Raw genomic sequence first — 57073 nt, forward strand, 5'->3', positions numbered from 1 at the left:
CCTCTACCTCGACTTCCTGCCTGCGATGCTCGGCGACGACGGCGCGATCCGCGGACCCGCGGGATCGGGCCGTGCCGCCGTCGTCGCGCGCGAGGATGTGGCCCGCGCCGCCGCCGCGGTCCTCCGCTCCCCCTCCGAGCACCGCGGAGCCGCCTACGAGCTGACCGGGCCCGAGGCCCTCACCCTCGACGAGGTCGCGGCGACCCTGACGGCGGCGGGCCGCCCCGCCGTGTACGTCGACGAGACCCTCGAGGAGGCGTACGCATCTCGCCGCCGGTGGAACGCACCGGACTGGCAGCTGGACGCCTGGGTCAGCACCTACTCCGCGATCGCCGCCGGACAGCTGGAGCACGTCTCGGGCGACGTCGAGCGGCTGACCGGACGGCCGCCGCTCTCTCTCGCAGCGTTCCTGGAGCAGGAGGCGCGGGGCTGAGGCGACGGCGCGGGCCGGACCGACAGCGCGGGCCGGGCGACCGCGGAGGCCGGGCCGACGGCGTGCGGGGTGCGACGGGACGAAGACGCCGGGCCCGGCGATCCGCCGGACCGGTGCTCCCCCGGAAAGGCACTCCGCCGGAACGGCGATCCCCCGACATGCGGAACGCCCCGCGCATCTCGTGATGCCGGGGCGTCTGCTGGGTGTTCCTGCTCGGTGGCGAGTGAGGGATTCGAACCCCCGAAGGCTACGCCGTCTGATTTACAGTCAGATCCCTTTGGCCGCTAGGGTAACTCGCCGTGGCGCACCCGACCGCGTGTTCACAACCGGAGGCGCTCAGCAAGGATACCCACGCGACCGGCGGATCGGAAATCGGTGCCGCGAGGCCTCAGTCCGCCTCCGCCGCGTAGCGGGACGCCGCCTCCGCGACCTTCCCCGCGTAGCTCCCGGCCGGGTTGTAGGCCGCGATCGCCGCCCGCCATCCCGACTCCGTCGAGAGGTCGCCGCCGGCGTCGCAGAGGTACCGGGCGGCGGTCACCGCCTGCTGGTCCACGTTCTGCGGATCCCATCCGCTCGACGCCCACGCCATCCACGTCGCCGGGATGATCTGCAGCGGACCCATCGCCCGGTCGACCTCGGCGTCGCCGTCCAGAGCCCCGCCGTCGTTGTCGGGGACCCGGTCGAAGCGCGTTCCGTCCAGGCGCGGACCGTAGATCGGCTCCGTCGGCCGCCCGTCCTCGCCCAGCTCGCCGCCGTCGATCGTTCCGTGCCTGCTCTCGACGTAGCCGATGCCGGCCAGGGTCGCCCAGTCCAACCGGCAGTCGGGGTCGACCGATGCCGTGAGGAGGGCCGTGCCCGCGTAGGCGGTGAGCGCGCGCAGCGGGATGCCGCTCCCCTCGGACGCCGTGCCCAGCCACGCCTCGTCGGCGAGCAGGCGCAGCGGCGTCGCCGCGGCCTGCTCGGGATCCTCCAGCACGACGGGGTCGGCCGCGACGGGAGCGGTCGCCGCGGGAGGCACGGTGGACAGGCCCTCCTCGACCGTCAGCGCGGGCGGCCGCTGGCCGCAGCCGGCCAGGAGGAGGCCGGCGAGCGGGACGAGGACGAGAACGGGGAGGCGGCGCACCCCTCAGAGGTACCAGCCGCGCCTGGGGCCGGGCTCCGCCACGCCTGAAAGCTAAACTCGGAGCCATGGCAGATTCAACGTTCGACGTCGTCAGCAAGATCGACAAGATGGAGGCGGACAACGCCCTGAACCAGGCCCACAAGGAGGTCGAGCAGCGCTACGACTTCAAGAACGTCGGCGCCTCGATCGCCTGGAGCGGCGAGAAGATCCTGATCAAGGCCAACACCGAGGAGCGGGCGAACGCCATCCTCGACGTCTTCCAGTCGAAGCTGATCAAGCGCGGCATCAGCCTCAAGAGCCTCGACGCGGGCGAGCCCTTCGCGTCCGGCAAGGAGTACCGGATCGAGGCCACCCTCAAGGAGGGCATCGACGAGGAGCACGCGAAGAAGATCAACAAGCTCATCCGCGACGAGGCGCCGAAGTCGGTCAAGTCGCAGATCCAGGGCGACGAGCTCCGCGTCTCCTCGAAGAGCCGCGACGACCTCCAGGCGACCATGGCGCTCCTGCGCGGAGCCGACCTCGAGCTCGACCTCCAGTTCGTCAACTTCCGCTGAGGAATGACGCACACGGGAGCACGCGCGTGACCGCCGGCATCGACGAGCCCGACCGTCGGGGCCGCACCGGACTCGACCGGGAGGGCCTCGACCTCGTCGGGAACCCCGACGTCGTCGTGAAGGAGGTCACCCTCCTCTCGAGCGACTGGTACGTCCTCCGCACCACCCGCTTCGACTACCGGCACCGCGACGGCAGCTGGACCAGCGAGCAGCGCGAGACGTACGACCGGGGGAACGGCGCGGCGGTCCTGCTCTACGACGCCGACGCGCGCACCGTCGTCCTGATCCGGCAGTTCCGCTACCCCGCGTACGTGAACGGCGACCTCGACGGGATGCTCCTCGAAGTGCCCGCCGGTCTCCTGGACGAGGACGGGCCCGAGGAGGGCGCCCGCCGGGAGGCGTCCGAGGAGACCGGACTCGAGGTCGGCCGGCTCGAGCACGTGTTCGACGCATTCATGAGCCCCGGCTCGGTCACCGAGAAGCTGCACTTCTACGCCGGCCGCTACCGCGCGGGCACCCGCAGCGGAGCGTTCGCGGGACTCGCCGACGAGGGCGAGGACATCGAGGTACTCGAGCTCTCGTTCGACGAGGCGCTGACCCAGATCGGCGTGCAGATCGTCGACGCGAAGACGATCATGCTCCTGCAGTGGGCGGCTCTGTCCGGCCCGTTCTCGCGCTGACGCGCGAGCGTCGCGGCTGCGAACGCGTCAGCGCGCGTACTCGGCGAGGGCGCGTCCGGTCAGCGTGTCCGCCGCCGCGAGCCCGACCGGAGTCCCCTCGAAGACGATCGTCCCTCCGTCGTGCCCGGCTCCGGGCCCCACGTCGATGATCCAGTCCGCGTGCGCCATCAGGGCGCGGTGGTGCTCGATCACCACGACCGAGTTCCCGGAGTCGACCAGCCGGTCGAGCAGTCCGAGCAGCGTGTCGACGTCCGCGAGGTGCAGGCCCGTGGTCGGCTCGTCGAGCAGGTAGACGGATCCGGTCGAGGCCATGTTGATCGCGAGCTTGAGGCGCTGGCGCTCGCCCCCGGACAGCGTGTTCAACGGCTGTCCGAGCGTGAGGTAGCCGAGACCGACGTCGACGAGACGGGCGAGCACCGTGTGCGCCGGTCCGCTCGCGAAGAACTCCGCGGCGTCGACGATCGGCATCGAGAGCACCTCGTGGATGTTCCTCCCGCGGAGGCGGTACTCGAGCACCTCAGCGGTGAACCGCTTGCCGTCGCACTCCTCGCAGACCGACGAGACCGTCGCGGCGGGGCCCAGCTCGGTGAAGATCATCCCGGCCCCCTTGCAGACGGGGCAGGCGCCTGCCGAGTTCGCGCTGAAGAGCGCCGGTCTCACGCCGTTCGCCTTCGCGAAGGCCGCCCGGATCGCGTCGAGGACCCCGGTGTAGGTCGCCGGATTGCTGCGCCGCGACCCGCGGATCGGCGACTGGTCGGCCACCACCACCCCCGGCCGACCCGCGAGCGAGCCGTGCAGGAGCGACGACTTGCCCGAGCCGGCGACTCCGGTGACGACGGTCAGCACGCCCAGCGGGACGTCCACGTCGACGCCGCGGAGGTTGTGCGTGGAGGCCCCGCGGATCTCCACCGCCCCGGTCGGACGGCGCACGGCCTCCTTCAGCGGGACGCGGTGACCGAGATGACGGCCCGTCAGGGTGTCGGACGTGCGCAGCTGCGCCACCGTCCCCTCGAACCGCAGCTCGCCGCCGTGCGCGCCGGCCCTCGGACCGAGGTCGACCACGTGATCGGCGATCTCGATGATCTCCGGCTTGTGCTCGACCACCAGGACGGTGTTGCCCTTGTCTCGCAGGCGGCGCAGCAGCTCGATCATCCGCGAGACGTCGTGCGGATGCAGACCCGCCGTCGGCTCGTCGAAGACGTACGTGACGTCCGTGAGGCTCGATCCCAGATGCCGCACCATCTTGACCCGCTGCGCCTCACCGCCCGAGAGGGTGCCCGATTCCCGATCGAGCGACAGGTAGCCCAGCCCGACCTGGACGAGGGCGTCGAGCGTCCCGAGGAGGGTCTCGACGATAGGAGCGACGGACGGCGCCTGCAGCCCGCGGAGCCACGCGGCGAGGTCGGTCGCCTGCAGCGCGGCGCACTCGGCGATGTTCCGGCCCCCGATGCGCGACTCCAGTGCCGCGCGGGTGAGCCGGCCGCCTCCGCACTCGGGACAGGCGGCGAAGGTGGCCACCCGCTCGGCGAAGGCGCGGATGTGCGGCTGCGCCGCCTCCTTCGCCAGGTAGAGGCGGGTGACCTTCACCAAGAGGCCCTCGTAGGTCATCGTCATCCCGGCGATGGCCATCTTCGTGGCCGGACGGTGGAGGAACGCGTCCATCTGCTCGGGCGTGAAGTCGGCGATCGGCACATCGGCCGGATAGAGGCCCGACTCGGCGAGGCCCTTCCAGTACCAGCCGCCGACGACGAAGTTGGGGATCGCGTCGAGAGCGCCGCCCTCGAGCGACTTCGAGCGGTCGATCAGCGCGTCGAGGTCGATGCTCGACACCCGGCCCGTCCCCTCGCACCGCGGGCACATCCCCTCCGGCAGGTTGAAGGAGAACGCACCGCTCGTGCCCGCGTGCGGATCGCCGATCCGGCTGAAGAGGATCCGCAGCATCGTGTACGCGTCGGTCGCCGTGCCGACCGTGGACCGGCCGTTCGACCCCATCCGCTCCTGGTCGACGACGATCGTGGCCGACAGTCCGTCGAGCGACTCCACGTCCGGGCGGGCCGGCGACCCCATGAACTGCTGCACGAAGGCGGAGTAGGTCTCGTTGATGAGGCGCTGGGACTCGGCCGCGATGGTGCCGAAGACGAGCGACGACTTGCCGGAGCCCGAGACCCCGGTGAACACGGTGATCCTCCGCTTCGGAATGTCGACGTCGATCCCCCGGAGGTTGTTCTGGCGCGCACCGCGCACCCGGATGACGTCGTGGGGCGCGGCCGTGGTCATGCTGTCTCCGTCCAGAGCGGTGCCCGAATCCTAGAGGAGGCGCAAGGCGTCCACGCCGGAACGACGAACGGCCCCCCGGAGTGCACCGGAGGGCCGTTCGGAGAGCACGCGTCAGAGCGCGACCGGCTCCGCCCGCGAGATCGCGATCATGTCCTCGCGAGGAACGACCTTCACGCGCGCACGGCCCTCGGGCTCGCCGAGCGCCATCTCGTGCTCGTCCAGCCGGTGCCAGCCGTCGAGATCCGTGTAGGCGATCTCCCGCTCCTCGAGCAGGGCGACCACGGCCGCCTCCTCGGGGTGCTCGGGCGTCCACCAGGACGCCTGGTCGTTGAGCACGTGCGCGACGGTCTCCATGGCGTCGGACTTGGTGTGCCCGATGAGGCCCACCGGTCCGCGCTTGATCCAGCCGGTCGCGTAGACGCCGTGGACCTGCTGGTCCTCGTCGTCCAGGACCTGGCCCTCGCGGTTCGGGATCACGCCGCGCATCTCGTCGAACGGGAGGCCGTCGAGCGGCGAGCCGAAGTAGCCGACCGCGCGGTACACGGCCTGCACGGGGACCTCGCGGATCTCACCCGTGCCGCGCACTCCGCCCTCGCCGTCCGGCTCGGTGCGCTCGTACCGGATCGCGCCGACCCGACCCGATCCGTCGTCCACGAACTCGAGCGGCTTCGCCCAGAAGTGCAGGTGGAGACGACGCGAGGCGCTCCCGACCTCGCGGGTGCGCCACTGGTTGAGCACCCGGTTGATGACCATGACCTGCTTGTTGGTCGCGATGGCGGCCTCCGAAGCGGGATCGAGGTCGAAGTCCTCGTCGGCGACGATCATGTCGACGTCGCGCAGCTCGCCCAGCTCGCGCAGCTCCAGCGGCGTGAACTTCACCTGAGCGGGACCGCGGCGCCCGAAGACGTGGACGTCGGTGACGGGAGACGCCTTCAGCCCCTCGTAGACGTTCGGCGGGACCTCGGTGGGCAGGAGGTCCTCGGCGTGCTTCGCCAGCATCCGCGAGACGTCGAGCGCCACGTTGCCGTTGCCGATGACGGCGACGGAGGACGCCTCCAGCGGCCAGGTGCGCGACACGTCCGGGTGGCCGTCGAACCAGCTGACGAAGTCGGCCGCACCGTAGGAGCCCTCGAGCTCGACACCCGGGACGTCGAGCGGAGCGTCCCGGACGGCGCCGGTCGCGAAGATCACGGCGTGGTAGTGCCGCTTGAGATCCTCGAGCGTGATGTCGGTCCCGAAGTGCACGTTGCCGAAGATGCGGATGTCGCCCCGGTCGAGCACCTCCCGCAGCGCGGTGATGATCCCCTTGATGCGCGGGTGATCGGGCGCCACGCCGTAGCGGACCAGGCCGTAGGGCGCCGGCAGGTGCTCGAACAGATCGATCGAGACGTCGTACTTCTTCTCGGCCTTGATCATGAGGTCGGCGGCGTAGATGCCCGCGGGACCCGCGCCGACGATGGCCAGCCTGAGCTTGGTCATTGCGTTCCTCCTGCCGGGGCGCCGCAGCGCACAACCGGTCTCATTCCTGCGGCGCAGGGCGCGCCGCGACGATCGGGGTCAGCCGTTGCGCTCGACGACGGTGTCGGCGAAGCGCGTCAGCGCCTTGCGGACGGAGCCGTCGGGCAGCGGAGCGAGGGCGGCGACGGCCTCGTCGGCCCACCGGTGGGCCTCGGCGAGGGTCTGCGCGGTGACGTCGTGATCGCGCAGCTGAGCGATGGCGTCCGAGATGTCGGCGCTCTGCTCCTCCGTGTGCGCGATGGCGTCGTTCGAGCGGCTCACATAGCTCTCGATGCGGGCGAGGAGAGCCGCGGCCTCCCTATCGGAGGAGGCGCGCTCGCGCAGGCGCAGGATCGGCAGCGTCGACACGCCGGCGCGGATGTCCGTGCCGGGGTTCTTGCCGGTCTCCTCCGGCTGGGGAGAGAGGTCGATGACGTCGTCGACGATCTGGAAGGCGACGCCGATCTTCTCGCCGAAGACGCGCATGGCCTCCTCGTACTCCTCCGGAGCCTCCGAGAACGCGACTCCCGTGCGGCCCGCCGCGGCGATCAGGGACCCGGTCTTGTCGGCCAGGACGGACAGGTAGTGCTCGACCGGGTCCTCGCCGTCGGTCGGGCCGACCGTCTCGTGCAGCTGCCCGAGGACGAGACGCTCGAACGTGTCGGCCTGGAGCCGGATCGCCTTGTCGCCGAGCTCGACCATCAGCTGGTTCGCGCGGGCGAAGAGCAGATCGCCCGTCAGGATGGCCACGTTGTTGCCCCACACGGTCTGCGCCGACGGGACGCCGCGGCGCTTCTCCGCCTCGTCCATGACGTCGTCGTGGTAGAGCGATGCGAGATGCGTGATCTCGATCGCCTGCGCACCGAGCAGGACCTGCGGCGTGTTGCCGCGGCCCAGCGACGCGGCCAGGAGGGTGAGCATCGGGCGCACACGCTTGCCGCCCGCCTCGAGGAGGTACCGGGTGGAGACGTCGGCCACGGCGTCCGCGAAGGACAGCTGCCGGACGAGACCCTCCTCGACCTGCTCCAGACCCGCGTCGATCGTGCGGGCGAGAGCCCGGTCCGACGAGGAGGAGAAGATGCGCTCGGAGAGGCCGAGCTGCGCCGTCAGAGACGGGCTGCGACGGGCGACGGGCGCAGTGGCGTTCACAGGGAAACCCTAACGTCTCGGCCTGTGCGGACCCCGGTCGTCATCGGGTCGCCGCGATCGGCTTGACGCCGCGGTGCAGCGCCACGATGCCCGCGGTCAGATCGCGGTAGGCCACACGCTCGAAGCCCGCCGCGCGGAGCCAGGCGGCGACGACGCTCTGCTCCGGCCAGGCCCGGATGGAATCGCCGAGATAGTCGTACGCAGGATTGTTCGACGACGCGAGGCGCACGACGGCGGGCATGACCGTCGACAGGTAGAAGTCGTACGCGGCGGCCAGCGGAGCGATCGGCGGAGTCGAGAACTCGCAGATCACGACCCGGCCGCCGGGCTTCAGCACACGCAGGAACTCGGCGAGCGCCGTCCTCGGCTCGGCCACGTTGCGCAGACCGAACGAGATGGTCACGGCGTCGAACGACTCGTCCTCGAACGGGAGATCCATCGCGTCGGCCTGGACGAACTCGATCCGGTCGTTGCCCGCCTGACGGCGACGGCCGACGGCGATCATCCCCGGGGAGAAGTCGGCTGCGACGACCTGGGCGCCCGACCGCGCCAGCGACGCGCTCGACGTTCCGGTGCCGGCCGCGATGTCGAGGATGCGCTCACCGGGAGCAGGGTTGACGGCGCGAGTCGTCGCGATCCGCCAGAGCCGGTCGTTCCCCACCGAGAGGAGTCCGTTCACCAGGTCGTAAGCGGGAGCCACGGTGTCGAACATCGAGGCGACCTCGTCGGGCCGTTTGGTGAGGTCTGCCTTCGTCACGATCCGCAAGTCTACGGCGAGACGCGGGACGGCGGCTGTGCATCCGCCGTCCCGCGCCCGGTCTGCGCGCTCCCCCCTGGGGAAGCGCCGGGACCGCCCCGCTCCGCCTCGCGCGGCGGCCCCGGACCGGATCACGGTAGCAACGGAGCCCTGCGCCCCGAGCCCCGCGGCATGGGACGTCCCACCTTCTGGCGCGGGCGTACCCTGCTGAGGTGACGCTCATCGGCGCTGGAACCCCCCCGCTGCGTGCGGAGACGACTCCACTGGACTCTCCGCAGTCGCTCCTCTCCCACTCCGACCCGAGGCGGCCCCTCCTCTGGCAGCGCGACGGCGCCGGCCTCAGCGGACGCGGCGAGGCCCTGCGCCTCGAGTTCTCGGGCCCGGAACGGCTGCGGGATGCGGCGGCGGCCTGGCGGCGGCTCTGCGACGCGGCGACGGTGGAGGACCGGGTCGGACTGCCCGGGACGGGGCTGGTCGCGTTCGGGACCTTCGCTTTCTCGAGCCGATCCGAGGCGACGAGCGTGCTGATCGTGCCGCGCACCGTGATCGGGACGCGCGACGGCCGGTCATGGCTGACGCGGATCACGATCGGCGAGGCGGAGAGACCGTATACGCCGAGCGAGGAGCCGCTGGGGGCGGAGTACCACGTGCCGCTCTCGCCGGGTGCGCTGCCGCCGGACGGGTACCGCGCGGCGGTCGCTGCCGCGGTGGAGACGATCCGGGCGGGTGAGCTGTCCAAGGTCGTGATCGCGCGCGATCTGCAGGGGCGGCTCCCGCCGGGGGCGGACCTGCGTCGGATGCTGGGTGCGCTCACCGAGCGTTACCCGGACTGCTGGGGCTTCGCCGTGGACGGATTCCTCGGCGCCAGTCCGGAGACGCTGGTCGCGGTCGATCGGGGCGAGATCTCCGCGAGGGTGTTGGCCGGCACGGCTGCACGCGGAGCGGACCCCCTCGCCGACGCGGACGTGGAGGCCGCTCTGCTCGAGAGTTCGAAGGACCGCTCAGAGCACGCTTTCGCTCTCGCCAGTCTGGTCCGGGAGCTCGAGCCCCACACACGGGAGCTGACGGCGGGCGCCGCCCCGTTCACGCTCCGCCTGCCGAATCTCTGGCACCTCGCGACGGACGTGCGAGGAATTCTGGGCGACTCCTCCAGCGCGCTCGATCTCGTCGATGCTCTTCACCCGACCGCCGCAGTGGCCGGCACTCCGACCGCCGATGCCCTTGCGCTCATCGAGCACCTGGAGCCCTTCGACCGCGGTCGGTACGCAGGACCCGTCGGCTGGATCGACGGCAACGGCGACGGCGAGTGGGCTGTCGGACTCCGCAGCGCCGAGGTCACGGCCGAGGGCGCGGTCACGGCCTGGGCGGGCGCCGGCATCGTGGCCGACAGCGTTCCCGAGTCCGAGCTCGCCGAGACCCGCATGAAGTTCCGCCCGATCACCGACGCGCTGGCATGACGCACGTCGGGAGTCGCTGAAGCCGTCGGCTACCCCGCCGGGTCGCTCTCGAGCCGAGGAGCACCCGGCCGTCGTCCTGCACCCACCGGCGGACGCCCGGGCAGTGCCGGCGGCCGGGTCGTCACGCGACGGCCGGTCGGTGTGGTCCAGTCCGCTGTGCCGTCCGGATGGAGCAGATACGTCCAGCGGTCGCCGTGGCGCACGTGGTGGTGGGCGACGCACAGGGAGGCGAGGTTGTCGGGAGTCGTCTCTCCCCCGTTCCGCCATTCGACGCTGTGGTCGGTCTCCGTCGAGGACGCCGGCCGGGTGCAGCCCGGGAAGCGGCAGGTCTGGTCGCGGAGGCGGACCAGCAGCCTCATCCTCGGCGGTGGGAGCCGGTGGCGGCGCCCGACGGAGACGACCGCGCCGGTCTCCTCGTCGGTCAGCACGGGAGTGAAGGCGGCGTCGTCGTCGATGAGCGCTCGCACCGTCTCGGCAGGGATCGGCCCGTAGCCGTCGAGCTCGGCGGCCGCCTCGTCGTCACCCGCGGCGGTGCTCGCCGCCACGGTGACTCTCACCTCGGCCCGCAGCCCGGTCGAGGGCGCCGCGGCTCCCTCCGGAGTGGTCCCCGCCACGTCCCCGTGGCAGAGCAGGTCGGCCCACGCATCGGCGCGGAGCTGCGCCAGCGTCCGCAGATCGCGGTCCCCTTCGGCGCCGTCCCGCAGATCCCTCGCGATGCGGTCGAGCCGGGCGAGCGCTCCGACGGCCTCGGGCGCGGGGACGTGCGCGCAGACCGTCGCCATGCCGTCGATCCCGGCTGTCATCCACACCCGGCGGTCCTCACGGGCGCGAGCGTGCCGCTCGGCGAGGGGCTCGTCGTGCAGCTCCTCCCGCACCCGCGCGAGGGCGTGGCGCAGCTGCCCCGGGGTCAGCGTCTCCGCGAGGTCGACGGCCCGGTCGTCGTAGGCCGCGCGCACCGCTGCCGGGAGGGTCGCCGCGACGGAGCAGATGAGCTGGCCGGCCTCCCAGCGCATTCTGGCGTCGGCGAGCGCGGACCGGGTCCGCGGCAGCTCCTCCATCAGGAGCGACGCGTGCAGCAGCTCCCTGGCGGCGGTGCGCTCGGAGACCCCGAGGGCGACGGCGAACTCCGCTCGGATCGACCGTTCGACGAGGTCCGTCGCATCCTCGCTGTCCGCCGAGGAGCCTCGGGCGAACGCGTCGGGACAGGTCAGCGCCGCGCAGTGTCCCGCGTGCAGCGCCTCCGCCGCGGACAGGAGCACCGGGGAGGCGCTCCTCGCGAGCGCCGCCGCCCGGTCGCCGAGGGCGAGGACCTCTCCTCGCACGGTCTCCGCATCAGCCATTCCTCCAGCGAAGCAGCAGCTGACGAGCTGCGGAGCTCGAACGAGGCGTCCCCGGGAGAACAGCGTCCGACGACGACCTGTGGAGGACCGTCCGACCGGACCCGCGCGGACTCAGCGCTCGAGCCGGATCTCCACGATGCCCGGCCCGTCACCCGGCGAGGTCAGCGCCTGCTCCAGCTCCCCGCGCGTCGCCGCACGACGGTGGCCCCACCCGTAGGCGCGCGCGAGAGCCTCCAGATCGGCGTTCTGCGGGGTGAACTGCACGCGGTCGAACGCATCGGGATGCGAGCTCGACGCGACCTCGAGTCCGTCGAAGATCGTGCCGCCCCCGTCGTTCACGACGACGAGCTGCACGCGCGGGCGTCGCTCTCCGGGCGGGAGGAGGAGGCCGCCGGCCTCGTGGAGCAGAGTGAGATCGCCGAGGACCGCCCGGGTGACTCCGCCGGCTCCCTGCTCGGTCGCCTGCGAAGCCACCGCGATCCCGAGAGCCGTCGAGATCGTGCCGTCGATGCCGGCGAGGCCGCGGTTCGCCAGGACGGATATCCGCTTGCCCGGCAGGGTCCCGTCGGCGACGCGGATCAGCCGTGACGCTCCGAACAGCAGCCGGTCGTGCGGCCAGGTGACCTTCCAGACCGCGGCGACGACGAAGTCGCGGGTGAGCGGTGCCCTGATCGCGGCGAGGGCGTTGCGCGCGTAGCCGCGGCGGTCCTCGACCGACATCGACCCGGCGTCGGGGACCTCGTCCAGCTCGTCGGGGTCGACCGTCAGGGCGCGGCTCGCGGACACCCAGGATCCGGCCCAGGCGCGCTCGCCGCGCTCGGGACGCGGCGACCCCTCGGGGCGGACCACGTCGACGCCTCCGACGCGGCGGGCGCGCCGGCCGGGGTTGTAGAACTGCTCGCGCACGGCGTCCACGACGATCACCTCGACGTCCTCGCGCCGCAGCAGCTCGGGGACCTCGCGGGAGAGCGTCGGGTGTCCGAGCACGATCGCCCGGCGGATGCGTCCGCCGAAGTCGGGCTCGCCGAGCAGGCGACGCCAGGCGACGACGAGCTGCGGTCCGAAGCGGGCGCCGGAGGAGACCTCGGCCAGCAGCGGCCAGTCGCCGGCGCGAGCGATCTCCTCGGCCGCGGCGCCCGCCTTGTCCCCGGCGATGACGACCGTGAGCGGCTCACCGGGACCGGCGGTCACGACGGCACGCGGGATCCCGGATCGGACAGCGGGCGACGAGACCGGTTCGATCCCCTCCATGTCGGGCAGAGCGGAGGAGAGCGGGTCGCGGAAGGAGAGGTTCAGGTGGACCGGCCCGCGGCGCGCCGCGGTGACGGCACGATCGGCGAGCGCACGCGCGTCCTCGGGCCGGGAGGCGTCGTCCGGAGCAGCGACGTCCTCGAACAGCCGCACGGCACGCCCGTACAGCTCGCGCTGCTCGGCCGTCTGGTTCGAGCGGATGCCGCGCAGCTCGTCGGGCCGGTCGGCAGTCAGCACGATCATCGGCACGTCCGAGGCGTCCGCCTCGAGCACGGCCGGGTGCAGGTTCGCGGTCGCCGTGCCGGAGGTCGTGATCACGAGCGCCGGCATCCCGGATTCGAGGGCGAGGCCCAGCGCCAGGAACCCCGCGGAGCGCTCATCGATCCGCACGTGCAGCCGGACGTCGCCGCGGGTCTCGAGCTCGGCTGCCACCAGGGCGAGCGCCTGCGAGCGGGAGCCCGGAGCGACGACGACGTCGCGGACGCCGAGCGCGACGAAGCGGGTGAGGAGGTCGACCGCGAAACGGGTGGAGGGGGCGACCGGCCGGTGCTCAGGCATCCCGGCGGCCGGGGCCGTCGGCCTCGCCCTGCTCGTCCATGTCGGCGAGGTCGCGCTCGAGCTGGGCGATGCGCTCGGCCTGCAGGCGCTCCTCCTCGGGGTCGCGCTCGGTTCGGAGGGTGCCGAGGAAGTCGGGGTCGTCGTCCGGAGCGGTGTAGCGGCGGCCGGCGGCGCGCTGCTTTCGGGGGCGGCCGATCCAGAACCACAGTCCCGCACCGATGACCGGGAGGATCAGCACCACCAGGAGCCAGGACCACTTCGGGATCGCCCGCACGGCGTGACGGTTGCTCATCGCGACGTCGATCACGGTGTAGACCGTGAAGACGGCGAGGGCCACGAGCAGGCCGATGACGAGGCGGATCATGGACACGAGTCTACGTCCGGCACCCCCGTCGGGGAGGGTCCGCACGGACGCTGGACAGGAGGCTCCCACGGTGCTCACGGAAGCGCGTGCAGGGGCCGACGTACACTGTCCGGGTGAAACTGAGCCGCGCGGTCGTCGTCTACTCGCTCCTGCGCCTGGCGATGTTCGCCGGCGTCTTCGTGCTGGTGTACCTGCCGGCGCGCACCTTCGTCGACTCGGAGCTGACGGCAGCGGTCACCGCGGGCTTCGTCGCCGCGATCGCGAGCCTGTCCCTCTCCTACATCCTGCTGAGGAAGCCCCGCGAGCGCATCGCGGAGGCGATCTACGAGCGCCGCAAGGACGTCCCGCGCGCCCCGACCGACGACGACGTCGAGGACGCCGCGGTCGACGCGACCCGCGACGACCGCTGAGCCGGGCGCTCCCGCCGGCGAGGCCTCCCCTCGGACGCGCGCCTGCTCGCACTAGGCCCGGCGCGCATCAGCCGGTCTCACCCGAACCCGGCCCACCCGAGCCCGCCTCGTGCGAGCCGCCGCTCTAGAACGCCAGCGCCGCCCCGAGGATGACCGCGTAGGCGAGCCCGCCCAGGCTGGTCAGCTGCAGCGCCAGGATGAGCTCCTTCGCCGTCTTCGCCGTCAGGGTGATCAGGATGGCCGGCAGGATCATCAGCAACACGAAGAGCGTCAGCCATGCCAGCGGGTAGAACAGCGCGAGGATCACCGCGATGCCGAACGGGATCAGCACGAAGCCCGTGTAGATCGCCCGGGACACGGCCGGTCCCGCGAGGACCGCGAGGGTCCGCTTGCCCGAGAGGCGGTCGGTCGGGATGTCGCGGATGTTGTTGACCATGAGCACGGCGCAGGCGAACAGGCCCGCCGCCACGGCGCCGAGCCACGACTCCTGGTTGGTGCGGCCGATCTGCACGAACGTGGTGCCGACGGTGGCGACCAGGCCGAAGAACACGAAGACGAAGAGCTCGCCGAGCCCGAGGTAGCCGTAGGGGCGGCGTCCGCCGGTGTAGAACCAGCCGGCCGCGATCGCCGCCGCGCCGACGATCAGGAACCACCACTGCCCCGAGAGGGCGGTGAGCACGAGGCCGGCGACGGCCGCGATCCCGAAGAAGACCAGGGCGACGGTGAGCACCTGGCGGGGCTTCGCCGCTCCGGAGCCGGTCAGCCGCGAGGGTCCGACGCGGTTGGCGTCGGTGCCGCGCACGCCGTCGGAGTAGTCGTTGGCGTAGTTGACGGCGATCTGCAGGGCGAGCGAGACGGCCAGGCAGAGCAGGGCGCGCACCCAGTGCCAGCCCTCGTCGACGACCTGGGTCGCTCCGGTGCCGATGAGCACGGGGGCGACGGCCAGCGGGAGGGTGCGGAGGCGGGCGCCGGCGATCCACTCGCGGGGACCGGCGGGCTTCACGACGACCGTTCGCGGGCTGCCCCCGGGGCGGCCGCTGGAGGACTTCTTCTTGCGACTCGTACTCGACACGGAGGGAATCCTACCCACCGGCCCGTCGACGCTCGGAGCCGGTCAGGCCTGCTCGGCGAGCACCTCGAGGGCGAGGCGGTCGGGCTTCCCGGAGGCGAGGAGGGGGATGCGGCCGACGGGCAGCACGGCCGCGGGAGCGGCGGCGCGCCCGAGGCGGTCGGCGATCAGGGCGCGCAGGTCGGTGAGCGCGGGAGCCTCCTCCGCCGTCACGACGACCGGGACCTCGCCCCACTGCTCGTCCGCCCGCCGCACGACGACCGCGTCGGGGACGGTCCCCTCGCGCAGCACGGCCTCGACGGCGTCGAGCGAGACCTTCTCCCCGCCCGACACGATCACACGGTCGAGCCGACCGGTCACCCGGAGGCGCCCGTCGACGATCGAGCCCGCGTCGCCCGTGCGGTACCAGCGCTCCCCGTCGATCTCGAGGAAGGCGGCGGCGCTGCGCTCGTGGTCGATCGCGCCGTCGGCGTCGAGGTAGCCCTCCGCGAGGGTCGGCCCGCCGAGCAGCACCTGCCCGTCCTCGACGCGCATCCGCACGTCGTGGAGCGGGACGCCGTCGTAGACGCAGCCGCCGGACGTCTCGCTCGATCCGAAGGTCAGGCGGATGCGCACGCCGAGGGCGGCGGCGCGGTCCCGCAGCGGCTGCGGCGTCGCCTGGCCGCCGATCAGGAGCGCGTCGAACGAGCGGAGCGCCTCGGCCGCGGCCGGATCGCGCTCGGCGAGGTCCAGCAGCCGCGCGAGCTGCACGGGGACCAGCGAGGAGTACCGCCGCTCCCCCGCCGGCATCGTCCGAGCGAGAGCGAGGAAGGCCGCCGCGTCGAAGCCGCCGGCCGGGAGGACGACCGGGTCGGCCTCCGCGGTCAGCGAGCGGACGAGCACCTGCAGTCCCGCGACGTAGTGGGTCGGCAGGCAGAGCAGCCAGCGTCCCGGCCCGCCCAGCTCGGCGAGGGTCGCGGAGGCGCTGGTGAGCAGGGCCGCTGTCGAGAGCGCGACCCGCTTGGGCGGCCCCGACGAGCCCGAGGTCTCGACGACGACGGCGACGCGCTGCGGCACGACGGCATCCTCGGAGGCGGTCGCAGCGCCGGGGGCGGAGACGCGGATCGCCGGGCCGCTGCCGTCCAGGGCCGCGCGAAGAGCGAGGAGGACGGCCTCGACCGTCGCGTCGACACCGGCGAGCGGGCGGGTCACCTGCGTGCCCTCCGGCTCAGAACTGCCACGGGAACGGCGACCAGTCGGGCTCGCGCTTCTCGAGGAAGGAGTCTCGTCCCTCGACGGCCTCGTCGGTGCCGTAGGCGAGGCGCGTGGTCTCGCCCGCGAAGAGCTGCTGGCCCACGAGGCCGTCGTCCACGGCGTTGAACGCGTACTTCAGCATCCGGATGGCCGTGGGCGACTTGGTGAGGATCGTCTCGGCCCACTCCACAGCGGTCGTCTCGAGCTCGGCGTGCGGGACGACCGCGTTCACGGCACCCATCTCGTAGGCGCGCTGCGCGGAGTACTCCCGCGCGAGGAAGAACACCTCGCGCGCGGCCTTCTGCCCGATCTGGCGGGCGAAGTACGCCGAGCCGTAGCCCGCGTCGAAGGAGCCGACGTCGGCGTCCGTCTGCTTGAAGCGCCCGTGCTCGGCGGAGGCGAGGGTGAGGTCGCAGACCACGTGCAGCGAGTGCCCGCCTCCCGCGGCCCAGCCGGGGACGGCCGCGATGACGACCTTCGGCATGAAGCGGATGAGGCGCTGCACCTCGAGGATGTGCAGGCGGCCGTTCCGCGCGGAGTCGATGCCCTCGGCGGTCTCGCCGTCGGAGTACCGGTAGCCGTCGCGGCCGCGGATCCGCTGGTCTCCCCCCGAGCAGAACGCCCAGCCTCCGTCGCGCGGGCTCGGGCCGTTGCCGGTGAGGATGACGACGCCGATGCGCGGGTTCGTCCGGGCGTCCTCGAGGGCGCGGAACAGCTCGTCGACCGTGCGCGGCCGGAACGCGTTGCGGACCTCGGGCCGGTCGAACGCGACCCGCGCGATGCGGCCGGAGCGGTCGTGGTGGTAGGTGATGTCCTCGAGTGCGTCGAAGCCGTCGACGGCCGCCCAGCGGTGCGCGTCGAACAGTTCGGAGACCTGCGTGCTCATGTCACGACCCTACTGATCCGGACTGCACGGCGACTCGACACCGCCCGGGCGGACGGAAGGGGACCCCGCTGACGCGGAGTCCCCTTCCGGTGCTCGCCCCTACTTGGCGGCGGAGGTGGTGCGGTTCTCGGCCGACACCATCCAGGCGTACTGCTCGAGGCTCTGGATGATCGCGTGGAGGAGATCCGCGCTGGTCGGGTCCTCCTCGTCCACCTGGTCGTGGACCTCGCGCATGGTGGCGGCGGTGTTCTCGAGGCGGATCGTGACCAGGTCGACGGTCTCGGCCGTGTCGATCTCGCCGTGCGGGTACTCGGGGAGGGTGGTGGTCGCGGCGACGGTGTCGCTGCGGCCGTCCGGGATCCCGTGGAGGGCGCGCATGCGCTCGGCGATGTCGTCGCTGAACTCGCGCGCGGCCTCGATGATCTCGTCGAGCTGCAGGTGGAGGTCCCGGAAGTTCTTGCCGACGACGTTCCAGTGGGCCTGCTTGCCCTGGACGTGGAGCTCGATCAGGTCGACGAGGACGATCTGGAGGCTGTCGAGCAGCTCCTTGGAGGCCTTGAAGCCCTTCTCGGCGTTCTGGCGGCGGCTGGTCTTGGCACCGGAGCCCGCGGGGGCTTCGACGTGGCGTTCGAGGGTGGTGGTCATGGACCGTTCCTTTCTCTTGCAGTGCCGGGTGCGGTGTCCCGCCCCGAGTCTGGCTTCTTCGGCTGGACGGCGCCCGCACGCGCGGGGTGCGCGCGCTGGGCGGGGCCCGTGGTTGCGGGGATCAGATCGTGGCGACGGATCCGGAGTCGACGCGGTAGTTCGAGCCGTTCACGAACGAGGCGCGGTCGGAGCAGAGGAAGGCGATCACGGCTGCGACCTCCTCGGCCTCGCCCCGGCGCTTCAGCTCCATGTACGGCCGCTCCTCGTCGAGGAAGGACGAGATCGCCTCGTCGACCGAGGTGCCCCTCTGCTCGGCGCGCTTCGACATCATCGCGTCGGTCATCGGAGTGCGGATGAACGCGGGCGAGACCGTGTTCACGAGCAGGCCCTCCTGCGCGTAGGAGCGCGAGAGGCCCTTGGCGAAGGCGAGGACGCCCGCCTTCGCGGCGCAGTAGGGCAGTTCGTCGTCGTAGGGCTGCACGGCGTCCTCGGAGGCGGTGAGCACGAGCCGGCCCCAGCCTCCGGTGCGGAGGTCGGGGAGGAACTCGCGCACGAGCCGCACGGGACCGAGCAGGTCGACCTCGAGGGTGCTGGTCCAGCCCTCGTCGTCGATCTCGTGGAAGAGGCCCTGCGCCCCCGTGACTCCGGCGCACTGCACGAGGATGTCGATCGCGCCGACCGCTCCGGCCACGCGGCGGTGCAGCTCGGCGAGCTGCTCCGTGCTGGTGACGTCGGCGGCGAAGGCGTGCAGGCGGCCCTCCGGAGCGTCGAGCCCGGCCGCCGCCCGGTCGAGCTCCGCCTGGTCCTTGTCGGTGATCACGACGGTCGCGCCCTCGGCGAGGAGGAGCTGCGCCGTGGCCAGGCCGATGCCGGAGTCGCCTCCGGTGACGAGGGCGATGCGGCCGCTGATGCCGAGATCCATGCTGAGGTGCTCCTTGTGGGTGCGGTGCGAGGGGGTGGTACCGGTCTACGCCCCTCGGAGCCGGCCCTCAACGGGTTGCGCGGACGCCGTCGGCGGGGTTACGCGCGGCCGACCTTCTCCGGCGCCAGCTCCTCGATGGTGATGGCCGCGTTGATCAGCGCGAGGTGGCTGAGCCCCTGCGGCAGGTTGCCCCAGAAGGCCAGGTCGTCGACCGCGATCATCTCGGACATGATCCCGACGTCGTTCGGGACCGTGGCGACGAGCTCGTCCATCAGGGCGACCGACTCGTCGTGCCGACCGACGCAGGCCAGGGCGGACGCGAGCCAGAACGAGCAGGCCACGAACGGGTGCTCCTCGCCCTCCATGCCGGAGTAGCGGAACAGCAGCGCGCCGCGGCCGAGCTCCTTCACCAGGGCGTCGATGGTGGAGATCATCCGCTCGCCGCGCTCGTAGCCGCTGGGCGCGTGCAGGAGCACCGAGGCGTCCAGCTCCTCGCTGCCCGGGTACATCACGTAGGAGCCGAGCTCCTCGGACCAGCAGTGCTCCTCGATCCACTCCCGGATGCGGTCGCGCTCGAAGCGCCATCGGTCGGGGCTGCCCGCGACCTGGCCGAGCTCCGCCAGGTGCACGGCCGCGTCGAGCGCCTGCCAGCAGCCCATCTTCGAGGAGGTGTAGTGCTGCTCCTCCTCCAGCTCCCACATTCCTGCATCGCGGTTCCGCCACAGGTCGCAGGTGGTGTCGGCGACGCGGGCGAGGAGCCGGCCGGTCTGGATGTCGAGGACGTTGCCCTCGTCGACGTAGATGCGGCAGATGTCGAAGAGGTCGCCGAAGACGCCCAGCTGCAGCTGGCTCTGCGCTGCGTTGCCGGCGACGACCGGGCCGATGCCGGCGTAGCCCGGGACGTCGAACTCCTCCAGGACGGTCGGCATGGAGCCGTCGAGTCCGTAGAAGATGTGCAGATCCGGCCCGTGCTCCTTGATCGTGCGGAGGAGCCAGGACAGCGCGGCGTGCGTCTCCTCGCGCAGGCCGAAGCGCACCAGCGCGTGCATCGTGTACGCGGCGTCGCGCACCCAGGCGAAGCGGTAGTCCCAGTTCTTGCCGCCGTTGGGCGACTCCGGGAGCGACGTGGTCGCGGCCGCGGCGATGGCTCCTGTGGGCGAGTAGATCAGCAGCTTGAGCGCGAGGGCGCTGCGCTGGACGGCCTCGGACCACGGGCCGTCGTAGGAGAACTCCTCCGACCAGTCCTGCCAGCTGCGGATGGTGCGGTCGATGCCGCGGTCGACGTTCTTCGCGACCGGGAAGTGCAGCGGCTCGTCGTGCGTGGCCGACACGACCAGGACGTGCCGCACGGCGTCCTTCCCCGCGGTCACGACGAAGGAGCCCGTCAGCTCGTCGCCGGCGCCGGAGGGCGCGTCGTCGCCGTCGGGCCCGTGCTCCTGCCCGGTGACGCCGATGGTGATGTCTCCGGCGCGGATGAGCGAGCGGCCGTCGGCGTTCTGGATCCACGGGGAGAACCGGCCGAGTCCCGTTCCGGGACGCACGGCCCACCGCATCCGCACCTCGCCGTCGACACCGTCCACGCGGCGCGCGAGCTCGGCCCACGGGAGGCGGCCCGCGATCCCGGTGACGAGCGCGTCCGTCACGCGGACGGTGCCCGACTCGGTGGTGAAGGTGGTCTCGAGGACGTTCGTGTCGCGGATGTAGGCGCGCGAGACCTCGGCGGGCTCCTCGGGGGCGAGTTCGACGCAGCCGCCGGACTCGGCGTCGATCAGGGCGGCGAAGGCGGGGGTGGAGCCGAGGTCCGGGACGGGCATCCAGTCGACGCTGCCGTCCTTCGCGATCAGGGCGACCGTGCGACCGTCTCCGATCGCGGCGTAGTCGCGCAGGGGCCTGGTCGAGCGGGGTGCAGCCATCCCCTCACCGTAGGGCGCGGGCGGTGCGCCGATTCGGGCTTGCGGGCGGACGGGCTTGCTTGTAGCGCCCGGTCAGGTCGTGGCGACTCCGCCGTACTCCTCGAGGCGGTCGGTGAACTCGCCGCGGTCCTCGTCCTGCAGGACCCCGTTCGCGTACCCGGCGAGGAACGCGCCCTGCGGGTCCGGCGAGAGGCCGACTCCGTCCAGCATGTCGGCGACCAGGCCGGTCGGATCGGCGTCGAGGTCGACGAGGCCCAGCTCGATCGCGGGCACGAGGTCGGCGGAGGAGCGGGCGGTGACGATCCAGAGCGCGGCCGAGGCCTCCTCGTCCGAGAGGTCGCCGTCGAGCTCGTAGCCCGCCTCCGACCACTCCTCGGGGGTGTCGGCCACCTCGACGTCGTCGAAGCCGAGGGGCGAGAGCGCTGCGGTGAAGCGGTCGACCGCCGCCTGCCTGTCGGCGTCGGTCGAGACGTCGGCGGCGGCGTACTCGGTCGCCGAGATGTAGTCGTAGAGGAGGGAGGGCCCGCCGTAGGCGTTCTGCGACTGCTCGTAGTACTCGTCGTCGGCCGAGGTCCACTCCTCGGGGACGGCGCCCTCGACGGCCGCGACGGCCTTCTCGGCACTCGCGCGCACGTCCTCCGCGGACGGCTGGCCGAGGATCGTCGCGGCGTCGCCGTCCTGGTAGCCGGGGTAGTCGTAGAGCGGATCGGACGGGTCCCCGCTGCCGAACGGGTCGTCCGTCGGGTCGCCGAACGGCTCGGACGGAGCGCTCGTCGACGCGCTGCCGGCGGCGGAGTCGAGCGCGCCGCCCACTCCGACGGCGACGAGCGTGCCGAGCACGCCGGTGTAGACGACGCCCACGAGGAGGCTCGTGCCCAGCGCGATCCAGGCGCCCCTGCCGAGCGGGCGGTGGGAGGGGACGGAGCCCTGCGTCGGGCCCGGGGCGGGCGCGGGCGGCGGGCTCATCGGCATCTGGCTCATCGCACTCCTCCGGACTCCAACGGCAGCCTCGTCAGTCTGGCACCTCGGCGGTCGCTCGGAGGAGGGACCCCGGGGGCTTGCGCGCGCGTCGCCGACCTCCTGCGCCCGGGTGGCCGCCGCGTAGCCCCGGCCGGTGGACAATGGCCGGATGGACGACGTCGTGCCCGCCTCCCCGCTCCCCTCCCTCGGCGAGATCGACGCGGGACTCCGCGTCGTCGCTCTGCCGCTGCGCACCCTCTTCCGCGGTGTGGACCACCGCGAGATCGCGCTCGTGCGCGGCCCCGAGGGCTGGACCGAGTTCTCGCCCTTCCTCGAGTACGGCGCAGAGGAGTCGGCGGCGTGGCTCCGGGCGGCGATCGACTACGGCTGGAGCGAGCAGCCGGCACCGCTGCGCGACCGCATCCTAGTGAACGCGACCATCCCGGCCGTCGCACCGCACGAGGTCGCCGCCGTGCTCGCGAGCTACCACGGCTGCCGCACGGCGAAGGTGAAGGTCGCCGAGCGCGGCCAGACGCTGGCCGACGACGTGGCCCGGGTCGTCGAGGTCCGCCGCCTGCTCGGTCCGGAGGGCCGGATCCGCGTGGACGCGAACGGCGGCTGGAACCTCGACGAGGCCGAGCACGCCGTCCACGCCCTCGCGGAGTCCGACCTCGAGTACGTCGAGCAGCCGTGCGTGAGCGTCGACGAGCTGGCGGAGCTGCGCTACCGGGTGAAGTACATGGGCATCCCGATCGCCGCCGACGAGAGCGTCCGCAAGGCCGCCGATCCACTCGCCGTCGCCCGGGCCGGAGCCGCGGACCTGCTGGTCCTGAAGGCCCAGCCGCTCGGGGGGACGCGCCGGGCGCTGGCGCTCGTCGCCGAGGCGGGGCTGCCGGCGGTGGTCTCGAGCGCGATCGACAGCTCGGTCGGACTCGCCATGGGCGCCGCCCTGGCCGCGGCGCTCCCCGAGCTGCCCTTCGACTGCGGACTCGGCACCGCGTCCCTCCTCGCCGCGGACGTCACGGAGCGGCCGCTGCGGCCGGTCGACGGCAGCATCCCCGTCGGCCGCGTGGAGATCTCGGAGGAGCTCCTCTCCCGTCACGCCGTGTCGCCGGAGCGGCTCGCCTGGTGGCGGGCGCGGCTCCGCGACTCCTACGCGCTGCTCTGATCGTCGGCGGCGGGCGCCGCGTCCGAGGAGCGGCAGAATGGGAGCGTCGGCCGCCGGTGCCCGACGCGTCCCCCACCCTCGAGCATCGGAGCACCGTGAGCGCATCGACCGTCCCCGTCTTCCTCGACTGCGACACCGGCATCGACGACTCGCTCGCCCTGGCGTACCTCCTCCGCTCGCCCCGGGCCCGCCTCGTCGGGATCAGCACGGTCAGCGGCAACACCGACGCCCGCCGGGCCGCCGTCAACAGCCTCGGCCTGCTCGCGCTGGCAGGCCGCGACGACGTGCCGGTCGCCGTGGGGGCGCACCACTTCCTCGAGGAGGACTACGCCGGCGGATCTCCGCACGTGCACGGCGACGACGGCATCGGCGGGGTCGCGCTGCCCGAGGGCGGCGAGCCGGTCGACGAGGATCCGGCCGACCTCCTCCTCCGTCTCGCTCGTGAGCACGAGGGCGAGCTGCGGCTGGTCGCGATCGGCCCGCTGACGAATCTCGCGCTCGCCCTCCGTGCGCACCCGGAGATCGCGTCCCTCGTCCACTCGGTGACCGTGATGGGCGGAGCCGCGCTGGTCCCCGGCAACGTGACCGCCGTGGCGGAGGCCAACATCTGGCACGACCCTGCGGCCGCCGCCGAGGTCGTCGCGGCCGACTGGGATCTCACGCTCGTGCCCCTGGACGTGACCATGCGGCACCTGCTGACGGAGGAGGACCGCGCGGTCCTGCTCGCGTCGCCCGATCCCCTCGCGCAGGCCATCGGGCAGGCGCTCGACTTCTACTTCGACTTCTATGTCGGCCACTTCGGCGAGCGCACCGCTGCCATGCACGACCCGATGGCCGCCGCGATCGCCGTCGACGCCGTCGCCCTCACCTCCGCCCCGCGCGTCCACGTCACTGTCGACGCCACCCACGGCCCCGGCCGCGGCCAGACCGTCGCCGACCTCCGCGGCATCTACCGCGGCGTCCATCCCTCCGACGCCCGCACCCGCGTCGTCCTCGCCCTCGACGCTCCTTTCGCCCCCCACCTCATCGACGTCGTCACCGCCGTCTGACCCGTCCGCCGTCGCCCCCGGCGTCCACCACCGCCACCCGACAGGCACGGATCCGCCCGCAGCCCGCCCGTGCCCCCTGTGCGCGACACGCCCGCTCCGCGCACTACTCGATCAGCAGGCACCGCCCCCTGCGCGTCCATCTGCGGGAACTCGATCGGCCCGCTCCCCGCGTTCGCGCCATGGGATCTCGATACGCGCGCCGCGCGCGCTACCCGATCAGCATGTTCCGTCGACCGCCGTCTACCCCGGCCCTCCCGCGAAGCCCAGCTCATCAGACCCGACCGCGAAGCGGAGCCCACCCGGACCCGACCGCGAAGCGGAGCCCAACGAACTCGACCGCGTAGCGGAGCCCAACGAACCCGACCGCATAGCGGAGCCCGGCCAGACCCGACCGCGAAGCGGAGGCCTCCCGCGGCGACCGCGAAGCGGAGCCGTCCTCGTTCGTGTCCTGGTAAGCGGTCGGCGGGGCCTGGTGGGGTCGATCGCAAGGCGGAGGCGTCGGGCGTAGCCGGAGCTACGTTCGTCGCCGACAACGCCGCGAGCGGCCCCGCCAGGCCCCGCCGACCCGATCGCAAGGCGGAGGGGTCGGGCGTAGCGGAGCTACGTTCGTCGCCGACAATGCCGCGAGCGGCCCCGCCAGGCCCCGCCGATCACATGCCGGTGTCGAGGCCGGAGTAGGCGTGGAGTCCCTTGAAGAACACGTTGACGACGCCGAAGTTGAACATGACGGCTGCGAAGCCGACGATGGCGAGCCAGGCGGAGGGGGTGCCGCGCCAGCCGCGGGTGGCGCGGGCGTGGATGTAGCCGGCGTAGATGGTCCAGATGATGAAGGTCCAGACCTCCTTGGTGTCCCAGCCCCAGTAGCGGCCCCAGGCCTTCTCGGCCCAGACGGCGCCGGCGATGAGCGTGAAGGTCCAGAGGATGAAGCCGAGGATCGTGACGCGGTAGGCGAGGTTCTCGAGGGTGAGGGAGCTGGGCAGGGTGCGCAGGAAGCGGAGGACCGAGCGGGGGCTGTCGCCGGAGGATTCGCGGCGGGCCTGGAGGAGCTGGGTGACCGAGAGCGCGAAGCCGAGGGCGAAGAACGCGGTGCCGAGGATCGCGACGAGCACGTGGATGACCAGCCAGTAGGACTGGAGTGCCGGCGGGAGCGGGACGACGGCGACGTAGTAGTTGACGGTCGCGATGCCGAGGAGCACCAGGACGAGGCCGGTGATGAACGCTCCGAGGAAGCGGAGGTCCCAGCGCAGCTGGACGGCGAGGAAGACGCCGATGATGATGAGCGTCCCGGTCATCGAGAACTCGTACATGTTCGCCCAGGGAACGCGGCCGGCGGCGACGCCGCGGAGGACGGTCGCGCCGAGGTGGAGCACGAAGCCGAGGAGCGTGAGCGAGAACCCGATGCGCATGGTCTTCGAGCGGGCGGGGGCGCGGTAGACCTCGTCCTCGACGCGGCTGCCGATGCGGGAGAGAGTCGCGGTGCGTCCGGAGCCTGCGGCCGCGACGGTGGCCTTGCCGCTGGCCGCGCGGTCGGCGGCGGCCGCGGAGGCGACGCGCTCCGCCTCCTGCACGACCTCGATCGACTCGCCGTCGGCCAGGGAGGCGCGGCGGGCGAGGTCGATCGCGAAGAAGACGAACGCCATGGCGTAGATGCCCATGGCGGAGGAGAGGCACAGCACCGAGTACTGCGAGAGGGTCGCGATCACCTCCTCAGGGTAATCGCTCGCCGCCCCGCCCGCCCCTTCGCGCTTGCACAGACTCGGCCCCTGCCCAGCCGGGCGGCGCCTGTGGAGGGGCCTCCGGGGCGTCCGGGAGGCGGGTCAGTCGAGCGGGGCGTGCCGGTCGGCGATCGTCCGCACGGCGCGCACCAGCTGGGGGTCCTCGCCGCGGGCGAGTCCCGCGTACTCGAGGAGGAGGCCGCCGTCGTCCTGGGCGGTCGCCTTCACCCACACGCGGCGCCGCGGGACGAACAGCGAGGTGAGGAGTCCGGCGAGCACGAGGATCGCGAAGAGCAGCACCCAGCCCTGGGTCGCGTCGTGGTGGATGTCGAACGAGGCGAAGCGCTTGACGCTGTCGGTGCCGATCCGCGTCGGGTCGGCGCCCGTGTTGTCGAAGGTCACGCTGCCGAGCCCGTTCGGGAGCTCGGCCGTGTCGCCGGGCTTGAGGGTGATCGGCGCGACGCCGGTGGTGCCGCCGGTGAGCCGGGTCAGCGAGTCGGTGTTGAGCACGTAGACGGACGTGGGCACTCCCCCGTCGAGGCCGAGGTCGCCCGCGAAGACGTTCAGCGAGAGCACGGGGTACTGCAGGTCGGGGAAGATCGAGGTCGACGCCCCGGAGGCCAGCGTGTCCTGCGTCGGGTAGAAGAAGCCGGTGAGGCCCAGCTGCTCCGAGAGCCCGTCCGGCACCTTGACGACGCCGACGGAGGTCAGGTTCGCGTCCTGCGGGAGGAACGGCACCGAGTCGGTGAAGATCGCCCGGCCGGAGGGATCCCGGACCGTGATCGTCGGCGCGTAGCCGTTGCCGAGGAGGTAGACGTTCGTGCCGCCGATCGCCAGCGGGTCGTTGACCTTGATCGTGCGGTCCTCGGTGCCCCCGCCGCGCTCGGAGGTCGTGACGTTCGCGGTGAAGTCGACGGGCTGGCCGAGCGCCGACTGGTTCTGCTCCTCGTACTTCACGTCGAGGCTGTCGAGGGTCAGCTGGTACGGGTCGAGCTGGCTGCTGTCGAAGAAGCGGCCGGGGTTGAAGGAGTCGTAGGCCGCGAGGTTGTTCGCGAACCCCTGGGAGCCCTCGACCAGCACGCGCTGCCCGCTGTAGCCGAACCCGCCGCCCACTCCGACGGCGACGAGGATGCCGACCAGGGCGGAGTGGAAGACCAGGTTGCCGGTCTCGCGGAGGTAGCCGCGCTCGGCCGAGACGCTCGACCAGCGGCCGCGCGGGTCGTCGTAGCGCTCGACACGGTAGCCCGCCCGGCGCAGGACGGAGTGGGCGGAGGCGACGGCCTCCTCCTCCGTCGCGCCCTCGACCTCGCGGACGGTGTAGCCGGCGAGGCGCTGCAGGCGCGCGGGGGTGCGCGGCGGCCGCGACCGCATCGCCTGGAAGTGGTGGCGCGTGCGCGGGACGATGCAGCCGATCAGGGAGATGAACAGCAGCAGGTAGATGCTCGAGAACCAGGCGGAGGTGTAGGTGTCGAACGCCTGCACCTTGTCGAGCAGGGGCGCGAGGTCGGGGTTGTCGACGAAGTACTGGGTCACGCCGTTGGGGTCGGAGGAGCGCTGCGGCACGAGCGATCCGGGGACCGCCGCGATCGCCAGCAGCAGCAGCAGGAACAGCGCCGTGCGCATGCTGGTGAGCTGGCGCCACATCCAGCGGAGCCAGCCGGTGAACCCGAGCGCCGGCTGCGTGACGGTGCCGTCGGAGTCGTAGTGGTCGGCGGGGCGGAAGGAGGCGTCCGTCCTCCGCTGCGCGGCCTCGTCGGGGCGGCGCGTGCTCTCCTCGGGCTCAGATCGCCGGCTGGAAGCCATCGATCACCGCCGAGAGGGATCCGTAGACGAGGGTGTTCCAGATGCCCGTGACCATCAGGACTCCGATCAGGACGAGGGCGGCGCCGCCGAGGATGTTGACCACGCGGATGTGGCGCTTCACGAAGGCGAGCGTGCTGGTCACCCAGCTGAAGCCGAAGGCGACGAGGAGGAAGGGGATGCCGAGTCCGAGGCAGTAGACCAGGGCGAGGAGGGCGCCGCGCCAGGGCGAGCCCACGCCGTAGCTGAGGGCGAGGATCGAGCTCAGCGTCGGGCCGAGGCAGGGCGTCCAGCCGACGCCGAAGACGATGCCGAGCAGCGGCGCTCCGATCAGCCCGGTGGCGGGACGGATCCCGGGTCGGAGCGTGCGCTGGAGGAACGAGAACTGCCCGATGAAGACGAGCCCCATCGCGATCACGACGAGCCCGAGGACGCGGGTGATCAGGTCGGTGTACTGGCGCAGCCAGAAGCCGACCGTGCCCGCCGCCGCCCCGTAGAGGACGAACACCAGCGAGAATCCGAGCACGAAGAGGAGCACCCCCAGCACGACCCGGCGGCGTCCGCGGGCCGCGCGCTCGTCGGCGTCGGTGAATCCGCCGACGTAGGCGAGGTAGCCGGGCACCAGCGGGAGCACGCAGGGCGACGCGAAGGACACGAGCCCGGCCAGGAGCGCGATCGGCACGGCCAGCAGGAGCTGACCGCTGACGACGATGTCGCCCACGCCGCTACTCCCCCTCGGCGAGCGTGTCGCCCACGAGGGTCGAGAGGATCGACGCCTCCTGGAGCTGGCCGAGGATGCGCGACGCGACGCGCCCCTCCCTGTCGAGGACGAGCGTCGTGGGCACGGCGTTCGGCGGGACGGTGCCGGTGAAAGCGAGCTGCACCGACGAGTCGGTGTCGACGATGGAGGGGTAGCCGAGCCCGAAGGTCTCGGCGAAGGCGGCCGCGGTGGGGGCCTGATCGCGCACGTTGACGCCGACGAACGACACGCCCTTGTCGGCGAACTCCGTGTTCACCGTCTCGAGGTCAGCGGCCTCGGCGCGGCACGGGGCGCAGCTGGCGTACCAGAAGTTGACGACGACGACCTGCCCGGCGAGGTCGGCGGAGTCGATGGTGGCGCCGGTTTCGTCGGTGCCGGAGAAGACGATGGGGTCGTCCCGGTCGGCGGCGGCGATCTCGGTGACGGTGCCGTCCCCCGAGATGTAGCCCTTGTTGCTGCCGTTGCGGTACTGGTCGGCGAGCGGATCCTCGGAGCAGCCCGTCAGCGCGAGCGCGGCGGCCAGCGCGAGGACGCCCGCTGCGCGGAGCCGCCCCGTCCGGCGCATCAGACCGCTCCCACGTCGGTGGCCAGGCCCTGCAGGCCGGCGGCCGGGTCGGAGTAGCCGACCTCGACGAAGCCGTCCCCGCGCCGCTCGAGGGTCGTGATGCTCGAGAGCGCGCAGCGGCGCTTGCGCGGATCGTGGAAAAGGCGCTCGCCGGCGAGGGCGCGGTGGACCGTCCAGATGGGGAGCTGGTGGCTGACGATCGCGGCGTCGCCCTCCTCCGTGCTCTCCCACGCCGACTCGATCGCCGCGTACATCCGCGCCGAGATGGAGAGGTACGGCTCGCCCCAGCTGGGCTCGAAGGGGTTGCGGAGCCAGGGCCAGTGCTTGGGGTTCCGCAGGGCGGAGCTGCGCGCGGCGAGGGACTTCCCCTCGAAGCGGTTGCTCGGCTCGATCACCCGCTCATCGGTGCGGATCTCGAGCTCGAACGCCTGCGAGATCGGCTGCGCGGACTCCTGCGTGCGCTGGAGCGGCGAGGCGATCAGCGCCGTGACGTGGCGCCGGCGCTCGAGCAGGTCGTCGGCGGCGGAGCGGGCCATGCGGTGGCCCAGATCCGAGAGCCGGAAGTTCGGGAGTCGCCCGTAGAGGACCCGGTCGGGGTTGAACACCTCGCCGTGCCGCACGAGATGGATCTGATCGGCAACCACGAGCGTCAAGTGTACGGAACGCGGCGTGGGGGAACGCCGGGAAAAGGGTCGCCTGAGCCGGACCTGAGCGGAGCCTCAGCGCCGCGCAGAGACCGCCGCCGACAGCCGCCGCACGAGCGGTCCGGGCAGGTGCCGCACCACGGCCATCGGGACTCCGAAGCGCACCGACGGCACCGAGACGACGGAACCGCGCGCGACGTCGCGGAGGAACTCCTCCACCACTGCGTCCGCATCGAGCCAGAGGAAGGAGGGGATGGAGGAGGTGTCCATCGCCGCCCGCTCGTGGAACTCGGTGCGCACCCAGCCCGGGCAGAGCGCGGCCGAGCGGACGCCGGTGCCGCGCAGCTCGACGGCCAGCGACTGCGCGAAGGCGGTCGCCCACGCCTTCACCGCGGAGTAGGGGCCGAGGTGCACGAAGCCCGCGACGCTCGAGACCGTGAGGATCGCGCCGCGGCCGCGGGTGGTCATCGCCTCCGCCGCCGCACCCGAGAGCACGGCGACCGAGCGCACCATCACCTCGAAGGCGTGGTCCTGGGCGGCGACGTCCGGCTCGGCGAAGGTCCCGTCGATCCCGAAGCCGGCGTTGTTGACGAGGACGCGGACCGGTCGGGCCGGATCGACGAGCCGCGCGCGCACGCGCTCGACCTGCTCGCGGTCGCCGAGGTCCGCGGGCAGGACCTCGACCGCCGCGGCGCCGAGGCCGCGCAGTCCGGCCGCCGCCTCCTGGAGGCGCTGCTCGCTGCGGGCGACGAGGACGAGGCTCCAGCCGCGGCGCGCGAACGCCCGGGCGAAGGCGAGGCCGATGCCGGAGGACGCGCCGGTGATCAGTGCGGTGCTCATGCTCCGACGCTACCCGTCGCCGCCCGGCGGCCCCCGAGTAGACTCCCCTACCGTGACCGACGAGACCCGCCTCCCCCGAACCACTGTCAAGAAGCTCGCCGCGCTCGAGGACGGACCCGTCCGCGTGTCCGGCTGGGTCGAGACCGTGCGCGACCAGAAGAAGGTGCAGTTCGTCGTCCTGCGCGACGAGTCCGGTGCCGTGCAGCTGGTGAACCCGGCCGTGCGCGAAGCCGTCGAGGGCGACGACGCGTCGGCTGCGCGCCTCGCGATCACCGAGGAGATCTCCGGCCTCGCCCAGGGCTCCTTCATCACCGTCACCGGCGCGCTCAAGCACGACGAGCGCGTGAAGCTCGGCGGCATCGAGGTCAGGATCGAGACGCTCGAGGTCGTCGCCGCGTCGATCCCGGAGGCGCCGATCGCGCCCGACTCCGGCATCGACAAGCGCATGGACTGGCGCTTCCTCGACCTGCGCCGTCCCGAGCAGAACCTCATCGCCCGTGTGCAGACCACGTTCGAGCACGCGCTGCGCACGTACTGGATCGAGCACGACTTCATCGAGATCCACACCCCGAAGCTCATGGCGAGCGCCTCGGAGTCGCGGGCCGAGCTCTTCGAGGTCGAGTACTTCGAGACGAAGGCCTACCTGGCGCAGAGCCCCCAGTTCTTCAAGCAGATGGCGCAGCCCGCCGGCTTCGGCAAGGTCTTCGAGGTCGGCCCCGCCTTCCGCGCCGACCCCAGCTTCACCTCGCGTCACGCGACCGAGTTCACGAGCGTCGACGCCGAGGTCTCCTGGATCGACTCGCACGAGGACGTCATGGAGCTGCACGAGCAACTGATGGTCGCCGGCCTCACCGCCGTCGTCGAGAAGCACGGCGCCGAGGTCAAGGCGCTCTTCGACATCGACCTGACCGTCCCGACCACGCCGTTCCCGCGCATCCCGCTCGCCGAGGCCAAGCGCATCGTCGCCGAGCGCGGCTACGAGGTGCCCCGCGCCGACGACGACATGGACCCCGAGGGCGAGCGCCGCATCGCGGCCTACGTGCAGGAGGAGTTCGGGCACGACTTCGTGTTCCTCACCGACTACGCGTCGAGCATCCGGCCGTTCTACCACATGCGCCGCGAGGGCGACGGGACGATCACCAACAGCTACGACCTCATCTACAACGGCGTCGAGATCTCGACCGGAGCGCAGCGCGAGCACCGCGTCGACGTCCTCGTCGAGCAGGCCCGCGAGAAGGGCCTGGACCCGGAGGAGCTCGAGTTCTACCTCGACTTCTTCCGCTACGGCGTCCCGCCGCACGGCGGCTTCGGCATGGGCCTCTCGCGCGTGATCATGCTGATGCTGAACCAGGCGAACCTCCGCGAGGTCACCTACCTGTTCCGCGGCCCGACCCGCCTGCTGCCCTAGGCGCGCACCACGGTCGAGGGAACCCCGGACCATCGAGACCGCCGCGGACGGCGGGTCCCCTCGACGGGCCGGGGTTCCCTCGCGCCAGCGGCTAAGGAGCCGGCAGCACCACGAGGTCGAGGTAGTCGGCCAGGCACGCCACCATGTCCACCGCGTCGCGCTCGAGCAGCCACTGCAGCTGCACGCCGTCCCAGAGCGCGATGATCGACGCCGCCACCCGCTCCGGATCGGACCCCTCGCGGAGGCGCCCGGCGGCCTGGAGCTCGCGCAGCTCGGCCGTGTACTCGCTGCGGAGCCGGCGGAACCGCGCGGCGAAGAAGTCGCGCCCCGGGTGCTCCTGCGTCGTCGACTCCCCGCAGAGCACGGCGTACAGCTCGATCACTCCGGGCGCCGTCTCGTTGTAGCGGGTCTGCCGCAGGATGCCGGCGACCAGCCCCTCCTCCGGGTCCGGCGGCGAGGAACCGTCGCCCGTGATCAGGTCGCGGTGCTCGAGGACCGCGAAGAGCAGGTCGGTCTTCGACGGGAAGTAGTGCAGGAGGCTCGTCTGGCTGAGCCCGACGCGGTCGGCGACCTCCTGGAGGGAGCCGCGGGCGTAGCCCCGCGCGGCGAAGACCTGGTGGGCGGCCTCGATGATGGCGCGGCGGCGCTCGGCCGACTTCGCGTACGGGCCGCGTCGCCTCGTCGCCTCCGCCATCGACCCCTCCTCCGCACTGGAGGCGCCCCGCCGTGCCCCTCGAACGGCCAGCGTAGCGGCGGCGGAGGAGCAGTGCCGCCAATTTCGAGTACCTACTCGAATTCGTGGTAGCGTCCCGATCATCGCCGGGTGAGACTCCCCGGCTCTCCACCACGACGAAGTGAGGGAAGATGCATCCGTTCACCCGGAGACAGCTCATCGCCGCCGGTCTCGGCACCGCGGCACTCGGGAGCCTGACGGCCTGCGCGACACCGGGCACCGTCTCGGTCAACACGGCGCCGACGATCGCCCCGGCCACCGGCCCGGTCCGCCTGCAGTACTGGGGCTGGCTGAAGGACCTGCAGAAGGTCTGCGACGTCTGGAACGCCTCGCACCCCGAGATCCAGGTCGAGGCCGTCTGGATCCCCGGCGGCAACGCGGGCGGGTACCAGAAGCTCTACTCGGCCCTCGCCGCGGGCGGCGGGCCCGACCTCGGCCAGGTCGAGATCCGCTCCGTCCCCGAGTTCATGCTCGTCAACGGCCTCGTCGACCTCACCCGGTACGGCGTCGAGCAGTATCGCGACCTGTACGACCCCACGCTCTGGGGCCAGGTCAGCTACACCGGCGGCGTCTACGGCATCCCGCAGGACAGCGGCCCGATGGCGCTCTTCTACCAGCCCGAGGTGTTCGGGAAGGTGGGTGCGGAGCCGCCGACGACCTGGGACGACTGGGCTGCGGTGGCGACGGAGCTGCGCGGAGCCGGCTCCTACATCGACTGCTTCCCGCTCGCCGACGCCTCGGTCTTCGCCGCGTTCGCGACGCAGGCCGGCGCGCAGTGGCTGCGCCCGGAGGAGGACGGCTGGGTCATCGACATGACCGACGACGCCACGACGCGCGTCGCCTCCTTCTTCGACACGGCCATCGACCAGGACCTGGTGCAGACCGGCTACGGCGCCTACTCCCCCGCGTGGTTCGCGGCCGCGGCGAAGGGCGGCATCGCCTCCTGCGCCACCGGCAGCTGGGGCGACGCCCTGATCGAGGGGGTCAGCGGAGGCGCGGGCAAGTGGCGCGCGGCTCCCATGCCCGTCTGGGGCGACACCGGCTTCGGCTCGAGCTTCCTCGGCGGATCGACCGCGGCGGTGTTCTCGAGCAGCAAGCACCCGGAGGAGGCGATCGAGTTCGCCGTCTGGATGACCACCACGCAGGAGGGCATCGACGCGATGATCGCCAACAGCGGCATCGGCTGGTCTCCCGCGGTCGGCGAGATCGGCACGGCCCGCAAGGGTCCGAGCGACTTCTTCAGCGGGCAGAACTACAACGAGGACGTCCTCGTGCCCGCATCGAAGGAGCAGAACCCGGACTGGTCCTGGTGGCCCGTCACGCAGCAGTCCTTCAACATCCTCAGCGACGGCTTCCGGAAGAAGGCGTCCGGGCTCTCGCTCGTGGACGCGGTCGCCGAGGCGGAGCAGCAGATCATCACGGTCTTCGAGAACAAGGGCCTGAGCATCAGGAGGGCCTCCGCATGACCACCACGACCTCCCCCGCCGCCGCCGCGGTCGCGGCCACCACGCGGACGCCGGGCGCGCCCCGGCGCAGCCGCGCGGTCGCCCGCGCCCCGTGGATCCTCCTCGGACCCTTCCTGGCCCTGTTCGTCCTCACGTTCATCGTCCCGATCGTCGTCGCCGTCGGCTCCAGCTTCACGAAGGTGACGCGCTCCGGCCTCTTCGGCGAGGCCGGGGTCACCAGCGGGTTCGCGGGCTTCGACAACTACGCGCAGGCCCTCGCCGACGGCAACTTCATCGCCTCCATCGGGCGGATGTTCCTCTTCGGCATCGTCCAGGTGCCGGTGATGATCGCCCTCTGCACCGTCCTCGCGCTGATGCTCGAGTCGGCGTCGGCGAAGTTCCCCGGCTTCTTCCGGGCGGCCTACTTCCTCCCCTACGGAGTGCCCGGAGTGATCGCGACGATCCTGTGGTCGTTCCTCTACGTGCCCGGCCTCAGCCCGCTCATCGACGCGGCGAACGTGGTCGGGCTCCAGCCCGACTTCCTCGGTGCGGACACGGTGCTCTGGTCGATCGCGAACATCTCGCTCTGGAGCTACACCGGCTACAACATGCTGATCATCGTCGCCCAGCTCAAGGCGATCCCGGTCGAGCTCTACGAGGCGGCGAAGGTCGACGGCGCCTCCACCTGGCGCGTCGCCCGCAGCATCCAGCTGCCGCTCATCCGCCCCGCGCTGGTGCTGACGACGATCTTCTCGATCATCGGAACGCTCCAGCTGTTCGCCGAGGCGCAGGTGCTGAAGACGGTCGCTCCGGCGATCGACAGCCAGTACACGCCGAACCTCAGCGCGTACACCACGGCCTTCGCCTACAACGACTACAACGTCGCCGCCGCCCAGGCCGTCCTGATCGCGCTGGTCGCGTTCCTGCTCTCCTTCACGTTCCTCTCGATCTCGAACAGGAGGTCGTCATGAGCCGCACCGAGACCCCGCCGACCACGACCACCGGAGTCGTCACCGCCGACCGCCCCGTGAAGGCCGGACGCGGGCCCGACCGCTCGGCCGGCCGCAACCGCGCCTCGACCATCATCGTCACCGCGATCCTCGTCGTCGTGGCGGTCTACTTCCTCATCCCCGTCTACTGGGTCGTCGTCGCGGCGACCAAGACGACCGAGGACCTCTTCGCCACCTACGGCTTCTGGTTCGCCCCGACGTTCGCGCTCTGGGACAACCTGACGCAAGTGCTGACCTACGGCGACGGCATCTTCGTCCGCTGGTTCCTCAACTCCGTCCTCTACGCCGGAGTGGGCGCCCTGCTCGCGACCTACCTCGCCGCGGCGGGCGGCTACGCGCTGGCCAAGTACGAGTTCCGCGGCAGCAGGCTCGTGTTCGGGACGATCCTCGCGGGCGTCCTGGTGCCGGGCACCGCGACCGCTCTGCCGCTGTTCCTGCTCTTCAGCCAGATGGGCATCGCGAACACCTACTGGAGCGTGCTGATCCCCTCGCTCGTCTCGCCGTTCGGGCTGTTCCTCTGCCGGATCTACGCTCAGGCGACCGTGGACACCGCGATCATCGAGGCGGCGCGCATCGACGGCGCCGGGGAGCTGCGGATCTTCCACACGCTCGGGCTGCGCATCCTGACTCCCGCGCTGGTCACCGTGTTCCTCTTCCAGCTGGTCGGGATCTGGAACAACTACTTCCTGCCCCTGGTGATGCTCTCGGACACGAACCTGTTCCCGATCACACTGGGACTGAACAACTGGCTCGGACAGGTCGACCGCCTGCCCGAGTTCTACGAGCTGACGACCGGCGGCGTCCTGCTGTCGATCATCCCGCTCGCCATCGCCATGATCGTGCTGCAGCGCTTCTGGCGCGGCGGCCTGACGGAAGGCTCCGTGAAGTGACGACTCCCCCGACGACCTCCCACTACCTGACGGACACCGGACCGGGCTCCGGCCGCCGCCGGGCCCCCCGCTCGTGGCTGCACACCGACGCCCCGGCGCTCCCACTGGACGGGGAGTGGCGCTTCCGCCTGCTCCCCGCCGCTCCGGGGACCCCGAGCGGCGCCGGCGTGCTGCCGGAGGGCGAGGGCGTGGACGCCGTCGGGGACGAGTCGTTCGACGACTCCGGCTGGGACCTGATGCCGGTGCCCTCGCACTGGGTGCTGCAGGGCGACGGGCGCTACGGACTGCCGGCCTACACGAACGTGCAGTTCCCGTTCCCGACCGAGCCGCCGTTCGTTCCGGACGCGAACCCGACGGGCGACTACCGCCGCACCGTCGTGGTCCCGGAGGAGTGGGACTCCGCCGAGGCGGTCGTCCTGCGCTTCGACGGGGTCGAGTCCCGCTACCGCGTCTGGGTCAACGGCGTCGAGATCGGGATCGGCTCCGGCAGCCGGCTCGCGCAGGAGTTCGACGTCACCGGCGTCGTCCGCCCGGGCGAGAACCTCGTCGTGGTCCGCGTGCACCAGTGGTCGGCCTCGAGCTACGTGGAGGACCAGGACCAGTGGTGGCTGCCGGGGATCTTCCGCTCGGTGCACCTGCTCGCGCGCCCCGTCGGCGGTATCGAGGACGTGTGGCTGCGCTCCTCCTTCGCCGGCGGCGCGGGCCGCATCGAGGCGGAGGTGACCGCCGCGGCCGACGCGTTCCCGCTGACGCTGCGCGTGCCCGGGCTCGGGATCGAGACGGTCTGGGCCTCGGCGGAGGAGATCGCCGCGATCGAGGTCCCCGAGGTCGAGCCGTGGTCGGCGGAGGCTCCGCGCCTCTACGACGCGACGCTCGCCTCCGCCGGTGAGACGGTCTCGCTGCGGCTCGGCTTCCGCACGGTCGAGATCCGCGGCGACCGCTTCCTGGTCAACGGCGAGCGCGTCGTCTTCCACGGCGTCAACCGCCACGAGACGCACCCCGACCGCGGTCGAGCGTTCGACGAGGACTCCGCCCGCGAGGACCTCGCGATGATGAAGCGCTTCAACGTGAACGCCATCCGCACCAGCCACTACCCGCCGCATCCCCGTCTGCTCGACCTCGCCGACGAGCTCGGCTTCTGGGTGGTCCTCGAGTGCGATCTCGAGACCCACGGCTTCGAGCGGGTCGGCTGGGCGGGCAACCCCAGCGACGACCCCGCCTGGCGCGAGGCGTACCTCGACCGCATCGAGCGGACCGTCGAGCGCGACAAGAACCACCCGAGCATCGTGCTCTGGTCCCTCGGCAACGAGGCGGGCACCGGCGCGAACCTCGCCGCGATGTCCGCCTGGGTGCACGGGCGCGACCCGGAGCGCCCCGTCCACTACGAGGGCGACTACACCGGCGCGTACACCGACGTGTACTCGCGGATGTACTCCTCGATCCCCGAGACCGAGCGGATCGGCACCGACGGCTCGCTCACTCCGCTGCTCGGCTGCTCCCCCGGCGAGTCCGCTCGGCAGCGCTCCAAGCCCTTCCTGCTCTGCGAGTACGTGCACGCGATGGGCAACGGCCCGGGAGCGATCGACCAGTACGAGGACCTCGTCGACCGCTTCCCGCGGCTGCACGGCGGCTTCGTCTGGGAGTGGCGCGACCACGGCCTGCGGGCGCGCACGCCGGAGGGCGTCGAGTACTACGCGTACGGCGGCGACTTCGGCGAGGTGGTGCACGACGGCAACTTCGTGATGGACGGCATGGTGCTCTCCGACGGCACGCCCAGCCCGGGCCTGTTCGAGTGGAAGCAGATCGTCGCTCCGGTGCGCCTCACGGTCCGCGGCGACGGCGTCGTCATCGAGAACCGCCGGCACGACGCCTCCACCGCCGATCTGCGCTTCGCGTGGCGGGTCGAGCGGGACGGGCGGGTCACCGCGGAGGGAGTGCTCGACGCCCCGGTCATCGCAGCCGGCGACGCCGTGCACGTGGAGCTCCCCCCGCTCGACGTGCGCCCCGGCGGCGAGACCTGGCTCACCGTCGACGCGGTCCTCGACGCCTCGACCGCCTGGGCGGAAGAGGGCCACGTGCTCTCCACCGGTCAGCACCTCCTCGCCGCGCCGTCGGCGGTGCCCGCGTGGACCCGCGCCGTCCGCTCGGCTCCGCCCCTCGAGGGCGGCGCGCTCGGAGTAGCGCGGTTCCGCGACGGCCGGCTCGCCTTCCTCGCCGGCCTGCCCGTCGACGGACCGCGCGCCGAGCTCTGGCGCGCCCCGACCGACAACGACGAGGGCGCGGGCTTCCCCGGCTACGTCACCGGCGACCCGTACGACGGCGACGGCCGCGGGCTGGCGGCCCCCTCCTCCGCCGCCCGCTGGCGCGAGGCCGGACTCGACCGCCTGGTCGGCCGCGTGCAGGAGGTGGACGCCTCCGCCGGGCTCCGCCGCGTGACCCGCTTCTCGGCCGCGGACCTCGATGCGGGACTCCTGATGGAGGAGCGCTGGAGCGTCGACGGGGAGAGCACGGTCCTCCGCGTCGACCTCGTGCCGACCCGGGGCTGGGACTCCGTCTGGCCGCGGCTGGGCATCCGGATCGACCTGCCCGCGTCGATCGACGGCGCGGAGTGGTTCGGCACCGGCCCACTCGAGTCCTACCCCGACAGCCTCCGGGCCGCGCGGGTAGGGCGCTTCACGGCGGAGATGGACCGGCTGACGACTCCGTACGCCCGCCCGCAGGAGAGCGGTCACCGCAGCAGCGTGCGCGAGCTGACGCTGACGGAGGCGGGCTCGCCCCGGCTCCGCATCGAAGCCGCGCGCGACCTGCACGGGTGCCTTCCCGGCTTCACCCTGGCGCGGCACACGCCGCAGGAGATCACGGCCGCCGCACACCCGCACGAGCTGCCGGAGTCGGAGCGCGCGGTCCTCGTGATCGACGCCGCCCAGCACGGCCTGGGCTCCCGCGCGTGCGGTCCGGACGTGTGGCCCGACTTCCAGCTGCGGCCGGAGGCGCGGACGATCCTCCTCCGCTTCACCGCGGCCGGCTGAGCGCCGGGAGAGGACGAGGGAAGGCCCGCGGGATCGCGTCCCGCGGGCCTTCCCTCGTCCTCCGGACGCGTCAGTCGCTCTGCGTGCGCGGCAGCGGTCCGCCGATGAAGAGGTCCGTGTTCATGCGCCGGCGGCGCATCACGACCAGGACGGCCGCGCAGGCGACGAGAGACGCGGCGACCGCGCCGCCGCCGATCATCAGCGCGGTGGTCGGTGTGATGCCGGCCGGTCCCGCCGAGGCGGCCGTGCTGAGGAAGGCGGTGCGCGCGGCGCTGATCGCGGTGCCGCAGACCTGCTGCGCCTCCCACGGTGCGGCCGTGGTGTCGCTGTCACGGTAGGAGACGGTCACGGCTGCCGTGCGGTGCGACTCGCGGCCGAAGGCGACGACGCAGTAGACGGAGGGGTCGGGGTCGGCGATGACCGCGTCGCCCAGCGCCAGCTCTGCCCAGCCGATGGAGTCGGACTGCACGGCGACGTCGCCGGCGGCCAGGTCGGCGCGGGCCCCGGAGGTCTCGAAGGCGCCCACGGCGACCTCCTCGTCGGCGTCGAAGCCCCAGACGGCGCCGCGGGGCGCCTCGGTGCTGCCGTCGCCGAGCTCGCGCGGCTCGAGCAGGAGGCCGTTGCCGGTGGAGGGCGCGAGCCGGAAGACGACCTTGGCGGCGGAGCCCTGGTCGCCCGTGAGGTCGACCGTGAAGGCGCCCGACTTGGTGATCAGCGCGGTCGGCACGGTCGCGGTGCCGCTCCCCGCCTCGAGGGTCAGCGGGGTCTTGGTGCCGTTCGGGTCGCGGAGGACCGCGGAGACGGCCTCGCCGCTCGCGAAGCCGGTGTACGAGAAGCCGACGCCGTAGAAGCGGGCGAGCTCGACGGTGAGCGCCTCCGGCTGCACGCCGAGCTCCCGGGTGAGGAAGACGTCCGCGGTCGCGGCACCGGCCGCCGGCTTCGCGCCCTCGGTCGAGGTGCCGAGCTCGGTGCGTCCGGGGGCCGACGCCGCCGGAGTGACGGCGCCCGCACCGGAGGAGCCGGCGGTGCCGGACGTGGTGGTGCCGGTTGTGGTGCCGCCGCCGGAGGTGCCGCCGGACGTCGCTCCGCCGGTGGTGCCGCCGCCGGAGCCGCCCTGCTGGCCGCCGCCGGTCGAGCCGCCGCCGGTGGATCCGCCGCCGGTGGAGGGCTGGCTCGGCTGCTGGGGCGCGGGGTCGACCGGTGCCGGATCGACCGGCGCGGGGTCCACGGGCGCGGGGTCGACGGGAGCGGGCTGCTCGGGTTCTGCCGGCTCCTCGGGCACTCCGGGAACGGACGGCTCCTCGGGGACGCCGGGAACGGGGTCGGAGCCGCCGTCGCCCGGCTGCTCGGGATCCTCCGGCACGCCGGGGATGGTCGTCGCGGCCGGCTGCTCGACCGTGGTCGAGACCGTCGAGGCGGAGGGGGCCGCGACGGCCGCTCCGGGGAGGGCCAGGCCGAGCACGAGCGCCGCGAGAGCGGCGGCGGGCAGGGCGAGTCGGCGGGATGACGGCATGGCGGTTCCTTCCTCCACGGGCGACGATCTGCGTCCGCGCACGGAGGAGCGCACTCCCCCCTCACGAGGGTAAGGGCGAGAGGCGAGCTATCGCGAGCCGTCCTGTCCTCCGTCAGAGGGACGTCGCGGTCGTGCTTCCGTCCGGCCGGCCCGGTCGAGGCTCACCCGCGATCGAGGAGGGCCCGCCGGAGCCGCGCGGGATCGACCCGCCAGAAGGTGTGCACGCGCCCGTCGATCAGCACCACCGGGATCTCCTCGACGAAGCGCTCGTGCAGCTCGGGATCGTCGAGGATCGACACCTCCGAGACGGCGACCGACGCCTCGGCGCCCAGGTCGGCGACCACCTGCTCGACCACGGTCCGCGCGTCGTCGCAGAGATGACAGCCCGGTTTGCCCACGAGCGTCAGCTCCACGTCCACCATGCGGTCAGTGTACGGCGGCCCCGGCGACGGGCGCCGAGACGGCGAGCGCCGCCGGGATCATCTCCTGAACGCAGACGAGCGCCCGACCCCGGAAGGGCGGACGCTCGAGTGGGAAGAGGCGCGAGCCTACTTCTTGTTGCGACGCTGGTGGCGAGTCTTGCGAAGCAGCTTGCGGTGCTTCTTCTTCGCCATACGCTTGCGACGCTTCTTGATGACAGAACCCACGAAGACCTCACAACGTTCAGGGGGTCGACCGCCCGACGGGCGGCCGCTTACGAAAAACTGGCTCCCGCGAGCTTACACGACCCGGGGCTCCACCGTTTCCGGCTCCTCGGCGCCCCTCACTTGCGGATGCGCAGCGCCTCCGCCACCTTCGTCGCTCCCTCGCTGACGCCCCGCTGGATGTCCTGCACCACGGTGCTGACCTGGTGGGTGCGCTCGGCGAGCGCCCGACCCAGCGACTCCGCCCGGGCCGCGGTCGGAGCGTCGAGCAGGGCGCCGGCCGCCTCGTCCTCGGCGAGGAAGGGCAGCAGCCAGTCCTCGACCTCCGCCAGCGGCGCGTACTCGAGCGCGTAGAAGCGGTGCTGTCCGCTCTCGCGCACCGTGACGAGGCCGGTCTCGCGCAGCACCTTGAGGTGCTTGGAGACGGTCGGCTGGCTCAGCTCGAGGCGCGCCACGATCCGCGACACGCTCATGCCCTCGGCCGAGCCGTCCCGCCGCTGCTCGAGCAGCAGGGCGAGGATGTCCCGGCGGGTCCCGTCCGCGATCACCCCGAAGATGTCTGCCATGCGCCCAGGCTAGTCAGCGCCCCGGGGGCCCGGCACCGAGCGGGTAGCATGGCCGCGATCGAGTGGAGGATCCGCCGTGGTGGTTCGGCAGCAGTTCCGCAGCCCCGTGGGCGTCTCGCCCGTCTCCCCCTGGTCGGGGTTCGAGCGGGCCCGCGACCTCATCGACGACTTCGCCGGACGCTCGCCGTCCCGCTTCGCGATCCTCATCTTCTCGGCGCTCGTGCTCGTCTTCACCCTGCTGTTCTCGCTGCCGGTGTCGAGCACCACGGGCACCGTCACTCCGCTGCACGACGCCTTCTTCACCGCGATGTCGGTGATCTGCGTGACCGGCCTCGCGACGGTCGACATGGCGACGCACTGGTCGGCGTTCGGCCACTCGATCATCTTCGTCGGCGTGAACATCGGCGCTCTGGGAGTGCTGACGCTCGCCTCGATCATGGGCCTGGCGATCTCGCGCCGCCTCGGGCTCCGGGCGAAGCTCATGGTCGCCAGCGACTCGAATCCTCTGCGGATCCACTCCGGCCCCGTCGCCGAGGGCCAGGCCGTGCGCCTGGGCGAGATCGGCGGACTGCTCGCCACCGTCGCGATCAGCGCCGCCGCGATCGAGATCATCGTCGCGCTCCTGCTGTTCCCGCGGATGCTGATCGACGGGATCCCGATCGGCGAGGCCGTCTGGCACTCCTTCTACTACTCCGCGATGGCGTTCACGAACACCGGCTTCGCCCCGAACGCCGCGGGCCTCACCCCGTTCGAGGACGACTACTGGTTCCTCGGCATCCTGATGCTCGGCGTCTTCCTCGGCTCGATCGGCTTCCCCGTCATCTACGCCTTCTCCCGCGGCTGGCGGCGCCCGCGCAAGTGGTCGGTGCACGTGAAGCTGACGCTGGTCACCTCCGTGATCCTGCTCGTCGCCGGGGCCGTCCTCTACATCGTGCTCGAGTTCGACAATCCGAGGACCTTCGGCAGCCTCGATGCGGGAGACACCGTCTTCCAGTCCTTCTTCCTCTCGACGATGACGCGGTCGGGCGGCTTCTCGACGATCTCGATCCCCGACCTCAACGGCTCGAGCCTGCTCGTGACCGACATGCTGATGTTCATCGGCGGAGGATCGGCCTCCACGGCCGGCGGCATCAAGGTCACGACCCTCGCGATCCTGTTCCTGGCCGCCTTCGCCGAGGCCCGCGGCAACAACGACATGGAGGCGTTCGGCCGCCGGATCCCGAACGACGTCCTGCGCCTGGCCGTCTCGGTCGTGCTGTGGGGCGCGACGACGGTCGCCGTGTCGAGCGTCCTGATCCTGCACATCACCAAGGCCTCGCTCGACCACGTGCTCTTCGACGTGATCTCGGCCTTCGCGACCTCCGGGCTCTCGACGGGGCTCACCGCGGAGCTGCCGCCGTCCGGGGTCTACATCCTCGCGCTGACGATGTTCATGGGCCGCGTTGGTACCGTGACTCTCGCCGCCGCGCTCGCCGCGAGCCAGCGGAGGCAGCTGTTCAGACGACCGGAAGAGAGGCCCATCGTTGGTTGACCGCATCAGGTACGACGCCCCGGTGCTGGTGATCGGCCTCGGGCGCTTCGGAGCCGCCACGGCCGGCCAGCTCGACCGCCTCGACCGCGAGGTCCTCGCCATCGACGCCGACGCCGGTCTCGTGCAGAAGTGGTCGGAGCGGGTCACCCACGCGGTGCAGGCCGACGCCCGCTCGCTCGACGCCCTCGCGCAGATCGGCGCGCAGGACTTCCAGGTCGCCGTCGTCGCGGTCGGCTCCTCCATCGAGGCGTCCGTGCTGATCACCGCGAACCTCGTCGACCTCAAGATCCCGCAGATCTGGGCGAAGGCGATCTCGCGCTCGCACGGCAAGATCCTCGAGCGGATCGGCGCGAACCACGTGATCTACCCCGAGGCGGAGGCGGGCGAGCGCGTCGCGCACCTGGTCTCGGGCCGCATGCTCGACTTCATCGAGTTCGACGATGACTTCGTGCTCGCGAAGATGTACCCGCCCAAGCCGATCCGGGGGCTGACGCTCACGGAGTCGGGCGTGCGCCGCAAGCACCGCGTGACCGTCGTCGGCGTCAAGAGCCCGGGCAAGCCCTTCACCTACGCGACCGAGCAGACCGTCGTCTCGAACCACGACCTCATCGTGGTCAGCGGCACCCCCAGCGACATCGAGCGCTTCGCGGCCCTCGGCTCCTGACCCGCGCCCCCTCCCTCCTCCTCCTCTGCGGGATGCCGCTCCGGTACGCCCGCTCCGGCGCGTCGCCTACCCGAACGGCATCTCGCGGAGAGGAGGGCGGAGTCAGGAGGCGGCGAGCTCGCGGGCGCGGGCCAGCGCGGCGTCGGTCGCCCGCGTGAAGAGGGCGGCGAGGTCGGCCTCCTGCAGGACCGCGACGGCCCGCTCGGTGGTGCCCTTCGGGCTCGTGACCCGCCGGCGCAGCTCCGCGGGCTCCTCGCCGGAGTCCGCGAGCAGCTCGGCGGCGCCGCGGAACGTGCCGACCACCATCGTCGACGCCTGCTCCGGAGTGAAGCCCTTCGCGACAGCGGCCGCGATGAGCTCCTCGATCAGCAGGAACACGTAGGCGGGCCCCGAGCCGGAGATCGTCGAGAGCGCGTCGAGCTGCGACTCCGGCACCTCGACCACCTCGCCGACCGTCTCGAACAGGCGGCGCACGAGCGCCAGGTCCTCGTCGCCGGACCGCGTGCCCGCGCTGAGGCCGGTGACGGCGCGGCCCACGACCGCGGGAGTGTTCGGCATCGAGCGGAGCACGGCGACGGACGCGGGCAGGTGCCGCTCGAACGTGGCCGCGGTCACGCCGGCGGCGACGGAGACGACGACCGCGCCCGGGGCGAGCGCGTCGGCGATCTCGACGAGCAGGTCCGTCACCATGTGCGGCTTGACGGCCACGAGCACGATCGCCGCGCCCTCGACCGCGCGCCGGTTGGCCTCCGGGTCGTCCGCGGTGGCGAAGGCGGTGACCACCGGGTGGCCGTCCCACGCGGCGGCCTTCGCGGAGTCGCGGTTGGTCACCCGCACGCCCCCCTCGACGCGCACGCCGGGAGCCAGCAGGCCCTGGAGGATCGCACCCCCCATCGAGCCGAGGCCGAGGACGGCGATGGACGGGAGCAGGACGGGCGCATCGGTCACGCCGCTCATCCTACGAAGAGCCCGCGGCAAGGGGGTCCGGGTGCGGTCCGGCGCCTCGTAGGATGGCCCGACCATACAGCGGCGAGCCCGAGGAGACCACGTGAGCGCATCCGGAGGCGGCACCGCGATCATCGCGGCGCTCGCGGCCAACCTCGGCATCGCCCTGACGAAGTTCGTCGCCTGGTTCTTCTCCGGATCCGCCTCCATGCTCGCCGAGGGCGTGCACTCGCTCGCCGACTCCGGCAATCAGCTGCTCCTGCTGCTCGGCGGCCGCAAGTCGCGGAAGGCCGCCGACGAGGAGCACCCGTTCGGCTACGGACGGGAGCGCTACGTCTACGCCTTCGTGGTGTCGATCATCCTGTTCTCCGTCGGCGGCGTCTTCTCGCTCTACGAGGGCATCGAGAAGATCGCCGAGCCGCACGAGCTCGAGAACGCCTGGCTGCCGATCCTGGTCCTCGTGATCTCGATCTGCCTCGAGGGCTACTCGCTGCGCACCGGAGTGAAGGAGTCGAACCGGGTCCGCGGCTCGCAGTCCTGGTTGCAGTTCATCCGCCGGGCGAAGGCGCCGGAGCTGCCGGTCGTGCTCCTCGAGGACGTCGCCGCGCTCACCGGTCTGACGTTCGCGCTGCTCGGAGTCGGGCTGACCGTGATCACCGGCGACTCGGTCTACGACGCGATCGGAACGATCATGATCGGCACCCTGCTGATCGTGGTGGCGATCGTGCTGGGCGTCGAGACGAAGAGCCTGCTGGTCGGAGAGGGGGCGACCCCCGCCGACGCCGCCTCGATCCGCGCCGCGCTCGAGGCCGGGCGCGACGTCGAGCGCGTCATCCACATGCGCACGCTCTACCTCGGACCGGACGAGATCCTCGTGGCCGCGAAGCTCGCCTTCCCGGCCGCCGAGACCCTCGAGCACGTGGCCGCCGGGATCGACGCCGCGGAGAAGCGGATCCGCGAGGCCGTCCCGGCCGCCACCACGATCTACCTCGAGCCCGACGTCGACCGCGGACGCGCGGGACCGCCGGCGGCCCGTCCGGCTGTGACGGAGGCGGAAGGGACGGCCGCCGCGGCCGCTCCGGCCGCCGCCTCCCCGCCGGCCGCGCCGCACGGGAGCGCCTGAGATGCGCCGGGCCCTGGCGATCGTCAACGAGCGCGGTGCCGGGCTCGGCGCGCTCGAGCCGATGCTGACCGAGCGGGGGTTCGCCGTCGACGCCGTCGCAGGGACGGACCTCGACGCGATCGACATCCTCGCCCCCGACCTCGTCGTCACGCTCGGCTCCAGCGCCGGCGTCTACGAGACCTCGCGGCACCCCTTCATCAGCCCCGAGATCGCGCTCCTGCAGGACCGGATGCACCACCGCCGTCCCACGCTCGGCGTCTGCTTCGGAGCGCAGCTGATCGCGACCGCCCTGGGCGAGTCCGTCCATCCCGGATCGGCTCGCGAGGTCGGCTTCCGGCCGGTCGTGCTCACGGAGGAGGGCGCCGGCTCCCCGCTCCGGCACCTGGCCGGCGTCCACGTGATGCAGTGGCACGGCGACACCTTCGCGCTGCCGAGCGGAGCGGCGCTGCTGGCGTCGTCGCCGGCGGGCGAGGTGCAGGCGTTCGCCGTGGAGGACTGGCTCCTCGGCGTGCAGTTCCACCCCGAGCTGACCGGCACGATGGCCGCGCAGTGGCTCGAGGGCGACGGGGAGTGGGCAGGAGCGGCGGGCTACGACGCCGCCGTGCTCGCCGACGACGTCGCGGCGGAGCGCTTCGAGCGGATGCACGCGGCGACGCGGCTCGCGCTGACGGAGTGGCTGGGCACTCCGAGCTGAGGGGTTCGGCGGCGCTCGGCGTCAGCGGCGGTCGGCGTCAGCGGCGGTCGGCGAAGAAGTCGAGCAGGAGCCGCGAGCACTCCGCGGCGCGGACCCCGGGGTACACCTCGACCACGTGGTTGTGCCGGCGGTCGCGGAGGAGGTCGTGCACGGATCCGGAGGCGCCCGCCTTCTCGTCCCACGCGCCGAAGACGACGCGGTCGATCCGCGCCGCCAGGATCGCTCCGGCGCAGAGCACGCACGGCTCGAGCGTGACCACCAGCGTGCAGCCCTCGAGATGCCAGTCGCCGCGGGCCTCGGCCGCCGCGCGGATCGCGACCACCTCGGCGTGCGCCGTCGGATCCCGCCGCAGCTCGCGCTCGTTGCGCCCGAGCCCGAGCACCGCACCCTCCGAGTCGAGGACCACCGCGCCCACGGGGACGTCGCCCCAGCCCGCGGCCCGCCGCGCCTCGTCGAGCGCCAGGCCCATCCACTCCTCGGAGCGGCGGGGGACGCGGAGATCGCTGTCGCGCATCGCTCCCCCTCCTGCGGCGGCCCGCTGCGGCCGGTGGGGCGCCGCTCCGGCCAGTAGATTGAGCTTATGCGCGTCCACGTAGCCGACCACCCGCTGATCACCCACAAGCTCACCGTGCTGCGTGACAAGCGCACCCCCTCCCCCACCTTCCGGCAGCTCGCCGAGGAGCTGATGACGCTCCTCGCCTACGAGGCCACCCGCGGCGTCCGCACCCGCACCGTCACCATCGAGACCCCCGTGACGCAGACCACCGGCCTCGCGCTCAGCGACCCGCAGCCGCTGGTCGTCCCGATCCTCCGGGCCGGCCTCGGGATGCTCGAGGGCATGGTCAAGCTCATCCCGACCGCCGAGGTCGGATTCCTGGGCATGGCGCGCAACGAGGAGACGCTCGAGCCGACCACGTACGCGGAGCGCCTGCCCGACGACCTGTCGAACCGCCAGTGCTTCGTCCTCGACCCGATGCTCGCGACCGGCGGCTCGCTCGTCGCGGCCATCCAGTTCCTCTTCGACCGGGGAGCGGTCGACGTCACCGCCGTCTGCCTGCTCGCCGCCCCCGAGGGCCTGGCCGCCGTCGAGAAGGCCTTCGGCGACCGCGACGTGACCATCGTCCTCGGCTCCCTCGACGAGAAGCTCAACGAGCTCGGCTACATCGTCCCCGGCCTCGGCGACGCGGGCGACCGCCTCTACGGCCTCGCGGGCTGAGCCCGCCGGCCCCCGGACGAGCGGGCCTTCCGTCGCGCCCCGGAACAGGGAGCCCCGCTGAGCCGTGCCGGTCGGCCGGCGCAGCGAGGGTCTCGACACCCCCCCCGCGGCCGTCCGGCACCGCCCGTCCTGCTGATCGAGCAGCCCGCTCAGCGGGCGCATCGGGATCCCCCGTCACGGCGCGCGCCTCCTCCCGAGCACCGGAACCACCCCCGACGCGCCGTCCATCCCCACGGAAGTGTTGACGCCGTGCACCGGCCTCCGCTTTACTGACGGACATGACTGACACCCTGCACGCCCCGACCTCCCTCGAGGCCATCGGGAATGCCGGCATGATGATGGCCGGTGGCCCCGTCATGTGCTGTCGAATGTGTGCATGAGGAACTGACCTCGCCGGATCCCCGCACCGCCTCCGCCCGCTGATCGTCACGATCGGCTGAGCGTCCGAGGCGCGGACGATCCCCTAGATGCCCCGCATCCGTCTCTGCCGCCACCGCGCACCGCGGGCCGGCTCGATCGCGCACACCCGGATCCGCTCCCTCGGACACTCGTCCCGGATCCGACCAGCCAAGGACTCGTCATGACCCTCCTCCACACCCGCACCGTCCCCGCCGCCACCTCCACCGAGGCGCCCCGCCTCCAGCCGGTCGCCGACGCCGCGCCCGCAGCACCCCGCCTCCGCGCCGTCCCCCAGGGCACCGAGGCCCGCGGCTTCGCCCTGTACGTCGGCATCGACGAGGCCAAGGCCCGCGCCGCCGGAGTCGACCTCGGCCGCCTGGTCGAGGAGCTCAAGCGCGTCACGGCGCAGCTCGCCCCCGACGCCGAGACGTACGCCTCCGTCGCCCTCGCCCCGCAGGGCGCCGGAGGCCGCGACGTGGACGTGGTCCGCCTCGCGCTGCAGGACCCGGCCGCCGTCGCCAAGCGCCGCTCCGACGCCGAGCCCGATCCCGACCGTGCACCCGGCGGCGTCGTCATCGACATCTCCCGCAAGCGCGTCATCCTCGACGAGGAGACCACCCCCCTCACCTACAAGGAGTTCGAGCTCCTTCAGTACCTCGTGCTCCGCGAGGGCCGCACCATCGAGCGCGCCGAGCTCATCGCCTCGCTCTGGGGCGCCGCGGACGACGACGCGCCGAACGAGCGCACCATCGACGTCCACGTCCGCCGCCTCCGCGCCAAGCTCGGCCGCTACGAGGAGATCGTGCGCACCGTCCGCGGAGTCGGCTACCGCTTCGACCGCCACGCCGACGTCGCCATCCGCTACGCGTCGACGCCGTCGCCGGATCTGTTCTGAACTGTGAGGAGAGCGCTTGCGCTCTCCTCACCGCGGTCGGCTTCACCGGTGGTCGCGATTCGGAGAGCGGGTCGCGCTCGGCTAGCGGGAAACGCTGACACGCGTTTCCCGCGTTCGCCTCGAGGGCGGAACGTCCTCTCGACCTCGACGGATGTGCGCGACCGCTCCTCAGACGTGGAGGGCTGCTCGACGGCCCGCTGCGTGGTCGAAGCCGTGGCGGGGCGGGTCGCGCCTCACGGGGCAGGACGACGGGGCCGGGCCGCGTCGGCGGGGGACGAGGGCAGGGGGTGCTCGTCGTGTCCGTCGACGGTCAGGGATGGGCTGCGGTTCGGTGCGGACGTCGGAGAGCAGCAGACGGGGCGTCCTGGGTCAGGAGAGAGTCGTCGGAGCGCGGGCGGGCGCGGCGACGGGCGGAGCGGGGCGGCTCAGGGAGTGTTCAGGAAAGAGAGGGTTGCGTCGTTACCGGGTCGTTATATAGTTCAAGTGCGTCGACCGTTTGCTGTGGCGGGAAGCGCGAGAAGTGATTGCAGGACACTCTTGGTGCAAGGGAATGAAGGCCGGCCGCTCGCCTCAGCGGCCGGCCTTCTGTCGTTCCCCCGGCCCCGTTCCTCCGACTCCCCTCCTCTCAGCACCCCGGCGTAGGCTGTACGGCGTCTGGATGTCAGGGGACCGCTTCCTGAGCGCCGAAAAGGAGGACCAGTGGGGTCGAGAGAGGCCGTCGCCGCCTGGGAGTCGCTCTTCCGCGCCCAGGTCCAGGTGATGCGCACCCTGAGCACCGAGTTCCCCTCGCGGGAGATCTCGATGAACGAGTACGACGTGCTCTTCAACCTCACCCGGCAGCCCGGTCGGCGCGCACGGCTGCGCGACCTGAACCGGCACGTCCTCCTGACGCAGCCCAGCGTCAGCAGGCTGATCGACCGGCTCGCCGCCCGCGGCTGCGTCGAGAAGAGCGAGGATCCGGCGGACGCCCGCGGCACGATCATCGCGATCACCGACGAGGGCTACGCGCTCTTCCGCCGCGTCGCGCTCACCCACATGAGGACCATCTCGGAGCAGGTCGGCGGCGTCCTCGACGAGGACGAGCTGAAGCAGCTGACCGCGCTCTGCGACAAGCTCCGCGACGGCATCGCCTCCGCCTGATCCGTCCCCGCTAGCACGGGCCGCAGCGACCGGCCAGGTCTTCGCCGCGGCGCGGGACTCGCGGATCATGGTGGTCACCATGAGTGACACCTCCCCCACCCTCGTCTGGCTCCGCGACGACCTGCGCCTGGCCGACAACCCCGCTCTGCGCGCCGCGATCGACCGTGGCGGCCCCGTCGCGGTCTGCTACGTGCTCGACGAGGAGTCGGCGGGCATCCGTCCGCTCGGGGGCGCCTCCCGCTGGTGGCTGCACGGCAGCCTCGCCGCCCTCGCCGCCGACCTGCGCGAGCACGGCGCCCCGCTGATCCTGCGCCGCGGGCCGGCCGAGGCCGTCGTCCTCCAGCTCGCCGAGGAGATCGGCGCCGGAGCCGTGCACTGGAACCGCCGCTACGGGAGGGCCGAGCGCACTGTCGACGCGGCGGTGAAGGAATCGCTCCGCAACGGCGGCCTCGAGGCCGAGAGCCACCAGGGCTCGCTGATGTTCGAGCCGTGGACCGTGCAGACCGGCGCCGGCGGCCCCTACTCCGTCTACACGCCCTTCGCCCGTGCCTGCCGCGCCAAGCCGACGCCGCGCGCGCCGCTCCCCCGCCCCCGCTCGCTCGACGGCGTCGCGGGAGACATCGCCTCCGACTCCCTCGACGACTGGGAGCTGCTGCCCACGCGTCCCGACTGGGCGGGAGGGCTGCGCGAGCGCTGGGTCCCCGGCGAGAAGGCGGCGGCCGACCGGCTGCGCGCGTTCCTCGCGGAGCAGCTCGACGACTACGCCGACGGCCGCGACCGGCCGGCGGAGGACGCCACCTCGAACCTCTCCCCGCACCTGAGGTGGGGCGAGATCAGCCCCTTCCAGGTGTGGCACGCCCTGGAGGAGGCGCACGCGAAGGGCCTGCACCGCGGCGACGGCAGCGACCGGTTCCTCTCCGAGGTGCTCTGGCGCGAGTTCTGCTACCACCTGCTGTTCCACTGGCCGGATCTGGCGACCGCGAACTTCGACACCCGGTTCGACTCCTTCCCGTGGGGACGCCCCGGCCAGGAGGCGATCGACGCCTGGCACCAGGGGCGCACCGGCTACCCCCTGGTGGACGCAGGCATGCGCGAGCTCTGGAGCACCGGCTACATGCACAACCGGGTCCGGATGGTGACCGCGTCGTTCCTGATCAAGAACCTGCTGGTCGACTGGCGGGTGGGCGAGGAGTGGTTCTGGGACACCCTGGTGGACGCGGACCCGGCGAGCAACGCCGCGAACTGGCAGTGGGTCGCGGGCTCGGGAGCCGATGCGTCGCCGTTCTTCCGGGTCTTCAACCCGGTCACGCAGTCGAGGAAGTTCGACCCGGCCGGCGAGTACATCCGCCACAACGTGCCGGAGCTGGGCGGAGTCGAGGGCGCCGCCGTGCACGAGCCGTGGACGCTCGAGGACACGCTGACCGGAGGCGCGGACGGCTACCCGGCGCCCCTCGTCGACCTCAAGGAGACGCGGGCGCACGCGCTGGACGCCTTCGCGCAGATCAAGAGCGCCCCGCGCGACATCTCGCCGAGGGGCGACGACTGAGCGTCGCCGGCTAGACGCGTCCCGCCGGGCCGGTGGAGCGGCCGGACTCGGCGAGCGGGTCCTCCTCCCCGCCCTGATCGCGCAGATCGCGGGCCGGGATGCCGACGAGCACCGCCCCGTCGGGCGCGTCCTTCACCACGACGGCGTTCGCGCCCACGCTGACGTCCGATCCGAGCACGAGCGGGCCCAGGACGACCGCGCCGGCGCCGACGACCACCCGGTCGCCGAGCGTGGGGTGCCGACGCTCGCGCCGGGCCGACCTCCCGCCCAGCGTGACGGAGTGGTAGAGCATGCAGTCATCGCCGATCCGCGCGGTCTCGCCGATGACGACGCCCATGCCGTGGTCGATGAACAGACGCCGGCCGATGGTCGCACCGGGGTGGATCTCCACTCCGGTCGCCGCGCGCGCCGCCTGGCTGAGCAGCCGCGCGGGCAGGCGGAGGCCGCGCCGCCACCAGGCGTGCGCGACGCGGTGCACCCAGACCGCGTGCACTCCCGGGTAGGAGAGGACGACCTCCACCGCGCTCCGGGCGGCGGGGTCGCGCTCCCGGGCGGTGCGGACGTCCTCGCGGAGCAGGGCGAGGAGCCCGGGACGCTCCGGTCCGGACGGGACGCGGCGCTCCGGCCGACCGTCGCGTCCGGAGCGGGGCGTCCCGCCTCGTCTCGAGGGGCTCAGCTGCGGAGGTCCTCGTACAGGACGGTCGAGATGTACCGCTCGCCGAAGTCGCAGACGATGGCGACGATGGTCTTCCCCGCGTTCTCGGGGCGCTTCGCGACCTCGAGCGCGGCCCACATGATCGAGCCGGAGGAGATGCCGCCGAGGATCCCCTCCTGCGCGGCCATCTCGCGGGCCACCCGCACGGAGTCGTCGAGCGTCACGTCGATGATCTCGTCGTAGACCTCGCGGTCGAGGATCGCGGGGACGAAGTTGGCGCCGATGCCCTGGATCTTGTGCGGACCGGCGGTGCCCTGGGTGAGGAGCGGGGAGTCGATCGGCTCCACTCCGATGATCTGCACACCGGGCTTGCGCTCCTTGAGCACCTGGCCGACTCCGGTGATGGTGCCGCCGGTGCCGATGCCGGCCACGAAGACGTCGACCTCGCCGTCGGTGTCCTCCCAGACCTCCTCCGCGGTGGTGCGGCGGTGCACCTCGGGGTTGGCGGCGTTCTCGAACTGGCGGGCGAGGATCGCGCCGGGGGTCTCGTCGACGATCGCGCGGGCGCGCTCGACCGCTCCGCGCATGCCCTCGCTGCCGGGGGTGAGCACGATCTCGGCTCCGTAGGCGCGGAGGAGGACCCGGCGCTCGACGGACATCGTCTCGGGCATCGTGAGGACGACCTTGTAGCCGCGGGCGGCGCCCACCATCGCGAGCGCGATGCCGGTGTTGCCGCTCGTGCCCTCGACGATCGTCCCGCCGGGGTGCAGCTCGCCGGAGGCCTCGGCCGCGTCGATGATGGCGACGCCGATGCGGTCCTTCACGCTGTTCGCGGGGTTGTAGAACTCGAGCTTGGCGAGGACCGTCGCCTGGTCGGCGCCCTCCAGCCGGTTGATGCGGACGAGAGGGGTCCTGCCGACGAGCTGGGTCACGTCGTCGTGGATGCGTGCCATGGTGTGCGCTTTCTGCCGGGGCCGGCCGCCCGGGGCCCCGGAGCGGTGGGTGGAACGGGTGCTGCAGCGCCCCTCGGAGCGGCGCTCCCCCCACGATACGGATGCATCGACCCGAGGTCAGCACTCCGGACGCGCCCGCTCCTGCGCATCACCCGCCAGCTCCTCATCTCCACCGGGAGGAGGACGCCCCGCGGGCGCACCCGTCACGTACCATGAACTCGGGGGATCGCGCGACTGCTCGCGAGGCTTCTCGCCACCCTCCCTCACATCTCCGCGGCCCCGCGCCGCGTCGAAAGGACGACCGCTCCATGGCACTTCCCACTGCATCCCGCCGCTCCGTCCGGCCGCTCGGGATGTCGCTGCGGGCGGTCATGGGGTTCATCGGGATGAGCGCCGTGGCGGGCGTCCTGATCACCGTCGGCGTCACGCCGGCTCTCGCGCTGACGGGCCTGGCGACGAGCAACACGATCGGCATGTTCCAGAACCTGCCGGGCTACCTCGACGTGGGCCAGCTGATGCAGCGCACCAACGTCTACGCGAGCGACGGGACGACCCTCCTCGCCTCCGTCTACGACCAGAACCGCGTGGAGGTCGGCTGGGACGACGTCGCGCAGTCCGCGAAGGACGCCGCCGTCGCCGGCGAGGACCCGCGCTTCTACGAGCACGGCGGCATCGACCTCCAGGGCACGCTCCGGGCCATCGCCGTCACGCTGACGGGCGACGACCTGCAGGGCGGGTCGTCGATCACGCAGCAGTACGTCAAGAACGTCCTGGTGCAGAAGGCGGAGTCGATCACCGACGAGGCCGCGCGTGACAAGGCCTACCAGGAGGCGACGGACCCGACCCCCGAGCGCAAGCTCAAGGAGATGCGCCTCGCGATCGGCCTCGAGAAGGAGGCGTCGAAGGACGACATCCTGCTCGGCTACCTCAACATCGCCCTCTTCGGGGGCACCGTCTACGGCATCGAGGCCGCGGCGAACTACTACTACGGCATCCCCGCGAGCCAGCTCTCGACCTCGCAGGCGGCCGCGCTGCTGGCGATCGTGAACAACCCGGCGAAGTTCCGCTTCGACAACCCGGGCGACGAGGCGAACGGCGCCGCCAACGGCTACGCCGCCACCAAGGAGCGCCGCGACTACATCCTGTCGGAGGAGCTCAAGCACGGCCGGATCGACCAGGCCGCGCACGACGCCGCCGTCGCCGAGCCGATCACCCCGAACATCACGGAGCCCTCGACCGGCTGCACCACCGCCGGCAACGCCGCGTACTTCTGCGACTACGTGCTGAACGTCCTCCGCAACGACTCCGTCTTCGGGGCGACCGACGACGAGCGCTATCAGCGCATCCGCCAGGGCGGCTTCGACGTCGTGACGACCCTCGACCTCGACATCCAGCAGGTCTCGCAGGCGGCGCTCAACGCCTACATCCCCTCCGTCGACCCGCGCTTCCAGGTCGGCGCGACGGCCGCCTCCGTCGAGGCGAAGACGGGCCGCGTGCTCTCCATGGTGCAGAACACGCAGTACAGCCAGGACGAGCAGTTCCTCGCCGCGAACCCCGGCTACAGCGCGATCAACCTCAACGTCGACCTCAGCATGGGCGGCGGCTCCGGCGTGCAGACCGGATCGACCTACAAGGTGTTCACGCTGGCGCAGTGGCTGAAGGCGGGGCACACCGTCAACGAGTCGTTCGCCTCCCCCACCTCCGGCTTCAGCTCCTACCCCCAGAAGTGCAACGTCGAGGGCGACGGCGGCTACTACGGCAGGTTCTCGCCTCGCAACGACGACCCGTCGGAGGACGCGAGCTCGATGAGCGCGCTCGGCGCGACCACGAACTCGATCAACACCGGCTTCATGGGAATGGCGCAGCAGCTCGACCTCTGCGACATCCGCACCACCGCCGAGTCGTTCGGGATGCACCGCGCCGACGGCCGCGAGCTCGCCAACGGGCCGGCCTCGGTCCTCGGGACGAACGAGATCGCGCCGCTGACGGTGGCCAACGCCTACGCGGGGATCGCGAACGACGGCACGACCTGCTCGGCGATCGTCATCGACCGGATCACCGACAGCGAGGGCAACGCCGTCGCCGCCCCGGCATCGGCGTGCACGCCCTCCGTGTCGCCCGAGGTCGCCCGAGGGATGCAGTACGCGATGCAGCGGGTGATGACCTCCGGAACGGCCTACGCCTCGAACCCCTTCGACGGGATCGAGCACATCGGCAAGACGGGCACCACCGACGAGGCCGCCGACGTATGGACGGCGGGCGCCAGCAAGGCCGCCTCCCTGGCGGTCTGGGTCGGCAGCATCAACGGCTTCGCCGACAACACCAAGCAGAACCTGCGCTTCATCAGCCTGACGGGCGAGAAGGGGACCATCCGCGCCTCCAACGCCCGGCACGCCATCTGGAAGCCGATCATGACGGCGCTCGACGAGAAGTACGGCGGCGACGACTTCACGGCACCGCCGGCCTCGATGCTCGCGTACTCGCCGCGATCGGCGGCGAACTCCGAGGTCCCCGACGTCACGGGCGAGACGGTCGAGAGCGCCACGGCGATCCTCACCGCCGCCGGTTTCGTCGTCGGGATGCACGAGTCGGTCGACTCCGCGACGATCCCTGAGGGCTCCGTGGTGTCGACGACGCCGAGCGCGGAGGAGACGGCGGTCGCCGGCGGGGTGATTCCCCTCCAGGTGAGCACGGGCAAGGCTCCGGCCAATCCGAACGACATCTCGGACCTGAACGGCGACCTGATCGAGTAGAGACGTCGCCCGTCCCGTGAAGGGGCCGATCCCTCTGGGGTCGGCCCCTTCTGCTGTCGCAGGCGCCGGGCCTGCGCGGGCGCCGTCGCGCCGACTCCGGGCGGACGGGCGTCCAGCGCGGCCGTGGCGCGCCTCGTCGGGGATGTCGCAGGCCTCGCCTAGGGTGCTGGTGCAGCGAGAGGATCCATCCTGAAGCGACCGAACGTCCCCGTCTTCCAGCCCCGTCGAACCGTCCACGGGGCTCTCGGCGCGCTGTTCGGATTCGTGATCGTCAGCGTCCTGGCGGGTCTGCTCGCCTCGCTCGTGGTCGCCCCCGCCGCCGCGCTCACCGGCGCGGCGACCTCCGGCACCATCTCGGCGTTCCAGTCCCTCCCGAGCTACCTCGAGGTCGGGCGCCTGATGCAGAAGAGCGACGTCTACGCGGGCGACCCGGACGATCCGACGCTGCTGGCCTCCTTCTACGACCAGAACCGGATCGAGGTGCCGGCCGACCGGATCGCCGACTCCGTGAAGGACGCCCTCGTCGCGAGCGAGGACCCGCGCTTCTACGACCACGGCGGGATCGACCTGCAGGGCACCCTCCGCGCCATCGCCAGCACCTACCTCCTCGACGGCGACACCCAGGGCGGCTCGTCGATCACGCAGCAGTACGTGAAGAACGTGCTGGTGCAGAAGGCCGAGTCGATCCCGGACGAGGCGGACCGCGACCGCGCGTACGCGGAGGCGACGGCGACCACGGCCGAGCGCAAGCTCAAGGAGATGCGGCTCGCGATCGGGCTCGAGAAGGTGTCCTCGAAGGACGACATCCTCCTCGGCTACCTCAACATCGCGCTGTTCGGAGGCACCGTCTACGGCATCGAGGCCGCGGCGGAGTACTACTACGGCATCCCGGCGGCCGACCTCTCCCTCGCGCAGTCCGCCTCGCTCCTGGCGATCGTGAACAACCCCGAGAAGTTCCGCTTCGACCGTCCGGACGACACGGCCAACGGCGAGGCGAACGGATACGCGCAGACCCGGGAGCGGCGCGACTACATCCTCGACCGGATGCTCGAGACGGGGAGCATCGACCAGGCGGCGCACGACGCCGCGGCCGCCGAGGCGATCACCCCCGACATCACCCCGCCGTCCACCGGCTGCCAGACGGCCGGCAGCGCGGCCTACTTCTGCGACTACGTGACCCACGTCCTCCGAGACGACCCGGCGCTCGGAGCGACCGACGACGAGCGCTACGCGGCGATCAAGCAGGGCGGCATCAAGGTCTACACGACGATCGACCTCGATCTGCAGAGGACCGCGCAGGAA

Annotated in this window: 52 protein-coding genes and 1 tRNA gene (2 of these 53 only partly in view); 22 read left to right on the forward strand and 31 right to left on the reverse strand. The window is 72.2% G+C overall.

Features of this window, described 5'->3' with window-relative positions; genetic code table 11:
• Positions 1–433 carry the 3' portion of an SDR family oxidoreductase gene (locus C5D50_RS00380; RefSeq protein ID WP_104282424.1) on the forward strand. Its footprint begins 404 nt before the window's first position, so the window shows 433 of its 837 coding nt (coding positions 405–837); its start codon lies beyond the left edge, outside the window; the stop codon is at positions 431–433.
• Positions 434–650: 217 nt separating this feature from the next.
• On the opposite strand, the gene C5D50_RS00385 is transcribed toward C5D50_RS00380, so the two are convergent.
• Together C5D50_RS00385 and C5D50_RS00390 are read right to left on the reverse strand one after the other, a co-directional pair.
• A tRNA-Tyr gene (locus C5D50_RS00385) sits at positions 651–732 on the reverse strand.
• An 89-nt stretch (positions 733–821) separates the two neighbouring features.
• Positions 822–1556 carry a hypothetical protein gene (locus C5D50_RS00390; protein ID WP_104282425.1) on the reverse strand — a complete coding sequence of 245 codons (735 nt, stop codon included), beginning with the start codon at positions 1554–1556 and terminating at the stop codon, positions 822–824.
• A 65-nt stretch (positions 1557–1621) separates the two neighbouring features.
• Between C5D50_RS00390 and C5D50_RS00395 the strand changes: the two genes are divergently transcribed.
• Both C5D50_RS00395 and C5D50_RS00400 read left to right on the forward strand, forming a co-directional pair.
• On the forward strand, positions 1622–2110 hold the full coding sequence (locus C5D50_RS00395; RefSeq protein ID WP_104282426.1) for a YajQ family cyclic di-GMP-binding protein: 489 nt from the start codon (positions 1622–1624) through the stop codon (positions 2108–2110).
• Between the two features lie 26 nt (positions 2111–2136).
• On the forward strand, positions 2137–2790 hold the full coding sequence (locus C5D50_RS00400; RefSeq protein ID WP_104282427.1) for an NUDIX domain-containing protein: 654 nt from the start codon (positions 2137–2139) through the stop codon (positions 2788–2790).
• 27 nt (positions 2791–2817) lie between these two features.
• Here the strand turns inward: C5D50_RS00400 and C5D50_RS00405 are convergent, their stop codons facing one another.
• The 4 genes from C5D50_RS00405 to ubiE form a co-directional block, all read right to left on the reverse strand.
• Entirely contained in the window at positions 2818–5067 is a 2250-nt protein-coding gene (locus C5D50_RS00405; RefSeq protein ID WP_104282428.1) for an excinuclease ABC subunit UvrA, read from the reverse strand.
• 111 nt (positions 5068–5178) lie between these two features.
• Positions 5179–6546 (reverse strand): FAD-dependent oxidoreductase, encoded by a 1368-nt coding sequence (locus tag C5D50_RS00410; RefSeq protein WP_104223603.1) that lies wholly within the window; start codon positions 6544–6546, stop codon positions 5179–5181.
• Positions 6547–6624: 78 nt separating this feature from the next.
• Positions 6625–7713, reverse strand: coding sequence for a polyprenyl synthetase family protein (locus tag C5D50_RS00415; protein ID WP_104249782.1), 1089 nt, complete (start codon positions 7711–7713; stop codon positions 6625–6627).
• Positions 7714–7753: 40 nt separating this feature from the next.
• Positions 7754–8470 (reverse strand): bifunctional demethylmenaquinone methyltransferase/2-methoxy-6-polyprenyl-1,4-benzoquinol methylase UbiE, encoded by a 717-nt coding sequence (ubiE, locus tag C5D50_RS00420; RefSeq protein WP_104226060.1) that lies wholly within the window; start codon positions 8468–8470, stop codon positions 7754–7756.
• Between the two features lie 212 nt (positions 8471–8682).
• On the opposite strand from ubiE, the gene C5D50_RS00425 reads away from it, so the two are divergent.
• A complete protein-coding gene (locus C5D50_RS00425) occupies positions 8683–9927 on the forward strand; it encodes an isochorismate synthase MenF (protein WP_374955338.1) in 1245 nt (414 codons plus the stop codon).
• 29 nt (positions 9928–9956) lie between these two features.
• On the opposite strand, the gene C5D50_RS00430 is transcribed toward C5D50_RS00425, so the two are convergent.
• From C5D50_RS00430 to C5D50_RS00440, 3 genes are all read right to left on the reverse strand, one after another.
• Entirely contained in the window at positions 9957–11267 is a 1311-nt protein-coding gene (locus C5D50_RS00430; protein WP_104282429.1) for an HNH endonuclease signature motif containing protein, read from the reverse strand.
• A gap of 111 nt (positions 11268–11378) precedes the next feature.
• Positions 11379–13076, reverse strand: coding sequence for a 2-succinyl-5-enolpyruvyl-6-hydroxy-3-cyclohexene-1-carboxylic-acid synthase (menD, locus tag C5D50_RS00435; protein ID WP_104282430.1), 1698 nt, complete (start codon positions 13074–13076; stop codon positions 11379–11381).
• Entirely contained in the window at positions 13069–13440 is a 372-nt protein-coding gene (locus C5D50_RS00440; RefSeq protein WP_104225908.1) for a PLD nuclease N-terminal domain-containing protein, read from the reverse strand. Before C5D50_RS00440 ends, menD begins: the two co-directional genes overlap by 8 nt.
• Positions 13441–13553: 113 nt before the next feature.
• Here C5D50_RS00440 and C5D50_RS00445 point away from each other — a divergent pair, with 113 nt between their 5' ends.
• Positions 13554–13850 carry a DUF4229 domain-containing protein gene (locus tag C5D50_RS00445; RefSeq protein WP_104239140.1) on the forward strand — a complete coding sequence of 99 codons (297 nt, stop codon included), beginning with the start codon at positions 13554–13556 and terminating at the stop codon, positions 13848–13850.
• A 124-nt stretch (positions 13851–13974) separates the two neighbouring features.
• On the opposite strand, the gene C5D50_RS00450 is transcribed toward C5D50_RS00445, so the two are convergent.
• The 7 genes from C5D50_RS00450 to C5D50_RS00480 form a co-directional block, all read right to left on the reverse strand.
• Complete coding sequence (locus tag C5D50_RS00450; RefSeq protein ID WP_374953789.1) at positions 13975–14922, reverse strand: 1,4-dihydroxy-2-naphthoate polyprenyltransferase; 948 nt, start codon at positions 14920–14922, stop codon at positions 13975–13977.
• A gap of 42 nt (positions 14923–14964) precedes the next feature.
• A complete protein-coding gene (locus C5D50_RS00455) occupies positions 14965–16110 on the reverse strand; it encodes an AMP-binding protein (RefSeq protein ID WP_104282431.1) in 1146 nt (381 codons plus the stop codon).
• A 16-nt stretch (positions 16111–16126) separates the two neighbouring features.
• Positions 16127–17038 (reverse strand): 1,4-dihydroxy-2-naphthoyl-CoA synthase, encoded by a 912-nt coding sequence (locus C5D50_RS00460; RefSeq protein WP_068255374.1) that lies wholly within the window; start codon positions 17036–17038, stop codon positions 16127–16129.
• 99 nt (positions 17039–17137) lie between these two features.
• Positions 17138–17683, reverse strand: coding sequence for a Dps family protein (locus C5D50_RS00465; RefSeq protein ID WP_104223596.1), 546 nt, complete (start codon positions 17681–17683; stop codon positions 17138–17140).
• A gap of 121 nt (positions 17684–17804) precedes the next feature.
• Entirely contained in the window at positions 17805–18605 is an 801-nt protein-coding gene (locus tag C5D50_RS00470) for an SDR family NAD(P)-dependent oxidoreductase (RefSeq protein WP_104225910.1), read from the reverse strand.
• A 98-nt stretch (positions 18606–18703) separates the two neighbouring features.
• On the reverse strand, positions 18704–20518 hold the full coding sequence (locus C5D50_RS00475) for a glycoside hydrolase family 15 protein (protein ID WP_104247930.1): 1815 nt from the start codon (positions 20516–20518) through the stop codon (positions 18704–18706).
• Between the two features lie 72 nt (positions 20519–20590).
• Positions 20591–21499: a hypothetical protein gene (locus C5D50_RS00480; protein ID WP_104233420.1), complete on the reverse strand. Its 909-nt coding sequence runs from the start codon at positions 21497–21499 to the stop codon at positions 20591–20593.
• 148 nt (positions 21500–21647) lie between these two features.
• Here C5D50_RS00480 and C5D50_RS00485 point away from each other — a divergent pair, with 148 nt between their 5' ends.
• Together C5D50_RS00485 and C5D50_RS00490 are read left to right on the forward strand one after the other, a co-directional pair.
• A complete protein-coding gene (locus tag C5D50_RS00485; RefSeq protein ID WP_104282432.1) occupies positions 21648–22646 on the forward strand; it encodes an o-succinylbenzoate synthase in 999 nt (332 codons plus the stop codon).
• Positions 22647–22741: 95 nt separating this feature from the next.
• Complete coding sequence (locus C5D50_RS00490; RefSeq protein WP_104239146.1) at positions 22742–23695, forward strand: nucleoside hydrolase; 954 nt, start codon at positions 22742–22744, stop codon at positions 23693–23695.
• 650 nt (positions 23696–24345) lie between these two features.
• Here C5D50_RS00490 and ccsB read toward each other — a convergent pair.
• The 6 genes from ccsB to C5D50_RS00520 form a co-directional block, all read right to left on the reverse strand.
• On the reverse strand, positions 24346–25350 hold the full coding sequence (ccsB, locus tag C5D50_RS00495) for a c-type cytochrome biogenesis protein CcsB (RefSeq protein ID WP_104224871.1): 1005 nt from the start codon (positions 25348–25350) through the stop codon (positions 24346–24348).
• A gap of 162 nt (positions 25351–25512) precedes the next feature.
• Positions 25513–27213, reverse strand: a complete 1701-nt coding sequence (locus tag C5D50_RS00500; RefSeq protein ID WP_104282433.1) for a cytochrome c biogenesis protein ResB — start codon at positions 27211–27213, stop codon at positions 25513–25515.
• Entirely contained in the window at positions 27191–27931 is a 741-nt protein-coding gene (locus C5D50_RS00505; RefSeq protein ID WP_244230512.1) for a cytochrome c biogenesis CcdA family protein, read from the reverse strand. Before C5D50_RS00505 ends, C5D50_RS00500 begins: the two co-directional genes overlap by 23 nt.
• Positions 27932–27935: 4 nt before the next feature.
• Positions 27936–28535, reverse strand: a complete 600-nt coding sequence (locus C5D50_RS00510; RefSeq protein WP_104249773.1) for a TlpA disulfide reductase family protein — start codon at positions 28533–28535, stop codon at positions 27936–27938.
• Positions 28535–29179, reverse strand: coding sequence for a histidine phosphatase family protein (locus C5D50_RS00515; RefSeq protein WP_104224864.1), 645 nt, complete (start codon positions 29177–29179; stop codon positions 28535–28537). The genes C5D50_RS00510 and C5D50_RS00515 overlap by 1 nt, the downstream gene beginning before the upstream one ends.
• Before the next feature lie 75 nt (positions 29180–29254).
• Positions 29255–30019 (reverse strand): SDR family oxidoreductase, encoded by a 765-nt coding sequence (locus tag C5D50_RS00520; RefSeq protein ID WP_104224863.1) that lies wholly within the window; start codon positions 30017–30019, stop codon positions 29255–29257.
• Between the two features lie 52 nt (positions 30020–30071).
• Between C5D50_RS00520 and aspS the strand changes: the two genes are divergently transcribed.
• A complete protein-coding gene (gene aspS, locus C5D50_RS00525; protein WP_258069506.1) occupies positions 30072–31427 on the forward strand; it encodes an aspartate--tRNA(Asn) ligase in 1356 nt (451 codons plus the stop codon).
• A 91-nt stretch (positions 31428–31518) separates the two neighbouring features.
• Here the strand turns inward: aspS and C5D50_RS00530 are convergent, their stop codons facing one another.
• Complete coding sequence (locus tag C5D50_RS00530; protein WP_244230513.1) at positions 31519–32121, reverse strand: TetR/AcrR family transcriptional regulator; 603 nt, start codon at positions 32119–32121, stop codon at positions 31519–31521.
• Between the two features lie 170 nt (positions 32122–32291).
• On the opposite strand from C5D50_RS00530, the gene C5D50_RS00535 reads away from it, so the two are divergent.
• Genes C5D50_RS00535 through C5D50_RS00550 form a run of 4 tightly spaced genes read left to right on the forward strand, consistent with a single transcriptional unit; the run spans position 32292 to position 38534 of the window.
• The gene (locus tag C5D50_RS00535) at positions 32292–33626 is read left to right on the forward strand and encodes an ABC transporter substrate-binding protein (RefSeq protein ID WP_104224859.1); all 1335 of its coding nucleotides are present in this window, start codon (positions 32292–32294) and stop codon (positions 33624–33626) included.
• Positions 33623–34576, forward strand: coding sequence for a carbohydrate ABC transporter permease (locus tag C5D50_RS00540; protein ID WP_104225918.1), 954 nt, complete (start codon positions 33623–33625; stop codon positions 34574–34576). The genes C5D50_RS00535 and C5D50_RS00540 overlap by 4 nt, the downstream gene beginning before the upstream one ends.
• Positions 34573–35505, forward strand: coding sequence for a carbohydrate ABC transporter permease (locus tag C5D50_RS00545; RefSeq protein WP_104225919.1), 933 nt, complete (start codon positions 34573–34575; stop codon positions 35503–35505). The genes C5D50_RS00540 and C5D50_RS00545 overlap by 4 nt, the downstream gene beginning before the upstream one ends.
• The gene (locus C5D50_RS00550; protein WP_219814678.1) at positions 35502–38534 is read left to right on the forward strand and encodes a glycoside hydrolase family 2 TIM barrel-domain containing protein; all 3033 of its coding nucleotides are present in this window, start codon (positions 35502–35504) and stop codon (positions 38532–38534) included. Before C5D50_RS00545 ends, C5D50_RS00550 begins: the two co-directional genes overlap by 4 nt.
• Positions 38535–38604: 70 nt before the next feature.
• Here C5D50_RS00550 and C5D50_RS00555 read toward each other — a convergent pair whose 3' ends face one another.
• The 4 genes from C5D50_RS00555 to C5D50_RS00570 all read right to left on the reverse strand — a co-directional run bounded on the left by C5D50_RS00555 (position 38605) and on the right by C5D50_RS00570 (position 41257).
• A complete protein-coding gene (locus C5D50_RS00555; protein WP_104282434.1) occupies positions 38605–40047 on the reverse strand; it encodes a hypothetical protein in 1443 nt (480 codons plus the stop codon).
• A gap of 161 nt (positions 40048–40208) precedes the next feature.
• Positions 40209–40469 (reverse strand): glutaredoxin family protein, encoded by a 261-nt coding sequence (locus C5D50_RS00560; protein ID WP_104282435.1) that lies wholly within the window; start codon positions 40467–40469, stop codon positions 40209–40211.
• 126 nt (positions 40470–40595) lie between these two features.
• Positions 40596–40694, reverse strand: a complete 99-nt coding sequence (locus C5D50_RS00565) for a 30S ribosomal protein bS22 (RefSeq protein WP_003792170.1) — start codon at positions 40692–40694, stop codon at positions 40596–40598.
• 116 nt (positions 40695–40810) lie between these two features.
• Positions 40811–41257 (reverse strand): helix-turn-helix transcriptional regulator, encoded by a 447-nt coding sequence (locus C5D50_RS00570; RefSeq protein ID WP_104224854.1) that lies wholly within the window; start codon positions 41255–41257, stop codon positions 40811–40813.
• A 160-nt stretch (positions 41258–41417) separates the two neighbouring features.
• Here C5D50_RS00570 and C5D50_RS00575 point away from each other — a divergent pair, with 160 nt between their 5' ends.
• Positions 41418–42788 (forward strand): TrkH family potassium uptake protein, encoded by a 1371-nt coding sequence (locus C5D50_RS00575; RefSeq protein ID WP_258060566.1) that lies wholly within the window; start codon positions 41418–41420, stop codon positions 42786–42788.
• Positions 42781–43452, forward strand: a complete 672-nt coding sequence (locus C5D50_RS00580; RefSeq protein ID WP_068255410.1) for a TrkA family potassium uptake protein — start codon at positions 42781–42783, stop codon at positions 43450–43452. Before C5D50_RS00575 ends, C5D50_RS00580 begins: the two co-directional genes overlap by 8 nt.
• A gap of 102 nt (positions 43453–43554) precedes the next feature.
• On the opposite strand, the gene proC is transcribed toward C5D50_RS00580, so the two are convergent.
• Entirely contained in the window at positions 43555–44346 is a 792-nt protein-coding gene (gene proC, locus C5D50_RS00585) for a pyrroline-5-carboxylate reductase (RefSeq protein WP_374955339.1), read from the reverse strand.
• A 154-nt stretch (positions 44347–44500) separates the two neighbouring features.
• Here proC and C5D50_RS00590 point away from each other — a divergent pair, with 154 nt between their 5' ends.
• Together C5D50_RS00590 and C5D50_RS00595 are read left to right on the forward strand one after the other, a co-directional pair.
• Complete coding sequence (locus tag C5D50_RS00590; protein ID WP_104282437.1) at positions 44501–45520, forward strand: cation diffusion facilitator family transporter; 1020 nt, start codon at positions 44501–44503, stop codon at positions 45518–45520.
• Between the two features lies 1 nt (position 45521).
• Positions 45522–46214: a gamma-glutamyl-gamma-aminobutyrate hydrolase family protein gene (locus tag C5D50_RS00595; protein WP_104282438.1), complete on the forward strand. Its 693-nt coding sequence runs from the start codon at positions 45522–45524 to the stop codon at positions 46212–46214.
• Positions 46215–46251: 37 nt separating this feature from the next.
• Here the strand turns inward: C5D50_RS00595 and C5D50_RS00600 are convergent, their stop codons facing one another.
• A complete protein-coding gene (locus C5D50_RS00600; RefSeq protein ID WP_219812140.1) occupies positions 46252–46728 on the reverse strand; it encodes a nucleoside deaminase in 477 nt (158 codons plus the stop codon).
• Positions 46729–46794: 66 nt separating this feature from the next.
• Between C5D50_RS00600 and upp the strand changes: the two genes are divergently transcribed.
• The 4 genes from upp (at position 46795) to C5D50_RS00620 (ending at position 51410) form a co-directional block, all read left to right on the forward strand.
• Entirely contained in the window at positions 46795–47430 is a 636-nt protein-coding gene (gene upp / locus C5D50_RS00605) for a uracil phosphoribosyltransferase (RefSeq protein ID WP_104224850.1), read from the forward strand.
• A gap of 580 nt (positions 47431–48010) precedes the next feature.
• On the forward strand, positions 48011–48724 hold the full coding sequence (locus C5D50_RS00610) for a winged helix-turn-helix domain-containing protein (RefSeq protein ID WP_104233433.1): 714 nt from the start codon (positions 48011–48013) through the stop codon (positions 48722–48724).
• A gap of 759 nt (positions 48725–49483) precedes the next feature.
• Positions 49484–49864 carry a MarR family winged helix-turn-helix transcriptional regulator gene (locus C5D50_RS00615; RefSeq protein WP_104226067.1) on the forward strand — a complete coding sequence of 127 codons (381 nt, stop codon included), beginning with the start codon at positions 49484–49486 and terminating at the stop codon, positions 49862–49864.
• A 79-nt stretch (positions 49865–49943) separates the two neighbouring features.
• Positions 49944–51410, forward strand: a complete 1467-nt coding sequence (locus tag C5D50_RS00620) for a deoxyribodipyrimidine photo-lyase (RefSeq protein WP_104282468.1) — start codon at positions 49944–49946, stop codon at positions 51408–51410.
• A gap of 10 nt (positions 51411–51420) precedes the next feature.
• Here the strand turns inward: C5D50_RS00620 and epsC are convergent, their stop codons facing one another.
• Both epsC and cysK read right to left on the reverse strand, forming a co-directional pair.
• Positions 51421–51987 (reverse strand): serine O-acetyltransferase EpsC, encoded by a 567-nt coding sequence (epsC, locus tag C5D50_RS00625; protein WP_104262415.1) that lies wholly within the window; start codon positions 51985–51987, stop codon positions 51421–51423.
• Between the two features lie 95 nt (positions 51988–52082).
• Complete coding sequence (cysK, locus tag C5D50_RS00630) at positions 52083–53018, reverse strand: cysteine synthase A (protein ID WP_104237779.1); 936 nt, start codon at positions 53016–53018, stop codon at positions 52083–52085.
• 308 nt (positions 53019–53326) lie between these two features.
• Here cysK and C5D50_RS00635 point away from each other — a divergent pair, with 308 nt between their 5' ends.
• The gene (locus tag C5D50_RS00635) at positions 53327–55771 is read left to right on the forward strand and encodes a penicillin-binding protein (RefSeq protein WP_181028729.1); all 2445 of its coding nucleotides are present in this window, start codon (positions 53327–53329) and stop codon (positions 55769–55771) included.
• Positions 55772–56035: 264 nt separating this feature from the next.
• Positions 56036–57073, forward strand: partial view of a transglycosylase domain-containing protein gene (locus tag C5D50_RS00640; protein WP_104282443.1) — the 5' portion only. 1281 nt of this gene lie beyond the right edge of the window; the window shows 1038 of its 2319 coding nt (coding positions 1–1038); its start codon is at positions 56036–56038; its stop codon lies beyond the right edge, outside the window.

Origin of the sequence: Rathayibacter sp. RFBD1, assembly GCF_002932915.1 — a bacterium.
In the GTDB taxonomy this organism is placed as follows: domain Bacteria; phylum Actinomycetota; class Actinomycetes; order Actinomycetales; family Microbacteriaceae; genus Rathayibacter.

Excerpts from the sequence above, each read along its gene's own strand:
- C5D50_RS00595 (WP_104282438.1), top strand. The coding sequence starts at position 45,522 with ATGCGCCGGGCCCTGGCGATCGTCAACGAGCGCGGTGCCGGGCTCGGC.
- C5D50_RS00530 (WP_244230513.1), bottom strand. The coding sequence starts at position 32,121 with ATGGCGGAGGCGACGAGGCGACGCGGCCCGTACGCGAAGTCGGCCGAG.
- C5D50_RS00465 (WP_104223596.1), bottom strand. The coding sequence starts at position 17,683 with ATGACCACCACCCTCGAACGCCACGTCGAAGCCCCCGCGGGCTCCGGT.
- C5D50_RS00460 (WP_068255374.1), bottom strand. The coding sequence starts at position 17,038 with ATGAGCACGCAGGTCTCCGAACTGTTCGACGCGCACCGCTGGGCGGCC.
- C5D50_RS00480 (WP_104233420.1), bottom strand. The coding sequence starts at position 21,499 with ATGAGCCAGATGCCGATGAGCCCGCCGCCCGCGCCCGCCCCGGGCCCG.
- C5D50_RS00520 (WP_104224863.1), bottom strand. The coding sequence starts at position 30,019 with ATGAGCACCGCACTGATCACCGGCGCGTCCTCCGGCATCGGCCTCGCC.
- C5D50_RS00500 (WP_104282433.1), bottom strand. The coding sequence starts at position 27,213 with ATGGCTTCCAGCCGGCGATCTGAGCCCGAGGAGAGCACGCGCCGCCCC.
- C5D50_RS00485 (WP_104282432.1), top strand. The coding sequence starts at position 21,648 with ATGGACGACGTCGTGCCCGCCTCCCCGCTCCCCTCCCTCGGCGAGATC.
- C5D50_RS00475 (WP_104247930.1), bottom strand. The coding sequence starts at position 20,518 with ATGGCTGCACCCCGCTCGACCAGGCCCCTGCGCGACTACGCCGCGATC.
- ccsB (WP_104224871.1), bottom strand. The coding sequence starts at position 25,350 with ATGGGCATCTACGCCATGGCGTTCGTCTTCTTCGCGATCGACCTCGCC.
- menD (WP_104282430.1), bottom strand. The coding sequence starts at position 13,076 with ATGCCTGAGCACCGGCCGGTCGCCCCCTCCACCCGTTTCGCGGTCGAC.
- C5D50_RS00610 (WP_104233433.1), top strand. The coding sequence starts at position 48,011 with ATGACCCTCCTCCACACCCGCACCGTCCCCGCCGCCACCTCCACCGAG.
- C5D50_RS00620 (WP_104282468.1), top strand. The coding sequence starts at position 49,944 with ATGAGTGACACCTCCCCCACCCTCGTCTGGCTCCGCGACGACCTGCGC.
- proC (WP_374955339.1), bottom strand. The coding sequence starts at position 44,346 with ATGGGGGGTGCGATCCTCCAGGGCCTGCTGGCTCCCGGCGTGCGCGTC.
- C5D50_RS00510 (WP_104249773.1), bottom strand. The coding sequence starts at position 28,535 with ATGCGCCGGACGGGGCGGCTCCGCGCAGCGGGCGTCCTCGCGCTGGCC.
- cysK (WP_104237779.1), bottom strand. The coding sequence starts at position 53,018 with ATGGCACGCATCCACGACGACGTGACCCAGCTCGTCGGCAGGACCCCT.
- C5D50_RS00430 (WP_104282429.1), bottom strand. The coding sequence starts at position 11,267 with ATGGCTGATGCGGAGACCGTGCGAGGAGAGGTCCTCGCCCTCGGCGAC.
- C5D50_RS00540 (WP_104225918.1), top strand. The coding sequence starts at position 33,623 with ATGACCACCACGACCTCCCCCGCCGCCGCCGCGGTCGCGGCCACCACG.
- C5D50_RS00545 (WP_104225919.1), top strand. The coding sequence starts at position 34,573 with ATGAGCCGCACCGAGACCCCGCCGACCACGACCACCGGAGTCGTCACC.
- C5D50_RS00395 (WP_104282426.1), top strand. The coding sequence starts at position 1,622 with ATGGCAGATTCAACGTTCGACGTCGTCAGCAAGATCGACAAGATGGAG.
- C5D50_RS00470 (WP_104225910.1), bottom strand. The coding sequence starts at position 18,605 with ATGGATCTCGGCATCAGCGGCCGCATCGCCCTCGTCACCGGAGGCGAC.
- C5D50_RS00570 (WP_104224854.1), bottom strand. The coding sequence starts at position 41,257 with ATGGCAGACATCTTCGGGGTGATCGCGGACGGGACCCGCCGGGACATC.
- C5D50_RS00615 (WP_104226067.1), top strand. The coding sequence starts at position 49,484 with ATGCGCACCCTGAGCACCGAGTTCCCCTCGCGGGAGATCTCGATGAAC.
- C5D50_RS00535 (WP_104224859.1), top strand. The coding sequence starts at position 32,292 with ATGCATCCGTTCACCCGGAGACAGCTCATCGCCGCCGGTCTCGGCACC.
- upp (WP_104224850.1), top strand. The coding sequence starts at position 46,795 with ATGCGCGTCCACGTAGCCGACCACCCGCTGATCACCCACAAGCTCACC.
- C5D50_RS00560 (WP_104282435.1), bottom strand. The coding sequence starts at position 40,469 with ATGGTGGACGTGGAGCTGACGCTCGTGGGCAAACCGGGCTGTCATCTC.
- C5D50_RS00440 (WP_104225908.1), bottom strand. The coding sequence starts at position 13,440 with ATGATCCGCCTCGTCATCGGCCTGCTCGTGGCCCTCGCCGTCTTCACG.
- C5D50_RS00635 (WP_181028729.1), top strand. The coding sequence starts at position 53,327 with ATGGCACTTCCCACTGCATCCCGCCGCTCCGTCCGGCCGCTCGGGATG.
- C5D50_RS00410 (WP_104223603.1), bottom strand. The coding sequence starts at position 6,546 with ATGACCAAGCTCAGGCTGGCCATCGTCGGCGCGGGTCCCGCGGGCATC.
- C5D50_RS00600 (WP_219812140.1), bottom strand. The coding sequence starts at position 46,728 with ATGCGCGACAGCGATCTCCGCGTCCCCCGCCGCTCCGAGGAGTGGATG.
- C5D50_RS00405 (WP_104282428.1), bottom strand. The coding sequence starts at position 5,067 with ATGACCACGGCCGCGCCCCACGACGTCATCCGGGTGCGCGGTGCGCGC.
- C5D50_RS00555 (WP_104282434.1), bottom strand. The coding sequence starts at position 40,047 with ATGCCGTCATCCCGCCGACTCGCCCTGCCCGCCGCCGCTCTCGCGGCG.